The organism is Kocuria sp. GQ42, assembly GCF_059758435.1.
In genome coordinates, this window is record NZ_JCAXEN010000007.1 from 222,931 (window position 1) to 275,685 (window position 52,755).

Below are 52,755 nucleotides of genomic sequence, written 5' to 3' on the forward strand. Positions count from 1 at the left end.
CGTCGGCACGGCCGGCTTCGTGGGCCCCCCGATCGACGACGAGCTCGAGATCGTGGGCTCCCTCGCCGCGGACCGCCGGAACCTGGGCTACGCGCAGGAGGGCATCACCGCGCTGCTCGGCGTCGCGTTCGCGGACCCCGCGGTCACCGGGGTGCGCGCCAGCGTGCCCGGGGACAACGCGCCGGCCACGCAGGTGCTCCTCGCCGCGGGCTTCGTCCACCGCGAGACCCCCGGCCCGGAGACCGACTACGTCCTGCCGCGCCCCGCGTAGACCGCGCGGCGCCGGAACCTAGACTGGCGAGGTGATCCCGGCCCTGTTCCCCTTCAGCGGCATCCCCGCGCACCTCCTCCCGGAGACCGCGACGATCGTCGTGCTGGTGCTGGGGCTGCTCATCAACCTGGTGGCCCTGGGCTGGATCCCGCACAACCGGCGGCCCTCCGTGGCCCTGGCCTGGCTGCTCGCGATCTTCCTGCTGCCCTACGTGGGGATCCTGCTGTTCCTGGCCATCGGCTCCGCCAAGCTGCCGAAGAAGCGGATGGCGATGCAGGCGAAGATGAACGACGTCATCCGCGAGAACACCCCGGACCTCCACATCCTGGGCAACACGGACGAGGAGCTGCCCGAGTGGGTGGCCTCCACCGCGGCCCTGAACTACAAGCTCGGCGCCCTGCCCATGGTCGGCGGCAACTCCTTCGAGATCCTCACCGACAACCACGAGGCGATGCGGATCATGGCGGAGGCCGTGGACCGGGCCCGGGACTACGTCCACTTCGAGTTCTACATCGTGGCCATCGACGACGCCTCGCGCCCCCTCCTTGAGTCCCTGGTGCGCGCCCACCGGCGGGGGGTGCGGGTGCGGGTGCTCATCGACCACCTCGGCTCCGTGGGCTACCCGGGGTACCGGGGGATGATCAAGCGCTTCGACGAGGCCGGGCTGCCATGGCAGCGCATGCTGCCCGTCCGGCCGTGGAAGGGCGAGTGGCAGCGGCCTGACCTGCGCAACCACCGCAAGATCCTCGTGGTCGACGGCTCCCTGGCCTACACGGGTTCGCAGAACATCATCCACCGCTCCTACAACAAGCGCCGGAACCGCCGGAAGGGGCTCGAGTGGAAGGACCTGATGCTCGAGTGCACCGGTCCCGTGGTCGCCGAGCTCAACGCCCTGTTCACGAGCGACTGGTACTCCGAGACCGGCGACCTCCTGCTCGACGAGGCCGCCCGCGACCTCCCGGACACCCAGGGGCCGGTCTTCGCCCAGGTCGTGCCCTCCGGCCCCGGGTTCGAGACGGAGAACAACCTGCGCCTGTTCAATCACCTGATCTACAACGCCAACGAGCAGATCGTCATCGCCAGCCCGTACTTCGTCCCGGACGAGTCGCTGATGCACGCGCTGACCACCGAGGCGCAGTCCGGGGTGGACGTGCGGCTGTTCGTGGGCGAGACCTCCGACCACTTCCTCGCCTACCACGCCCAGAACTCCTACTACCAGGAGCTCGTCGAGGCCGGTGTGAAGATCTACCGGTACCGCTCCCCCACCGTGCTGCACGCCAAGTTCGTGCTCGTGGACGACTACGTCTCCGTGATCGGCTCCTCCAACATGGACGAGCGCTCGTTCGCCCTGGACCTCGAGGTCTCCGTGTTCATCGCGGACCGGGACTTCCGGCGGCGGATGGACGCGGTGGTCGCCGAGTTCCACGAGGCCAGCACCCTGCTCGACTTCGACGCGTGGAACCGGCGGCCGCTGTGGCACAAGTACGCCGACAACGTGGCCCGGCTGACCTCGGCCCTGCTCTGAGGGGCCGAGCCCGCGCTCAGACCTCCAGGACGCCGCGCACGATCGAGTCCCCCGAGTGCGTCGGGTCGCCGTCGATCGGCTCGTTCGAGACGTCCACGACCGGGAACTCGCCGACGTCCAGGTTCTCGGGCAGCACGAACACCGCCTCGTCCCCGGCCATCACGCCGAGGCTGACCATCCGCTGCGCGTCGGGGGCGAGCAGCCAGACCTCCTTGAACCCGTCCACGTCGGCGGGGTCGGTCCGCACCACCAGCTGACGGGTCCCGTCCGGGCGCTCGTCCACCTCCGCCGAGCCGCGGGCGGTGTAGCCGGCGAGGGGCTCGAGCTCCGCTGTGGCCAGCACCGTGGGGTCCGGCTCCAGGCCCAGGCGCTGCGCACCCCAGACCGAGACGCCGCCCACGAGCAGCGCCGCGGCGGCCGCGGCGGCGGCCAGGGGGTACGGCACCCCGCGCCGGGGCCTGCGCCGGCGGGCGTCGAGGTCGACGACGGTCGCCCCGCCGCGCCCTGCGCCGTCGTCGCCCCGCGGGCCGGCCGCGGAGCCCGTGGGGTCGCCGGCGGTGCCGGTGCTGTCCTCGGCGGCGGTGTCGCCGCGGGCGCCGTCCCGGGTGCCGGCGAGCGGATCCGCCGCGACCTCGTCGGAGAGGCCCAGCTCGGCGTGGATCGCGGCCCAGACCCCGGGGCCGGGGGCCGTCAGGGCGGGCGCCTCGGCCCGGCCGGCGTGCACGACGCGCTGCAGGGACGCGAGCTCGGCCGCGCAGTCCGGGCAGGAGGCGACGTGCTCCCGGCTCTGGGGGTCGACGGCCTCACCCAGAGCCAGGAGCGTCAGCGACTCCTCACTCAGGTGTGCCATGACCGTCTCCCAATCGTGTTCGTAGGTTCGTGAGGCCGCGCCTCAGATGACTCTTGACCGTGCCGAGGGGCAGGTCCAGGTGCTGTGCGATCTGCTGGTGCGTGAGCTCCTCGTAGAACGCCAGCGCCATGATCGTCGACTTCGGGGGCCCGAGCCGCTCGACCTCCGCCCGCACCACGAGCCGGTCCACCAGCAGGTCCGACTCCTCGTGCCGCGGCTCCCGGTCGGTGCGCACCGCGTCCGCCTGGCGCCGCTCCGCCTCGCGACCGGCGGTCCTCGCGGCGTCGGCGATGCAGTTGCGCGCGATCCCGATGAGCCAGGCGGGGGCCGAGGAGTGCTCGGGGCGGTAGCCGGACCGGTACTTCCACGCCCGGATGAAGACCTCCTGCACCACGTCGTCGGCACCCGCGTCGTCGCGCAGCGCCCGGAGGGCGAGACCCCGGATGACCCCGGCGCAGTGCCGGTACGCGGCACTCAGCGCCTGCTCGTCCCCCGCGGCGAACGCGGCGTCGAGCTCGGGTCCCCATTCCGGGGGCGGCGTCGGCATCGTGGAAGGGCTCCTCGTGGGGCGGAGGTCGTGGTCGCGGGCGGCCGGGCGGTGCCCGGGCGCACGAGTCGTGCCCAGCCTAGTGGACACCGGCCATCCGGTCATGCGCCTCCCGCCTCCCTCCGCCGCTCAGGGCACCGGGACCGCCCGCAGCACCACGTTGTCCTCGTAGTCCCCGATCTCCTCGAGCCACTCCCCGCCGCACGTCACGAGGTGGAGCACCGGCTCGCCGGTCCGGCGGAACAGGTCCGCCTCCGCGAGGGACTTCTTGTGCACGTGCTGGACGGACTCGGTGCGGTAGCGCTGGACGCTCCCGTCCGCGCGCTCCACGCGGACCTCCGCCCCGACCGGCACGTCCTTGAGCTGCGCCATCGGCGTGACCTCGGTGAGGGTGTCGACGTGGCCGGCGACGACCGCGGCGCCCTCGTCCGCCCCGGGGGACGGACCGTACCGGTACCAGCCCAGCTCCACGTGGTTGTCCGGGATGGTCATGGCCCCGTTGTCCTCGACCCCCACCGGGACCACCGGCATGTCGATCGGGGAGCCGTCCACGACCACCCGCACGGGGGCGGGGACCTTCTCGGCGGGCGCCTGGGTGGCGGGAGCGACCGGGATCTCCGCGGGTGCCGCGGCGGACTGCGCCGGGGCCTCCGCGGAGACCGGACGGTCGAGGCCGGCGAGTGCCGGCACCGCCTCCTCGCCCTGGTACGGTCCCGCCGCCAGGGAGTTCGCGGGCGGCGTGGCCCCGCTCTCCGGGAGAGCGGTGACGGCCGCTGCCGCGAGCAGGGACACCGAGGCGACCGCCCCGGCACCCACCGCCGCCAGACGACGACGACGGGTGCCGGGAGTTGTCGGTCCGGGCGCGCGGTGGGCCGCAGCCTGCCGCGCACCCGGACCGTGCCTGTCAGGACCGCTCACTACCGGCGGTTCCCCGCGAGCACCCGGCGGGCACCGTACGCCGCGCCGATCAGCCCGAGCGCACCGGCGGCCGCGAGGCCGGCGGTCAGCATCGTGCGCTGCTCCTGGGCCGCGAGGCCGGACTGGCCGCCCGGCACGGCCTCGGGCGCCTGCTCCATGCCCTCCAGGGTCTGGACGGCGAGGTCCAGGTTCCCGGCCTCGAGGGAGCCCCACGCGTACACGATGTTGTGGGTGCCCTCGGCGAGCTCGAGATCGGCGGGGCCGATGACCGGGTCGGTGGTGCCCGCGGCGGCCACGGACGCCGAGACCGTGCCGGCGTCGACCGGGAGGGTCTCCTCGTTCGGGTTCTCGAGCCCGGTGATGATCGCCTGGTCGCCCGCGAGGACGTCCACGGCCGGGGCCGCGGCCACGTGCCGGACGGTCAGGTGCGACTTCCCGGCCTCGATCTCGGACATGTCGTTGGTGAACAGGGCGGCCGTGGGGTTGCCCTCGGCGTCGAGGTGGGCCGCGGCCGTGTAGCTCATCCCGGTCTGCAGGTCGGCGGTGACGGGACCGATGATCGGCTCCGAGGCGTCGGCGGCGTCGGGGGCCGTGATGGCCAGGTCGTAGCTGCCGGCGGGCAGCTCCAGCGGGCCGGCCAGGGTGCCCGGCTCGAAGTCGTCGAGGGTGAGCTCACCGTTGACGTAGACGTCCACGACGGTGTCGGGGACGCCGTGGAGCACGGAGAGCTCGGCGTGCTCGGCGGCGAACGCCGGGCTCATGCTGAGGGCACCGGCACCGAGGCCGAGGACTGCTGCGGCGGAAAGGGTCTTGCGCATGGTAACTGCTCCTTGAACGGGCTCCCTGGCGGAAGCGGAATCGACCTTGCACCCGTACTACCGCCGTGGACCCCTCCGTGGATGCAGCAGGTCACATTTTTTCCGGAAAGTTTTTCCGGGCCCGTTCCGCACCACAATGAAGAGGGCGGCGCCGTGGCCCGCGCGGCCCGCGGGAGCCGCCGTCCGGGCACCCGCCCGGGCACCCCTCGCATCCCCAGGAGGAACCGTGGACACCCATCGCTTCACCGGCAGGACCGCCGTGGTCACCGGGGCGGGCTCGGGCATCGGGCGCGCCACCGCGCTGCGCCTGGCCGGCGAGGGGGCCATGGTGGTGGTGGTCGACCTGTCGGCCCGCCGGCTGGAGGCCCTGGTGGCGGGCGCGCCGCGCCTGCCGCTGTTCCCCGTGCTCGCGGACCTCACGGACGAGGGGGCGGTGGGCCGCGTGCTGGCGGCGACCGAGGGGCGGCTCGACGTGCTGGTCAACAACGCCGGGATCATGGACCGCTTCGAGTCCGTCGCCGAGGTGGACGACGCGACGTGGGACCGGGTCTTCGCCGTGAACGTCGGCTCCGTCATGCGGCTGACCCGCGCGGCGATCCCGCTGCTCCGGGCCTCCGGACGGGGAGCGATCGTCAACGTGGCCTCCGAGGCGGCCCTGCGCGGCTCCGCCGCGGGCGCGGCCTACACCGCCTCCAAGCACGCCGTGGCCGGGCTGACGAAGAGCACCGCCCTCATGCACGCCGCGGACGGCATCCGCACCAACGCGGTCGCCCCCGGCGCCACGGCCACGGGCATCGAGGCGCCCATGGTCTCGGACCTCTTCCCCGGTAGGATGGCGGGGTTCATGCAGAACATCCCCTACACGGCCACGGCCGAGCAGGTCGCCGCCGTCATCGCCTTCCTCGCGAGCGACGACGCCTCCAACGTCAACGGCGTGATCATGCCCTCGGACGGCGGCTGGTCCGCGGTGTGACGCACCGCGCGGGGTCCGTGCCCCCGCGCGGTGCGCGGCTCACTCCTCCTCGAGCGTGGAGACCTCCTGCGGCTCGTCGAGGACGACCTCCTGGTCCTGCTCCACGAGGTCGTCGGGGTTCGCCTCGAGGGAGGACGCCTCCGAGCGGTCGGGCGCGTGCACCGGAGCCTCCTCGTCCTGGTCGTCGAGATCCTGCTGATCGGCGTCGATCGACTGCTCGAGCCGGTCGGCCTCGTCGTACTCGGGTACGTCGCTCATGGCTGCCTCCTGCGTCGTGGGACCTGCGGGACCACCGGCCGTGGGGCCGGTCGTGTGCTCCCGACCCTACTCGTCGGGTCGTCTGTTCCCAGCCCCCTGGTGGTCGGATAACGTGGTCTGCACCACAGGAAGCACCGCTCAACAGCAGGAGTTGTCGATCATGACGAGCCGATTCCACCGCTACGCCGAACTGTTCAAGAGCAAGGGCCCCTGGTGCACCGTGTACACGGACATCAGCACCGGCACCGTCGACTCGCTGCACGCCATCGACGTGCTTCCGGAGAACATCTGCCGAGAGCTGGAGCGCCAGGGCGCGAGCAAGGCCGATCTCGCCGCGGTGGAAGCCGCCGTGCGCCCGGCCGAGGGCGTGCCGGACCCGGTGTGCCGGTACCTGCTGGTGCGCGGAGGCACCGTGGAGATCGACGAGGTCCTCCCCGGTCCCCGGGCCGGCCGCGGCGTCGTCCAGGTGGAGGACGTCCCCGATCTCACTCCCCTGTTCCGGCACCGCCCGGACGACTTCCCGTACGTGGTCGCCGAGGTGGGCCGGGACGGCGGCGAGATCTGCCTCCAGCACGCCAGCCGCGTCCGGGCCGCGGACGAGCAGCAGATCGAGGGCGAGACCGAGCACCTGAAGAAGTTCCCCGGGGGCGGCTGGTCACAGGGACGCTGGCAGCGGCACACGGAGGACGTGTGGCGGCGCAACACCGAGCAGGTGGCCGAGCAGATCGACAAGGTCGTGGCCGAGAGCGGGGCGCAGCTCGTCGTCCTGGCCGGGGACCTGCGGGCCCGGGGCCTGGTCGAGGAGCAGCTGTCCAAGGCGGCCCGGGGGATGCTGAGCGTCGTGGACGCCAACACCCGGGCGGAGGGCAGCAAGTCCGCCGACTTCGACCACCAGGTCGAGGAGCGCGTGGCGGAGGTCGTGGCGCACCGGCAGCAGGCGCTGCTCGAGCGGCTCGCCGAGCAGCAGGGACGCGCGGACCCCACCGCCGTCTCGGGGATGGCACCCGTGGTCTCGGCCCTGCAGCAGGCCCAGGCGGAGACGCTGCTGCTCGACGACACCCACCTGGACACGGAGCAGCAGCTCATCGCCCTGGACGCCGAGCCGTGGATCGCCCTGGAGGAGTCGGAGGCCGTGGGCGCGGGCGTGCTGGGCCGGGTCTCCGCCGACGCCGCGCTGGTGCGCGCCGCGGTGCTGACCGACGGCCGCCCCGTCTTCGTGCCGCCGGGGGCGCTGCCCCACGGCACGGACGTCGCGGCCCTGCTGCGCTGGAGCGCCGCACCGGCGTCCTGACCCGGCACGGACGAGGGGCCCCCGCACGCGGGGGCCCCTCGTCCGTGCCCTGCCCCGTGCTCCCGGCGGAGCCGCGGGGCCAGGGGACGGGGTTCAGAGGGCCAGCTGGCGGGCGGGGGTGTCCGCGGCGGAGGGCCTGCCCGCGTAGGCGCCCCGGAACGCGGCGGCGGGGTGGGTGCCGAGCACCTTGGTCTGCCCCTTGCCGTAGAGGTTCTCGCGCAGCGTGGTGCCCTCGTACCCGGTGCGGTAGCGGCCGCGCTTCTGCAGCTCCGGCACGACCCACTCCACGAAGTCCTCGAACGAGCCCGGGGACACGTGGTAGGCGAGGTTGATGCCGTCCAGCCCGCCCTCGTCGATCCACCGCTCGAGCTCGTCGGCCACGGTCTGCGGGGACCCGACGATCGGCACGCCCATGCCGCCCATCGAGATGTGCTTGGCGACCTCCTTGATCGTCCACTTCTTGTGCGGGTCGGCCGTGGTGAAGGGGGTCAGGAAGGACTGGATCGAGTCGGTCTTGATGTACTCCAGGACGTCGTTCTCGTCGTAGCGGCCCAGGTCCAGCCCGGACCAGCCGCCCACGAGGCCCAGCGCGCCGTCGGTGTCCGCGTACCGCTCGTAGTCGCGGCGCTTCTGCTCGGCCTTCGCGTCGGTCTCGTCGACGATCACGTGCAGCATGGCGAAGATCTTGAGGTCGTCCCGGTTCCGGCCGCTGGCCTCCGCCTCGTCGCGCAGCTTGTCGGTGACCACCCGGGTCAGGTCCGGGCGGATGCCGCCCACGAACACCGCCTCCGCGTGGCGGCCGGCGAACGCCCGCCCGCGGGAGGAGGCCCCGGCCTGGAAGATCAGCGGCGTGCGCTGCGGGGACGGCTCGGTCAGCCCGATGCCGGGGACGTCGAAGTACTTGCCGTGGTGCTGGATGGGGTGCACGAGCGCCGGGTCGGCGAAGACGCCGTTGACCCGGTCGCGCCGGACCGCGCCGTCCTCCCAGGAGCCCTCCCAGAGCTTGTAGCAGACCTCCATGAACTCCTCGGCGATCTCGTAGCGCTCGTCGTGGGAGATCTGCTCCGTCAGCCCGTGGTTCTCGGCGGCCGACTTCAAGTAGGACGTCACCACGTTGAAGCCCATCCGGCCCTTCGTGAGGTGGTCGAGGGTCGCGAACTTCCGGGCGAGCGGGTACGGCTGCTCGTAGGTGATCGCGCTCGTCACGCCGAAGCCGAGGTGCTTCGTCACGGCCGCCATCGCGGAGATCTGCATGAAGGGGTCGTTGACCGGGATCTGGGTGGCGTCCCGGATCACCGGGGCCGCGGAGTTCTGGTAGACGTCGTAGTACCCGACGACGTCCGCGAGGAACAGCGCGTCGAAGAGCCCCTTCTCCAGGACCTGGGCGACGTCCGTCCAGTACTCGATGGTGTTGTACTCGTCCGCCCGGGAGCGGGGGTGCTTCCACAGACCGGGGGCCTGGTGGCCCACGCAGGTCATGTCGAAGGCGTTCAGGGCGATGCGCTTGCTCATGGGGTGTTCCTCCCGGGTCGATGCCGACCCGCGCCCGTGCGTCGTGGAGACCTGCCCGCGGGTCCGACGCACTGGTGGGCGCCGTACTTGCCGCGGAGCACGTGCACCGCGGCCCGATGTTCATCTGGGGCACCCCGCTACGGGAGAGGGTTGCCGCCCGACCAGCCAGAGCTTCGTGTCGGGACTCGTCATCGTCGTCGGGGGACAGCTTAGCGGGTGGCCCCTGACCGGGTGCAACCCCCGTGCGGTCCCGCCGCACGGGGACGGTCCCGGCCGGCAGCGGGACGGTGCCGATCCGGTACGGGCAGCTCCGCAGGGGCGCTCAGCCGGGTCGCTCCGCCGGGTCGTTCAGCCGGGCGGGGCGAGCGGCGGGGTCCGGCCCGGGTCCAGGGTCCAGCCCCGCCGGAGCAGGGACCGGAGCTCGATCAGGGGGCAGGTGTCCATGACCACATCGAGGCCGACCCGCTCCGCCCGGGCAGCGGCGTCCTCGTCGACGACGCCCAGCTGCAGCCACACCGCGGCGGCGCCCACGGCGATGGCCTGGTCCACCACCGCGCCGACGCGGCGGGAGTTCACGAAGCAGTCCACCACGTCGATCGGCCCCGGGACCTCGGCGAGCGTGCGGTGGCCGGGCTCGCCGTGCACCGGCTCGCCCTTCGGGTTGACCGGGACGATCGTCATGCCGAGGTCGTCCCGGATCCGCTTCGCCACCGAGTGCGCCGGACGGGCCGTGTTGCCGGTCAGCCCCACCACGGCCCACCGGCCGGGCCGGGTCATGAGGCGGTCGATGACGGCGGGGTCGTTGCGGCTCATGCCCCCAGCCTGGCACGGAACCCGTCCCCCCTCCTTCTTCCTCCGCGAAGTTGCACGTGTCGGCGACCTCGCGGGGGGGAAAGGAGGGTCAGGAGAAGAGCGGCAGGAGGTCCGCGTGCGCGCCCAGCTCCGCACGCTCCTGGGCGGTCAGCTCCGCCCGGCCGGTGCCCACGCGGGCGAAGTGCTCGTCGCTCCAGTGCTCGAGCGGTTCCCGCTCCCACAGGTCGGTGAGGACCCGGCGGACCTCGGCGAGCCCGTCCACGGCGGGACCCGGGGAGCCGTCCAGGTGCTGGATCAGGTCCAGGTGGTGCACCGTGGCCTCCACCGCGAGGGTGCTCAGCAGGTCCTCGACGCGCAGCACGTGCCCCTGGGTGCGGACCGCGCCGTCGCCGCAGTGCTGCGCCGCGTGCACGAGCGCCCGGGTGGTCTCGCGGTGGAGGGCGCGCAACGGCTCCCAGTCGAGGACCATGGACGCGGCCACGCGGGTGTGGCGCCTGGCCTCGGCGGCCCCTGCGGGATCGCCGCCCCAGTCGGTCCAGTAGGTCGCGGCGTCCCGGTCGGGGCGGGCGGTGGTGGGCGTGTGCAGGGCGACCAGCCCGCGCAGGGCGTCCATCGCGCAGTGGTGGGTGAGGTCCCGGACCGACCACCCCGGGCAGCCCGTGGCGGCCCAGGAGTCGCCGTCGCCGAGCCCGTCGAGGACCGCGCCGAACGCCGTGCAGGCGTCGCGCACCAAGTCCGCCCGGGCCGGGGGTCTGCGGCTCGTCATGGGTCCATGGTGGGGCACGGAGGGCTCCCGTGCCAGCGATGTGTCGCGATCACCACGGATGCGACGGATTTGCCAGGAAACACGCCGAGGACGTTCAATTGGTGGTGTAACCATCCGGAGCGGCTGAGAGACCTGGCTCGTCGACGTCGCAGCAACCGGCACGGATCCGTCTGATCCTCCGTGCGAGGTGCTAATGCCAGGACCGATGGAGTTGATCATGAGCACTTCCCTGCTGGGCTCTGCGCCGGCCACCGCACCGGGCACCGCGAAGCGCGCCTTCTCCGTGGCCTTCGAGCACGTCGGCAAGGCCTTCCCGTCCGGCCGCGAGACCCACCACGTCCTGCAGGACGTCGACGTCACGGCCCGGCCCGGCGAGGTCCTGGCGATCCTGGGGCCCTCGGGGTGCGGCAAGTCCACGCTCCTGCGGGCCGCGGCGGGGCTCGACACCGCCTCGGCCGGACGGGTGCTCATCGACGGCACCCCCGTGTCCGGCATCGACCCGCGCTGCGCGGTCGCCTTCCAGGAGCCCCGCCTGCTGCCGTGGCGCTCGGTGCGCGAGAACGTCCGTCTGGGCCTGCCCCGCGGAATCCCCCGGGACGAGGGGGACGCCGTGATCGACGACCTGCTGCGCCTGGTGGGGCTCACCGCGCACGCCGGCCACCGTCCCCGCGCGATCTCCGGCGGCATGGCACAGCGCGCGTCCCTGGCCCGGGCCCTGGCCCGCAATCCCGGGGTCCTGCTGCTCGACGAGCCCTTCGGCGCGCTCGACGCCCTGACCCGCCTGAAGATGCAGGACCTGCTGCTCACGATCCACTCGGCCCAGCCCACCACCGTCCTGCTCGTCACCCACGACGTCGACGAGGCGCTGCAGCTCGCGGACCGGATCGTGGTCCTGGGCCGGACCGGGCCCACCGCCCCCGCCTCGATCAGCACGATCCTCGCCGTGCCCGGCGAGCGCCCCCGGGACCGGGCCTCCGAGGTCCTCGCCGAGCTGCGCATGCAGCTCCTCGGCCACCTCGGCGTCGACACCCACCACCCCGCGACCCGCTGACGCGGTTCGCCCCCACCCCGACTCCCCTCCCCGGACCAGCGGCGGCACCCGCCCGCGCCGCCCGGCACCGTCCGTCCACCACGAAAGGCTCCGCCATGCCCCTGCCCCAGCGCTCCGTCCGCACCGTCCCCGCACTCGCCGCCGTCCTGACCCTCGGCCTGACCGGGTGCATGGCCGGCGAGGGCTCCGGCGAGCCGCCCACGGAGGCCGCCGGGGACGGCACCGTCCGCGTGGACTGGGCCACCTACAACCCGCTCTCCGTGGTGATCAAGGAGAAGGGTTGGCTCGAGACCGCGTTCGCCGAGGAGGGCATCGAGGTGGAGTGGGTGCAGTCCGCCGGGTCGAACAAGGCCAACGAGGCGCTGCGCGCGGAGGCGGTGGACGTCGGCTCCACCGCGGGCTCCGCGGCGCTGCTGGCCCGCAGCAACGGCACCCCGATCCAGGTGATCGACCTCTACTCGCAGCCGGAGTGGTCCGCCCTGGTCACCACCGCCGGCAGCGACGTGCAGGAGGTCGCGGACCTCGAGGGCCGCACCGTGGCCGCGACCAAGGGCACCGACCCGTACTTCTTCCTGCTCCAGGCCCTCGACGAGGCCGGGGTGGACGCCGGGGACGTCACGATCCAGAACCTGCAGCACGCCGACGGCCGCGCCGCCCTGGAGAACGGCCAGGTGGACGCCTGGTCCGGGCTCGACCCGATCATGGCCGCCGCGGAGGAGAACGGCGCGGAGCTGTTCTACCGCAACGTCGACTTCAACACCTACGGCTTCCTCAACGCCCACGAGAGCTTCCTCGAGGAGCAGCCCGAGGCCGCCCAGACCGTGGTGGACGTCTACGCCTACGCCCGGCAGTGGGCGCAGGAGAACACGGAGGAGACCGCGCAGCTGCTCGCCGAGGCGGCCGGGATCGAGCTGTCCGTGGCCGAGAAGGTGCTCGAGCGCACCAACCTGGACATCGACCACGTGCCGGGCGACGAGCAGCTGGCGGTCCTCGAGAAGGTCGGGCCGATCTTCGTGGAGTCCGACGACGTGGCCGACCAGGAGCAGATCGACGAGGCGCTCGGGAGCATCGTGGAGAGCTCCTACGCCGAGAACGCCGACGCCTCCCGCGCGGCCGAGCTGGTCGGGGACGGGCAGTGACGCAGCCCCTGACCCCCGCCGAGGAGGCGCAGCGTCTCGAGGATGCCCCCGCCGCGGCCCCCCGGCGGCGGCCGCTGCTGCGCACCGGGCTGGGCCTGCTGCTGCCCGCCGCGCTGCTGGTGCTGTGGCACGTGCTCTCCACCGCCGGGGTCTTCAGCGCCGTTCAGCTGCCGGCCCCGCTCGCGGTGCTCGAGGCCGGGATCGGCCTGCTGGCCGGCGGGGACCTCTGGACCCACGTGGGCATCTCGACCCAGCGCGTGCTGATCGGCTTCCTGATCGGCGCCGGGCTCGGCCTCGTGGCCGGGTCCTTCATCGGCCTCTCCCGCTGGGGTTCCACGCTGGTGGGCCCCACGATCGGGGCGTTCCGCGCGGTGCCGTCCCTGGCGTGGGTGCCGCTGCTGCTGCTGTGGATCGGCCTCGGCGAGGACTCCAAGGTCACGCTGGTGGCCATCGGCGCGTTCTTCCCGGTCTACACCACCGTCTCCGCGGCCCTGCAGCACGTGGACCGCAACCTCATCGAGGCGGCGCGGGCGTTCGGGCTGCACGGGCTGCGCCTGCTCACCACGGTGCAGCTGCCGGCCGTCATGCCGTCGGTCATCTCGGGGCTGCGACTGGCCCTGGCCCAGGCGTGGCTGTTCCTCGTGGCCGCCGAGCTGCTGGGCGCCTCCATGGGCCTGGGCTGGCTGCTCACCGACTCGCAGAACAACGGCCGCACCGACCGCCTGCTCCTCGCCATCGTGCTGCTCGCGGTGCTCGGCAAGGCGACGGACGCGCTGCTGGGGGTCTTCGAGAAGTGGGCCGCCAAGAAATGGGCCTGACACGTGCGCCTGGCACAGTGGAACCGTCGTCCGTGCCGGCCGGAAAGGACAGCAGCACCGTGAGCTTCAGCTGGAGCGACCCCTCCTCCCCCACCCCCAATCCCGCCCTGGTCTCGGACGAGGCCCGGATCGCCTTCTGGGAGGCGCAGGCGTCGCGCCTCGACTGGGCGCGGCCGTGGACCACCGCGCACCGCTTCGAGGCCCCGCGGCGGCTCGGGACGGACGAGCAGGGCGGCCCCACCTGGTCGGTCCCGGAGATCGCGTGGTTCGAGGGCGGCAGGCTCAACGTGGCCCACAACTGCGTGGACCGCCACGTCGAGGCCGGCCGCGGCGCCCACGTGGCCCTGTACTTCGAGGGGGAGCCCGGGGACCGGCTGGTCTACACCTACGCCGACCTGCAGCGGGAGGTCTCCCGCGCCGCCAACGCCCTGCTCGCCCTGGGCGTGGAGCAGGGCGACCGGGTGGTGATCTACCTCCCCGTCATCCCGGAGACCGTCATCATCACGCTGGCCTGCGCCCGCATCGGCGCGGTGCACTCCCTGGTCTTCGGCGGGTTCTCCGCCGAGGCGCTGCGCTTCCGCGTCGAGGACACCGGCGCCAAGGTCCTCGTGACCACGGACGGGCAGCACCGGCGCGGTGCCGTGGTGCCCGTGAAGGCCGTGGCCGACGAGGCCTGCAGCGGTGACAACGCGGTCGAGCACGTCGTCGTTGTGCGCCGCACCTCCCGGCCCGGGCGCACGGACCTGCCGCGGGGCACCCGGGGGACGCACTCCAAGGAGGAGGACGCGGTCCCGTGGACGCGCGGGCGGGACGTGTGGTGGCACGAGCTGGTCGCCGAGCAGTCCGACGTGCACGTGCCCGAGGCGTTCGATGCCGAGACGCCGCTGTTCATCATCTACACCTCCGGGACCACCGGACGGCCCAAGGGCCTGGTGCACACGATGGGCGGCTACCTCGTGCAGACCGCCTACACCCACGCGCTGCTGTTCGACCTGCTGCCCGACGTCGAGGACGAGGACGGCGGACTGCGCCCGGACGAGCTGGCCACCGTCAACGACCCCGCGAAGGTGGACTCGACCGTCCACTGGTGCACCGCGGACCTCGCGTGGGTCACCGCGCACACCTACGAGATCTACGGGCCGCTGGTCAACGGCGTGTCCGAGGTGATCTACGAGGGCACCCCGAACACCCCGCACTGGGGCCGGCACTTCGAGGTGATCGAGCGCTACGGGGTCACCGCCTACTACACGGCGCCCACGCTGATCCGCTCCCTGATGGGCGCGTTCCCGAAGGGCGTCCCGCCGCTCTACAACCTCAACTCGATCCGGCTGCTCGGCTCCGTGGGCGAGTCGATCAATCCCGAGGCCTGGCGCTGGCTGCGCGCTCAGCTGGGCAGGGACGAGGTGCCGTTCGTGGACACGTGGTGGCAGTCCGAGACCGGCGCCACCGTGATGTCCCCGCGGCCGCACGACCCGCAGTTCGCGCCCCCGGGGACGTTCGACGACGGAGCCCCGCGCACCGCGCTCAAGCCCGGCTGCGCGACCCGGGCGGTCCCGGGGATCTCCACCCGCGTGGTCGACGAGGCCGGGGAGACGGTCCCGCCCGGGGTGCAGGGCTTCGTGGTGGTGGACCGGACCGGTCCCTCGATGGCCCGCACCGTGTGGGGCGACCCGCAGCGCTACCTGTCCTCCTACTGGGAGGCCTACGCGGAGCAGGGCTGGTTCCTGGCCGGGGACGGCGCCCGCTACGACGAGGAGGGGGACATCTACATCCTGGGGCGGGTCGACGACGTCATCAACGTCTCCGGGCACCGGCTGTCCACCATCGAGATCGAGTCGGCGCTCGTCACCCACCCGTGGGTGGTGGAGGCCGGCGCGGCGCCGGTGCGCGACGAGCTGACCGGGCACGCGGTGCTCGCCTACGTGGTCCTGACCCCCGAGGCCGCCCGGGTCCCGGCGGAGGAGCTGACCGCGGCCCTGCGCGAGCACGTGGCGCACGAGATCGGGCCGATCGCCAAGCCGCGGGCGGTCGTGGCGGTCCCGGACCTGCCGAAGACCCGGTCCGGGAAGATCACCCGGCGGCTGCTCGCGCAGCTGTGGGAAGGCGCCCCGCTCGGCGACCGGTCCTCGCTGCAGAACGAGGAGTCCCTCGAGCGCATCGCCGGCGTCCTGGCCGCACGGCGCTAGCCCCGGCCGCGAGGGGCCGCTTCCGGTGCTCCTCCGGCCGCGAGGGGTCGCTTCCGGTGCTCCTCCGGCCGCGAGGAGTCGCTTCCGGCGCTCCTCCGGCCGCGAGGGGCCGCTTTCGGTCGGAATGAGCTCCTCACACCGGCGGAAAACGACCCCTCGCGCCGACGCGGAGGCCGACGCGGAGGCCGGCGGAGGCGGGAAACGACCCCTCGGCGCGGCTCCGCGACGGTCCGCTGCCCCCTCCGCAAGGACGTTGAGACTTGTGACGCCCCAGCCCGCACCGCCCCTAGGATGAATGCCGTGAACGACTCCCCCCGCCCCGCAAGCACGGCCCGCTCCGCGCCGGACGGGCTGCTGGCCGCCCTGCCGAACACCGACCTCAAGCTCGCGATGGCCGCCTCCGGCGCCCTGTTCTCGGGCTACGTGCTGGTGCACATGCTGGGGAACCTGAAGGTCTACCAGGGCGCGGAGAAGTTCGACGCCTACGCCGAGCTCCTCCGCACGGCGGGCGCCCCCGTGCTGCCGCGCGGCACGGTGCTCTGGACGGCCCGCGGCGTGCTCGCCACCGGCCTCGTGGTCCACACGGGCGCCGCCGCGGTGCTCACCGCACGGTCCTGGGCGGCGAACGGGACGCTGCTGCCGCGCACCGGCCGGCGTCCGCGGGGTCGTCGTCGCTCCCCGTGGACGGTGGCGAAGCGCTCGATGCGCAGCACGGGCGGCGTGCTCGGGCTGTTCACCCTCTTCCACGTGCTCGACCTGACCCTGGGCGCCCGGCCCGCCGCGGCCCGGGGGTTCGAGCACGGCAGCGCCCACGCCAACCTCGTGGCCAGCCTCTCCCGCCCGCCGGTGGCCGCCGCCTACGCCCTGTCCATGGCGGCGCTGGCCGCCCACCTGGTGCACGGCATCCCGGAGATCGCCAACGACGTGGGCGTGGGCGGTGACCGGCGCTTCCAGCGGCGGCTGCGGATCGCCGCGAACGCGTTCGGCGCCGCGGTGGCCGCCGGCAACACCACGATCCCGGTGGCCGTGCTGACCCGCGCGGTGCGCTGAGCCCCGTGACCGCCCTCCCCCGCCTGCGGGACGACCTCCCGCGGGACGACCTCCTGCAGGACGACCTCCTGCAGGACGACCTTCTTCGAGACGACTTTCTTCGAGACGACAAGGACCCGAGCGAGTGAGCACCTTCTCCCTGACCGTGGACGTGTGGCGCCAGCCCTCCCCGGAGGAGCCCGGGGACTTCACGGCCTACGACGTCCCGGACGCGAGCCCGGACATGACCGTGCTCGAGCTGCTCGACCGGATCAACGCTCAGCTGGAGGCCGCCGGCGAGGACCCGGTGGTCTTCGACGACGGCTGCCGCGAAGGGGTCTGCGGCAAGTGCGGGGTGACGGTCGACGGCGTGGCGCACGGCCCCGAGCGCAACGCCGCGAGCTGCATGCAGCACCTGGGGGCCTACCGGGACGGGGACCGCGTGCGCATCGAGCCGCTGCGGGCGGCGTCCTTCCCGGTCAAGCGGGACCTCTCCGTGGACAAGAGGGCGCTGCGCCTCGTGGCGAAGGCGGGCAAGTTCCCGGTGGCGATGAAGGCCCTGGCCAACGGCGGCTGCATCAGCTGCGGGGCCTGCGTGGCGTCCTGCCCCAACGGGTCCGGCCAGCTGTTCGTGGGCACGATGCTGCGGGAGCTGCCGCCGCTGGCCAAGGACGACACCGAGCGCCGGGAGCGTTCCGCCCGGGTGATCGACGCCTCCGAGGAGCAGTTCGGGCCCTGCTCCCTGCTCGGCGACTGCGTGGAGGTCTGCCCGGCCGGGCTGCCGATCGAGAACCTCTCCGCGGTGGCGCAGGAGAACCTGCGCAACCGTTTCCCGCGCCGGAGCAGGGACACCCCGGACCCCGGATGACCCGGCGCGGCGCGCCTTGCCGCCCGGTGACGTGACTGCTACCTTTCGGGCACGCCCCCGAGACCATGAGGTGGATCACATGAGCGAGCGCCCCGGAAAGATCGTCCCCGAGCAGGGCGAGTTCGACTACGAGCCCGACGACCGCGAACCTGCCCGTCCGGCGGCGAAGACCTGGCTCTTCCGCGGCCTCGGCCTGCTGCTGGCCTTCCTGGTCTGGTTCCTGCTCGGCGGCGCGGACGTCTCGGCCGACGCCCGGGTGGTGGGTGCGGTCGCCACGCTGATGGCGGTCTGGTGGATGACCGAGGCGGTGCCGCTGTCCATCACCTCGCTGCTGCCCATCGTGCTCTTCCCGGTGCTCACGGTGCTCACCGTGGCCGAGACGACCGCACCCTACGCCAACCCGATCGTGTTCCTGTTCCTCGGCGGCTTCCTCATCGCGATCGCCATGCAGAAGTGGAACCTGCACCGCCGGATCGCGCTGCTGACCCTGCGCCGGGTGGGCACCCACCCGCGGCAGATCATCCTCGGCCTGATGATCTCCACGGCCTTCCTCTCCATGTGGGTCTCCAACACCGCGACCACGCTGATGATGCTGCCGATCGGGCTCTCCGTGCTGACCCTGGTGGTCGAGAACAGCCGCAACGCCGGCACCCAGGCGGAGTCCGACGCCATGACCGAGGACATCCGCGGCGGCAAGGCCATCAGCGACGTCATCGACGACCGCGACGTGCGCCTGTTCGGCGTGGCCCTGGTCCTGGCGATCGCCTGGGCCGCCACCATCGGCGGCCTCGGGACCCTGCTGGGCTCCCCGCCCAACGCCATCGTGGCCGGCTACATCAGCGACGAGCTGGACCGGACCGTGGGCTTCGCGCAGTGGATGATGCTCGGCGTGCCGATCGTGGTGGTCTTCATCGGTCTCGCCTGGCTGCTCATCACCCGCGTCATCTTCCGCTTCAACCTGGCGGAGGTGCCCGGCGGCAAGGAGCTGATCAACCAGGAGATCGCCGCCCTGGGGCCCATGAGCAAGGGTGAGAAGACCGTCCTCGTCGTGTTCGTCATCGCGGCGTTCTTCTGGATCGTCCCGGGGCTGCTGTCCGGCATCGGCACCATCGGCGAGCAGCTGCCCTGGCTGGACCTCTTCGACGACACGGTGGTCGCCATCGGCGCCGGCGTGCTGCTCTTCCTGCTCCCCGGGGACAAGCAGGGCAACATGACCCTGGAGTGGAAGGACGCCGAGGAGGGCCTCCCGTGGGGCGTGCTCCTGCTCTTCGGCGGCGGTCTGTCGCTCGCCGCGGCCGTGGCCGGCACGGGCCTGGACGCCTGGTTCGGCGCGCAGGTCTCCGGGCTCGGCGCGCTGCCGATCGTCCTGCTGCTCGCGGCGGTGGTCACGATCGTCCTGCTCCTGACCGAGATCACGTCCAACACCGCCACGGCGGCCACCTTCATCCCGATCCTGGGCGGCGTCGCCGTCGGCATCGGGGTGGACCCCATGACGCTGCTCATCCCGGCGGCGCTGGCGGCCACGTGCGCGTTCATGCTCCCGGTGGGCACTCCGCCCAACGCCATCGTCTTCGCCACCGGCCAGGTCAAGATCGCCGAGATGGTGCGCGGCGGCATCGTCCTCAACATCGTGGGCGTCATCCTGATCACGATCTTCACCGTGCTCATCGGGCCCTTCGCCCTGGGCCTGGTGATCTAGCCCGTCCTCGTCCCGGCACAGGGGGCCCGTGGTGTCCACGGGCCCCCTGGTCGTGCCACCGGCGCCGTCAGGGCGCGATGGTGCACCGGGCCAGCACGGCCTGCGTGAACTGCTCCGTGCTCGCCGTCCCGCCGAGGTCGCCGGTGCGGGTGCCGTCGGCCAGGGTCTGCTCGAAGGCGGACTCCAGGTGCCGGGCCGCCCCGGTCTCCCCGAGGTGGTCCAGCATCATGGCGGCCGCCCACATCGTGCCCACGGGGTTGGCGATGCCCTGTCCGGCGATGTCGGGGGCGGAGCCGTGCACCGGCTCGAACATGGACGGGTGGGTCTTCTCCGGGTTCAGGTTCGCGCTGGGGGCGACACCGATCGAGCCGGCGGCCCCGGCGGCGAGGTCGGAGAGGATGTCGCCGAAGAGGTTGGAGGCGACGATCACGTCGAGGCTCCGCGGCTTGAGGACCATCCGGGCGGCCAGCGCGTCGATGAGGACCTTCTCGACCGTCACGCCCGGGTACTCGGCGACCGTGGCCTCCACGACCTCGTCCCAGAACGGCATGGTGTGGATGATGCCGTTGGACTTCGTGGCCGAGACCAGCCGGCCCGTGCGGCGCTGGGCCAGCTCGGCGGCGTAGCGGGCGATCCGGGTGACGCCGGCGCGGGTGAACACGGACTCCTGGACGGCCATCTCCTCGGGCCGGCCGCGGTAGAGCCGGCCGCCGACCTCGGAGTACTCGCCCTCGATGTTCTCGCGGACGACGACGAGGTCCAGCTCGTCGAGCCCGCGCAGGGGCGAGGTCACGCCCGGGAGGATCCGGATCGGCCGGAGGTTGACGTACTGGTGGAACTCGCGGCGGATGGGGATCAGCAGACCCCACAGGGTGACGTCGTCGGGGATGTCCGGGGCGCCCACCGCCCCGAGCAGGACGCCGTCGCCGGAGGCGAGCTGCTCGATGCCGTCGACGGGCATCATCCGGGAGTGGGCCCGGTAGTGGTCGGAGCCCCACCCCCGTTCGCGCCAGTCGACGGTGAAGCCGTGCGCCTGCGCCAGCGCGTCGACGCAGCGCAGCGCGGACGGCATGACCTCCTGGCCGATGCCGTCGCCGGCGATCACGTCGATGGTGTAGTGCCGTGTCCTCGTCACCAGGTCCTCCGCAACGTCGTGGGCGCGGGAAAGGCGGGCGCCTTCCGCGCATGGCGCAGATCATAGCGCCCCGGCCGGCCCGCCCCGTGTGTGGGCGGTCCGGCCCGGGCCCGCGGTTGGCGCGGGGCGGCCCCGGGCAGCACAATGGGAGGCAGCCATCCCGAGCGGCCGAGGGACCTGGACCGACGACGCCGCAGCAACCGTGGTCGACGTCGCAGACCGCACGGTGCTACCGCCAGGACCGATGGGGCACCGCACCCCCGGCACCCCCGCCGGGACCCTCCTGACGCCCGGGACCGTCCAGCGGCACCACTCGCACGAGGAGCTTCCCCATGGCCGACCACCAGTTCGGGTTCCGCACCCGCGCCCTGCACGCCGGGGGCACCCCCGACGCCGAGCACGGCGCCCGCGCGGTCCCGATCTACCAGACCACCTCGTTCGTCTTCAAGGACGCCGACGACGCCGCCAACCTGTTCGCCCTGCAGAAGTACGGCAACATCTACTCCCGCATCGGCAACCCGACCGTCGCGGCGTTCGAGGAGCGCATCGCGTCCCTCGAGGGCGGCATCGGCGCCGTGGCCACCGCCTCCGGCATGTCCGCCGAGTTCCTCGTGTTCGCCGCGCTCGCCCAGGCCGGGGACCACATCGTGGCCTCCGCCCAGCTCTACGGGGGCACGGTCACCCAGCTGGACGTCACCCTGCGCCGCTTCGGGATCGAGACCACGTTCGTCCCCGGCACCGACCCCGCCGACTACCGGGCGGCGGTGCGCCCGGGCACCAAGGCCGTCTACACGGAGGTCGTGGCCAACCCCTCCGGCGACGTCGCGGACCTGGAGGGCCTGGCGGCGGTCGCGCACGAGGCCGGCGTGCCGCTGGTCGTCGACTCGACCATGACCCCGCCGTACCTGGTCCGCCCGATCGAGCACGGGGCGGACATCGTCATCCACTCGGCGACCAAGTTCCTGGGCGGGCACGGCACCACGCTGGGCGGCGTCGTCGTCGAGTCCGGCCGCTTCGACTGGGCGAACGGCAACTTCCCGTCCATGACGGAGCCGGTGCCCACGTACAACGACGTCACCTGGTGGGGGAACTTCGGGGAGTACGGATTCCTGACCCGGCTGCGCACCGAGCAGCTGCGGGACATCGGCCCCGCCCTGGCGCCCCAGTCCGCCTGGAACCTGCTCCAGGGCGTGGAGACGCTGCCGCAGCGCATGGACGCGCACCTGGCCAACGCGCGGGCCGTCGCGCGGTGGCTGGAGGAGGACCCCCGGGTCTCCTACGTCAACTGGGCCGGGCTGCCGAGCCACCCCCACCACGAGCGGGCCCGGCGGTACCTGCCCCTCGGCCCGGGCTCCGTGTTCGCGTTCGGGGTCTCCCCCACGGACCGGCTCGGAGGGCGGGAGGTCGGCGCGCGCTTCATCGAGAACCTGCAGCTGGCCAGCCACCTCGCCAACATCGGCGACGCCCGCACCCTCGTCCTGCACCCCGCCTCCACCACGCACCAGCAGCTTAGCGCCGAGCAGCTGGTCGGCGCGGGGGTGCGGGAGGACCTCATCCGCCTGTCGGTGGGCCTCGAGGACGTCGAGGACATCCTCTGGGACCTCGACCAGGCCCTCACGGCGGCCACCGGCCTGCCCCGGGAGACCCCCGGCCGCGCGGCCGGCGCCCCGGCCGGCGCCACCGCCGCCGACGCCGCCGACGACACCGCCGCTGCCGACGTCACGACCGAAGGAGCGCTCCGATGACCGCCGAGACCCGCACGTGGACGGGGCCGAGCGCGCCCGAGCGGCTGAGCATCCTGCACGGCACCGAGTCGATCGCCGTCGTGGGGGCGTCCGACAAGCCGTCCCGCGCCTCCTACTTCGTCTCGACCTACCTGCTGTCCTCCTCGCCGTACCGGGTGTACTTTGTCAACCCGGCGCTGCGGGAGATCATGGGCCGGCCCGTCTACCCGTCCCTCGCGGACCTGCCGGAGACGCCCGACGTCGTCGACGCGTTCCGGCGCCACGACGACCTCCCCGGCGTGGCCCGCGAGGCCGTGGCCGTCGGGGCGAGGACCCTGTGGCTGCAGCTGGGGTCCTGGCACGAGGAGGCCGCCCGGATCGCCGAGGAGGGCGGGCTCTCCGTGGTCATGGACCGCTGCCTGAAGATCGAGCACGCCCGCTTCCACGGCGGGCTCCACCTGGCCGGCTTCAACACCGGGGTCATCTCGTCGAAGCGCCAGGTCCTGTCCTGAACGCGGAACGGCTCCGTGCGCCCTGAGGCGCACGGAGCCGTTCCGCGTCCGGCGAGGGTGCGGCCGCTACACGCGCTCGACGACGAACGCCACGTCCGCGTTCAGGCTCTGGCTGACCACGCAGTACCGCTCGGTCGACTTGGCCAGCCGCTGGAGGGTGGCGTCGTCGGCGTCGGTGTCGAGGCGGACGGTGAGGACGACGTCCTGGACCCCCACGGCCACGGACCGGTCCAGGCCCAGCGTCCCGCGGGCGTCGAACATGCCCTCCGCGCGGAGCTCGGCCGACCGGATCGGCACGCCCATGGCCGTCGCCACGCTGCGCAGGGTCACGCCCGCGCAGGCCGCGAGCGCGTCGAGGAGCATGTCACCGGAGCAGGCGTCGCTGCCGTCACCGCCGGTGGCGGCGTGCAGGCCGGCCCGCACCGGCCCGGCCCACGTGTCGACGGTGCTCGTGAGCCCGGGGTCGCGGAAGTCGCCGCGGGCGCGCAGGGGCGTGCGGGCCTCCTCGGGGTGCTCCCGGTAGCGTTCCTTGAGGGGGGCCTGCAGCTGCCGCAGGGCCGAGGCGTCGATGTCCGTACGAGATTCCATGGCCTCACTGTAGATGGGCCGGGGCCGGGGCCGCCACGCGGTCCCGGCCCCGGCCTGCTGCTCCGTGCCCGTCAGCGGGTCCTCGTGGGCTTCTGCGCCAGCTCGTCCCAGTAGCCGCGGGTGGTCACCACGTCGGTGCCGTCCCACGCGCCGAGCCCGGACAGGCCCGGGACGTCGCCGCTGTGGAAGATCGGCTCGAGCCCCTGCTTGCGCTGGGCCTCGTAGTTCCGGAGCACCCGGACGGCCACGCCGGCGAGCAGGACCAGGGCCACCAGGTTGATGGTGGCCATGACCGCCATGAAGAGGTCGGCCAGGGACCAGACGAGGTCCAGGGCCAGCACGGCGCCGCCGAAGACGAACACCAGCACGAGCACGCGGTAGGCGGTCATCGCCGCGGGCGAGCCCGTGAGGAAGCGGACGTTGGACTCGCCGTAGTAGTAGTTGCCGATCACGGACGTGAACGCGAACAGGAAGATCGCCACGGTCAGGAAGTGCACCGCCCAGCTGCCCAGCTGCAGGGCCAGCGCGGACTGGGTCAGGGACGCGCCCTCCCGGCCGCCGAACTCGGGGTTGGAGAGGAGCACGATGAACGCGGTGATCGAGCAGATCAGCCAGGTGTCGAAGTACACGCCGAGCGCCTGCAGGAAGCCCTGCTTCGCCGGGTGGGACACGGACGCGGTGGCGCCGGCGTTGGGGGCCGACCCCATGCCGGCCTCGTTGGAGAACAGGCCGCGCTTCATGCCCTGGATGATGACGCCGATCAGCCCGCCGGTGACGAACTCGCGGATGCCGAAGGCCCCCTCGAGGATCTGGCCGAGCACGGCGGGGACCTCGCCGAGGTTCAGGAAGACCACGAGCAGGCCCAGCAGGAGGTAGAGCACCGCCATGATCGGGACGACGATCTCGGAGACCGCGGAGATCCGGCGGATGCCGCCGAAGATGATCGCAGCGGTCAGCCCCACGAGCACGGCGCCGACCAGGATCCGGAACCACAGGGCCTCCGCCGCGGCGATGTCCACGCCGAGGGAGCCGCCGAGCGCGTCCACGATCGAGTTGGACTGCACGGAGTTGAACACGAACCCGTAGGTGAGGGTGATGACGACCGCGAAGAGCAGCCCCATCCAGCGCGCGCCGAGGCCGCGCTCCATGTAGTAGGCGGGCCCGCCCACGTAGCCGGTGGGCGCCTTGATCTTGTAGAGCTGGCCCAGCAGGGACTCCGTGAACGCGCTGGCCGCGCCGATGCCGGCGATCACCCACATCCAGAACACGGCGCCCGGCCCGCCCAGGCTGATGGCGATCGCGACGCCGGCGATGTTTCCGGTGCCCACCCGGGACGCGGCGGAGACGGTGAAGGCCCGGAACGCGGAGATGCCCTTCTGGCCGTCCTCGGCCAGACCGGGCTTGTCGTTGAGCACCCGGAACATCTCCGGGACCAGCCGCAGCTGCACCACGCCGGTGCGGACGGTCAGGTAGAGGCCCACCCCGATGAGGATGGCGAAGACCACGTTCCACACCCAGCCGCCGAGGGTGCCCACGAGATCGGTGACGAGTTCCATTGCAGCTCCGAACTGTGACGGACGCGGGTCCCCGGCGTGGGGTCTGCGGGGCCCGCGTGAACGACCGGGCGCAGCGGTTGCGCGCCCCGACGGAACTCTAGTGGAAGTGACCCGCGTCTCGATGCCCCGCGGGCCCTGCGATCACGGCCGGCGGCGACCGGCACGGGCCGGGTCGCCGCCGGTCGCGATCCCGCGGAGCGGCCGGAGCGGGTCAGATCACGCGCACGGCGCCCTTGTCCGCGGAGGTGACCATCGAGGCGTAGGCGCGCAGGGCCTTGGAGACCTGGCGCTCGCGCGGCTTCGTGGGGTACCACGGGGCCGGCCCCCTGGCCTGCCGCCGGGCGGCCAGCGTCGCGTCGTCCACGTTCACGCGCAGCACGCGCCGGGCGACGTCGATCTCGATCTCGTCGCCGGTCTCGATGAGGCCCACGGCGCCGCCGGCGGCGGCCTCCGGGGAGATGTGCCCGATCGAGAGGCCGGAGGTGCCGCCGGAGAAGCGGCCGTCGGTGATGAGCGCGCACTCCCGGCCGAGGCCGAGACCCTTGAGGTAGGAGGTCGGGTAGAGCATCTCCTGCATGCCCGGACCGCCCTTGGGGCCCTCGTGGGTGATGACCACGATGTCGCCGGGCTCCACGTTCTTGGACAGGATCTCGAAGACGGCCTCGTCCTGGGACTCGACCACGAAGGCCCTGCCCACGAAGTGGAACAGCTCCTCGTCGATGCCGGCGGTCTTGATGACCGCCCCGTCCTCGGCGATGTTGCCGTAGAGGATCGCCAGGCCGCCGTCCCGCGTGTAGGCGTGCTCCACCGAGCGGATGCAGCCGTCCTCGCCGTCGAGGTCGAGGGACTCGAACTTGTTGGCCGTGGAGAACGCCTGCGTGGTGCGCACGCCGCCGGGCGCGGCGTGGAAGAGCGCCCGGGCGCGCTCCGAGGACCGGCCGCTGCGGACGTCCCACTCGTCCAGCCAGGTGCCGAGGTCCGGGGCGTGCACCGCGTGCACGTCCTCGTTGAGCAGGCCCGCGCGGCGCAGCTCGCCGAGGAGCGCGGGGATCCCGCCGGCGCGGTGCACGTGCTCGATGTGGAACCGGGTGGAGTTCGGCGCGACCTTGCACAGGCAGGGCACCCGGCGGGACAGCGCGTCGATGTCCGGGAGGGTGAAGTCGACCTCGCCCTCCTGGGCCGCGGCGAGGATGTGCAGGATCGTGTTGGTGGACCCGCCCATGGCGATGTCCAGGGCCATGGCGTTCTCGAACGCGGCCTTGGTGGCGATGTTGCGCGGGAGCACGGACTCGTCGTCCTGCTCGTAGTACCGGCAGCACAGGTCCACCACCCGGCGGCCGGCCTCGAGGAAGAGCTCCTTGCGGGCCACCTGGGTGGCCAGCGTGGTGCCGTTGCCGGGCAGGGACAGGCCGAGGGCCTCGGTGAGGCAGTTCATGGAGTTGGCGGTGAACATGCCCGAGCAGGACCCGCAGGTGGGGCAGGCGTTGCGCTCGATCTGGCCCAGCTGCTCGTCGGTGACGGACTCGTCGACGGCCATGGACATCGCGTCCACGAGGTCCAGGCGGTGCTCCACGACGCCCTCGACGGCCTCGCCGGACTCCATGGGCCCGCCGGAGACGAAGACCACCGGGATGTTCAGCCGCAGCGCGGCCAGCAGCATGCCCGGCGTGATCTTGTCGCAGTTGGAGATGCAGACCAGGGCGTCGGCCCGGTGGGCGTTGACCATGTACTCCACGGAGTCCGCGATGATGTCGCGGGAGGGCAGGGAGTAGAGCATGCCGTCGTGGCCCATCGCGATGCCGTCGTCGACCGCGATGGTGTTGAACTCCTTGGCCACGCCCCCCGCCTCCCGGATCGCGGAGGCCACGAGGTCGCCCATGTCCTTGAGGTGCACGTGGCCCGGCACGAACTGCGTGTAGGAGTTCGCGATCGCGACGATCGGCTTCCCGAAGTCGTCGTCGCCCATGCCGGTGGCGCGCCACAGGGCGCGGGCGCCGGCCATGTTGCGGCCGTGGGTCGAGGTGCGGGAGCGGAGGTGGGGCATGGCGGAGCTGGGTCTCCTCGGTCGGGGATGTCCGGTGGCGGGGCGGGCGGCGCACGGGCCGTGTGGCACCCGGGCCGGCCGCCGGCGGTCCGCCGTCCAGAATACGCTTTTCGACCGCAACGTCCTGGTGGGCGGACTCGCGTCTCACGATGTGACCGTCGCTCCGCGCCGCCTCCTACACTGGGGCCAGCCGCGCAGTCCCCAGGAGGAGCCGACCATGAGCCACCACCCGACGCCCCCACGGCCGGACGACGGCGCCGCGTTCAGCGTGGACCTGCGCGAGGCCCTCGACCCGCTGGTGATGGCCCTGGACGTCGGCTCCACGGGCAGCCGGGGCGGTCTGCACGACGCCACGGGGACCCCTGTGCGGGGCTACCGGCACAAGATCGAGCACGAGTTCACCACCGCGGCGGACGGGACCTCCGTGATCGACCCCGACCAGGTGACGGAGGAGCTCGCGGCGGTCCTCGACCTCGTCCTGGCCGACCCCGCGCTGGCCGGCCGGGTCGCGGGCGTCGCCCTGGACACCTTCGCGTCCTCGCTGGTCGGCGTCGGGGCCGACGGCGGCGCGGTCACCACGTGCTTCACCTACGCCGACTCCCGGTGCGCCGAGCAGCTGGCCGGGCTGCGCGGCGAGCTCGACGAGCCCGCCGCCCTGCAGCGCACCGGCGCCCGCCTGCACACCTCGTACCTGGCCCCGCGGCTGCGGTGGCTCCGGGAGACGGACCCGGAGGCGTGGGGGCGGGTCCGGCGGTGGATGTCCCTGGGCGAGTACGTGCACCTGCGCCTGCTGGGCACCGCGCGCGCCGGGACCGCCACGGCCGCGTGGACCGGGATGCTGGACCGCCGCACGGGCCGGTGGGACGAGCCCCTGCTCCTGGCCTGCGGGCTGGACGCGGAGCAGTTCAACCCGCTCGCCGACCCGCACGAGCCGATCCCGGACGTCGCCGCGTCCGTGGCCGAGCGCTGGCCGGTCCTCGAGGGCGCGGCCTGGTTCGCGCCGGTGGCCGACGGGCTGAGCGCGAACCTCGGCACGGGCGGCACCGACGCCTCGACGATGGTCGTCTCCACCGCCACCTCGGGGGCCGCACGCGTCCTGCTGCACCGGATCCCCGAGCGGGTGCCGACGGGACTGTGGTGCTACCGCGTCGACGGGGCACGGTGCCTGCTGGGCGGCGCCCTCAACGACGTCGGCCGGGCGCTCGCCTGGCTCGAGCGCACGGTGGCCCTGCCGGAGGGCACCACGCTCGCGGACGTCGCCGCCGCGGACGTGTCCGGATCCACCCCCGTGGTCCTGCCGTTCTTCACGGGCGAGCGCTCGACGGGCTGGGCCGGCGGCGCCCGGGCGGTGTTCGCCGGCGTCTCGGCCTCGAGCACCGGGGCCGACCTGGCCCGCGGGGTGCTCGAGGGCGTCGCGGTCTCGTACGCCCGGGTGGCCGAGCAGCTCGAGGACGCCGCCGGCGGCGTGGACCGCGTGGTGGCCTCCGGCAGCGCGTCGCAGGACGTGCCGGAGCTGCTGCAGCTGCTCGCCGACGCCCTCGGCAAGCCGGTGGCGCGGGCCGAGTTCAAGCGGGCGACCCTGCGCGGCACCGCCCTGCTCGCCCTCGAGAGCCTCGCCCCGGACGTGGCGCGGGCCTCCCCGCCCTGCGGGCCGGAGCACCGGCCGGTGCCCGGACGCGCGGAGCACTACCGTGCCGCGCGCGCGCGCTTCGAGGAGCTCTACGGGGCGGTCGTCGGCTCCTGACCCGGCCGGACTGCTTGGCGTCGCCTGGGTGCCGGCCGGGCGTTCCCTCACACTCGGACACAATGGTGTACCTCCGCTAATACCGTGGCCCCGGCACGGCCGCTTTCCTACCGTGGAGCCTGTGGGTGCGGGTGCGTGCTCCCTCCGGAGCTCGAGCACCCTGCTTCCGCACCCCCTACCCCCGTACCCCCGCACCGCACGGAAGGAACCACGATGGAGGACTCCCTGGGCCGGGAACAGGCCGTCGGACTGCACCGGGCGCTCGAGCGGGCGTCGATCGGGCACCGCCGGCTCTGGGTCCGCTACCTGTACCTGGGCGGGACGGCCGACGAGCTCGAGGTCAGCGCGTACCTGCACCAGTGCCTGGACCTGCCGGTCCGCGAGCGGGACCTGCTGAGCTGGGCGGCCAACACCCTCCTCGACCGCCGGTACCACCCGCGCGTGCCCTCGAGCGCCGACCTCCTGCGCCACGGCACCGGCCACGGCACCCCGGAGCGCACCGCTTGAACGCCTCGCCCCCCGGCCGCTGCGGCACGGAGCCGGCGGCACGGAGCCGTCGGCGCGGGCCGAGGCCGGCTCAGCCCGCGCCGACGAGCAGCAGGGTCGCCCCGAACACCAGGCCCGAGACCACGAGCACCACGGTGGTGTAGCCCAGGATGTCGCGGATCTTGAGCCCGGCGATGGCCAGCAGCGGCAGCGCCCAGAACGGCTGGATCATGTTGGTCCACTGGTCGCCGTAGGAGATCGCCATGATCACCACGGCCGGGTCCACGTCGAGGCGGGCGCCGGCGTCCAGCAGGATCGGGGCCTGCACGGCCACCTGCCCGCCGCCGGAGGGGACGAAGAAGTTCACGAGCCCCGCCGAGAGGAACGCGAGCAGCCCCAGCGTCTGGGGCGTGGCGACGGCCACGACCGAGTCGGAGAGCACCTGGATCAGGCCGGTCGCCGCCATCATCCCCATGATCCCGGCGTAGAGCGGGAACTGCAGGAGGATGTCGCCCACGTTCGCGGCGGCGTTCTTGATCAGCGCCATGACCTCGAAGGCGTTGCGCGCGAGCAGGAAGATCAGGCCCAGGAACATCCAGTTCACGACGTCGAGCGTCACCGTCCCGCCCTCGGCGAAGTGCAGCACCAGGTAGCCGGCGAGCGCCAGCCCCACGACCAGGGTGGGGGCCCGGCTGGCGTCGAGCCGGTCGGCGGGGGTGACGACCTCCTCCTCGGTGACCGTCTGCTCCGAGGCGGCGAGGGCGGCGGCGGTCATCCGGTGGGCGGGGTCCACGGCCCGGGGCGCGATGAGCCACAGGGCCAGCGCGACGAGGACCACGGTGGCGACGACGGCGGTGAGGTTCCAGGCGGAGAACGTGGTCTCGGTGATGGGCACGGTGCGTCCGAGCTGCTCCTCGATGAAGGAGCCCGGGGTGGCCGCGGTGAGCGGCCCGGACCCGGAGTAGCCCATGTGCCAGACCACGAACCCGGAGAACCCGGAGGCCACGAGCATCGGGAAGCTCAGCTCCAGGCCGCGGCGGTCCCCCGCGGCGGCGACGTCGCGGGCGAGCAGGGCGCCGACGACGAGGCCGAGCCCCCACGTGATGAGGGAGGCGACCGCCGCGACCAGGAACACGAACACGTACGCCTGGAGGGGCGTCCGGGGCACCTGCGCCAGGGCGCCGAGCAGCCGGCGCACGGGACGGGTGTTGGCGAGGGCGTGGCCCAGCAGCAGGATCAGCGCCATCTGCGTCATGAACGCGAGCAGCCCGGCGAGCCCCTCGCCCCAGCCGCGCAGCACGTCGGCGGGTCCGGCGTCGGTGAGCAGCAGGGCCATGAGCCCGACGGCGACGCTCAGCAGGATGGCGAAGTTCAGCGCGGACGGGATGTACTTCTCGACGACCGAGTTGACGGGTCGCATCGCCCGGGCGATCGCGGGTTCACGGGTGCCGGTGCTCATGGCGGGGACTCCTGCTGTCGGCGGGCGCGCGGGCGACCACGCCCTCCCCCGCCGGCCGCGGCGCGGCGGGCTCGGCGGGGGTGATCGTGGTCACCGGCGGGGGACGGGACCAGTATTCAGGTGGCGGGCAGGATCGTGGCGGTGCACTCGCCGAAGTCGATGACGGAGCCGCCGGGGCCGGGCGCGGTGCCGGTGAGGGTCACGCTCTGGCCGTCGGCCAGGAACGTCATCTCGGTGCCGCCGGGCAGGGCGAACGGCTCCTTGCCGCCCCAGGAGAGCTCCAGGAAGGACCCGCGCTGGTCCTTCTCCGGGCCGGAGACGGTGCCGGAGCCGAAGAAGTCCCCCGGGCGCAGGGACGCGCCGTTGACGCTCATGTGGGCGACCATCTGGGGTGCGGTCCAGTACAGGGTGGACGCCGGGGGGTGCGAGACGGTCCGGCCGTCCACGCTCACGCCCAGGGTGATGTCCAGCCCCCACGGCTCCTTGCCCTCGTCGTCGAGGTAGGGGGCGAGCTCGTGCTCGCGCGCCGGGGGCGCCACGCGGGCCGCGGACAGGGCCTGCCAGGGCACGACCCACAGCGAGATCGAGGACGCGAAGGACTTGCCCAGGTAGGGGCCCAGGGGGACGTACTCGTAGGCCTGGATGTCGCGGGCGGACCAGTCGTTGAACAGCACCACCCCGAAGAGGTGCTCGGTGGCCGCCTGCTCCAGGGAGACCTCTCCGGCCGGGGCCGCCCCGCCGAGGACGAAGCCGAGCTCCGCCTCGATGTCCAGGCGGCGGGAGGGGCCGAAGCTGGGCGGCCCGTCCTGCTCGGGGCGCAGGCCCTTGGGCCGGGGGAAGTCCTTGCCGGAGGGGATCACGGTGCCGGCCCGGCCGTGGTAGCCCACGGGCAGGTGCTTCCAGTTGGGCAGCAGCGGGGCCTGGTCCGGACGGAACATCTTCCCCACGTTGGAGGCGTGGTGCTCGGAGGCGTAGTAGTCGACGTAGTCGGCCACCGTGAACGGCATGTGCAGGGTGATCCCGTCCACCGGGTGGGAGGCGGCCTCCACCGTGTCCGCGAGCCCGTCGGCGGTCACGACCTCGACGAGCCACGCCCGCAGCGCGGTCCAGGTCCCGTGGCCGGCCGCGAGCAGCGCGTCCAGGTTCGGGGCCGACACCGCCGTGCGCGCGGCGTCGTCGAGCCCCTCCACCGTGGCGGCCAGGGCGGCGACGTCGATCGCCCGGTCCCCCAGGCGCACCCCCAGGCGCGGGTCCCCGCCGGTGGGCGAGAAGGAGGAGTAGGACAGGTTCTCGGGGCCGAAGCCCTCGGCGGCGAAGCGGTCGGCGGCGGTGCTCACGGGGTGGATCTCCTTGGACGTGGGGGAACGGTGGCGACGGCGGCGCCCTCCCGCCCCGGTGGTCGCGGGGCGGGAGGGCGCGGTGTCAGGTGAGGCCGTGCGGGAAGAGGCCGAGGCGCTCGAGGCTCGCGGCGGGCTCGCCCACGCTGCACGTCCCGAAGGACGTGAAGGAGCCGCGCCAGGACCCGTCGGAGGCCCGGGCGAGCTCGACGAGCGGTGCCGGGTCGGTCTCGGTGAGCAGCCGTGCCACCCGCTCGGCGGGCTCGTGGGCGCGGGCGGCCTCGGTGGCCATCGCGATGTTGAGGAAGCCGTGGTGGGTGAACCCCGTGGCGGGGTTCGTGTACCGCACGGCCTCGTGCAGCCCGGCGGTGAGCTTGAACGGGATCCGGGCGGCCACGGCCTCGGTGAGCACCGCGGCCAGCTGCTCGGGGCTGGGGAACAGGTGCGCCTCGATCCCGCCGGTGCGGTGCTTCAGGCGCAGCCCGGTGCCCTCCAGCAGCTCCAGCGCCCCGCCGCGGACCTGGTCCGCGGTCAGCTCGACGTACACCGGGATCTCCGGTGCGGCGGCGGCCTCGCGGATCTGAGCGGACCACACGTCCTGGTCCCCGGCGTCGGTCTTGAGCTCGATCGAGACCATGCGCAGCTCGGGGCCGATCTGCTGGGCGGCGTCCAGCGCCGCCCGCAGCTGCCCGACCGGGACCACGGCGGAGACCTCCACCGGGCGCTCCCCACGGTCCAGGCCCGCCGCGATCCGGCGCGCCTCGGGCAGGTCGTCGAGCTTCAGCACGGCCGGCCCCACGGCGGCGACGAGCGGGTCCGCCCACCGCGCCACGTGGTTCGCGACCGCCTTCTCCAGCGGGGCGAGTCCCGGCGGGAAGGTCGCGGCGTCGTCGAAGAACCCGACGAACTGGGCCGGGACGCGCCGCTCCGCGGTCTCCGTGGTCGGGGCGGCGCTCACGAGTTCGACCAGAGCCCGCCGGTCCACTCCCGGCCGGGGGTCCAGGACGTGACGTACTTGCCGTCGTCGCCGGCCAGGCCGGCCTCGCCCAGCTCCAGCGGGGCGAAGGTGTCGACCATGACGGCGGTCTCGTCGAAGTACTCCACGCCCAGGGACTTCTCGATCGCCCCGGGCTGCGGGCCGTGCGGGTGCCCGCCCGGGTGCAGGGAGATCGACCCCCTGCCGATGCCCGAGCCCTTGCGCGCCTCGTAGTCCCCGTCCACGTAGAACATGACCTCGTCCGAGTCCACGTTCGAGTGGTAGTAGGGCACCGGGACGGCCAGCTCGTGGTAGTCGACCTTCCGGGGCACGAAGTTGCAGATCACGAAGTTGCGCCCCTCGAAGACCTGGTGCACGGGCGGCGGCTGGTGCACCTTGCCGGTGATCGGCATGTAGTCCTTGATGTTGAAGGTGTACGGGTAGAGGCACCCGTCCCAGCCCACCACGTCGAAAGGATGCTGCGGCAGGACGTGGACCGTCCCGTCCAGGCCCGAGGGGCCGCGGCCGCGGTGCTTGACGTAGACGTCCACGTCGGTCTCGTCCCGCAGGAGCACGCCGGAGGGACCGTGCAGGTCGCGCTCGCAGTAGGGGGCGTGCTCGAGCAGCTGCCCGTACTTGGAGAGGTAGCGGTGCGGCGGGGTGATGTGGGAGTTCGCCTCCACGAAGTAGAGCCGGGCCGTCTCGCCCTCCCGCAACACCCAGCGGTGGATCGTGGCGCGCGGGATCATGACGTAGTCGCCCTCGACGGCCTCGAGCGGGCCGAACTGGGTCTCCACCAGGGCGGAGCCGCGCTCCACGTAGACGCACTCGTCGCCCACGGCGTTCTTGTACAGCGGGGAGGTCTTCCCCACCCAGGCGTAGGAGAGCCGCACGTCCGCGTTGCCCATCACCAGCCGGCGGCCGGTCACCGCGTCGGTCCCGGCGGCCTGCTCCTCGGTGAACAGCTCGTGCAGCTTCAGGTGCCGCGGCAGCAGCGGGTCGTTGGGGGTCAGGGTCTGGTCGGGCAGCTCCCAGCGGCGGGTCCCGACGATCGCCGAGGGTATGTGCCGGTGGTAGAGCAGCGACGAGTCGGAGGAGAAGCCCTCCTCGCCCATGAGCTCCTCGTAGAGGATCCTGCCCTCGTCGTCCTTGAACAGGGTGTGACGCTGGCGGGGCACCGGGCCCAGCTGCCGGTAGTAGGCCATGGCCGTCTCCTTGCGTGTGGCGGTCTGTGATCCAGCTCTCCCCCAGATAGTAAAGCGTTGTATTATATGGGGCAACCCCTCCCCTAGAATCGACGCCATGCCCCTCGCCGACCGCACCGAGCCCCCAGCGACGCCCACCGAGGCGTCCACCGCGACGCCCTCCGCCGCCGCGCTGCCCGACTACTGGTCCTTCGTCCAGGCCGCCCAGCGCCGGATCTCCGAGGAGTTCCCCGACGCCGACCTCGCGGCCAACCGGGTGTTCCTCTCGCTCAACCGGTCCTCGTCCACCGCGGTCTACGACTTCGAGTCGTCGATCCACCGCCCCGCCGGCGGGACCTGGTCGAGCTTCCGGCTGCTCCTGGCCCTCTGGGTGGCCGGTCCCCTCAACCCCCACGAGGCCGCCCGCCTCACGGGGATGAGCCGCGCGGCGGTCTCCAACCTGACGGGCACGCTGGTCGGCAAGGACCTGCTCCGGCGCGAGGCCTCCGCCGCCGACGGCCGGTCCGTGACCCTGCACCTCACCGAGGCCGGGCAGGAGAAGATCCGCACGGCGTTCCGGGCCCAGAACGACCGGGAGAGCCAGTGGGCCGAGGCCCTCACCGAGGAGGAGCAGCACACGCTCGTGACGCTGCTGGAGAAGCTCATGGAGCAGCGCGAGCGGATCGGCGCCCGCGCCCGCAAGTAGCCCCGCGGGCGGACCACCCCCGGGACCGCAGATCTGCCCCGGCGCACCGCCGAGGCCCAGGAAGCGCTCCTCCTGGCGGCCCAGCAGCGCTGACCACCCTCTCGCCGGATGACCCGCCGGGGCCCGGGTGACCACGATTTTTCCTGGTCACCCGGGCCCCGGCGGGTCATCGGGTCATTCCGGGGTCAGGCGCGTCGAGCTCCGTCCGCACTGCACGCCGGGCGCCCACGCATCCCCTTCCCGGGCACCGTCCCCGTGCCGGGCCGAACCTCGGACGGGCGGGCCCGCCGCGGTGAGCCTGACCCCATGACCACGCTGCCCGGCCGGCTCCTGACCCTTGAAGCGCTGCAGGACCTCGGCCTCTCGCCGTCCACCGTCACCCGGGCCGTCCGCCGGGGCGACCTCCTCCGGATCCGGCAGGTGGTGTACGCGACACCGTCCTGGTGGCGGGACCTGGGAGCGGAGGGACGGCTGCGGCAGATGCACGCCGCCCTGGTCCTGCGCGCCGCCACCGCCCCGGTATTCGGGCACTCCTCGGCGGCCCTGCTCCACGGCCTGGACCTGCTGCACCGACCGGCGGCACCGCACGTCGTCTCTCCTCCCGGCCGCGGTTCCCGGAACAACCGGACCTACGTCCACCACTGGGCCGAGCTGCCGCCGGAGCACGTCGTCCGGGTGGGCGGGCTGCTGGCCACGTCCGTGCCCCGCACCGTGCTGGACTGCGCGTCCACCCTGCCCCTCCGCGAGGCGGTGGTGACCGCCGACCACGCCCTCCGCCGGGGCACCGAGCGCGCGGAGCTGCTCGCCCTGCTCGAACGCCGCGCCGGCGCGCCGGGGTGCCGCCGGGCCCGGCGGGTGCTCGACCTCGCCGACGGTCGCTCCGAGTCGCCCGGCGAGACACTGACCCGGCTGGTGCTGCTTCGCGCGCGACTGCCCCGGCCGGAGCTGCAGGTGCGCATCCGGACGCCGCACGGCCTGTACCGCGGGGACTTCGGGTGGCGGGTGCAGCGACTGCTCCTGGAGTTCGACGGCGACACCAAGTACTACGACCACGGCCCCACCGACCGGGTCCTCGTGCAGGAGCGGCGGCGGGAGAAGGACCTCGCCAATGCCGGGTGGCGGATCCTGCGGACGGACTGGGCCACCGTGGTGCACCGGCCGGACGACCTGGTGGCTCTCGTGCGCAGGGAGCTCGACGCGCGTGACCTCAGGATCATCGGATGACCCGCCGGGGCCCGGGTGACCACGAAAAATCGTGGTCACCCGGGCCCCGGCGGGTCAGCGGACGGGACGCGGGTCAGTCGCGGTAGAGCAGCAGCGCCTCGCCCTGGCCGCCGCCGCCGCACAGCGAGACCGCGGCCCGGCCGGAGCCCCGGCGGGAGAGCTCGAACGCCGCGTGCAGCGCCAGCCGGGCCCCGGAGGCGCCGATCGGGTGCCCGACGGCCACGGCGCCGCCGTGGATGTTGGCCTTCTCCTCCGAGTAGTCGAGGTCGCGCAACGACTGGATCAGCACGGACGCGAACGCCTCGTTGATCTCGATGAAGTCCAGGTCCTGCACGGACCAGCCGGCCCGCTCGAGCGCGGCCTCGATCGCCCGGGACGGCTGGGAGTGCAGCGAGGTGTCGGGCCCGGCCACCTGGCCCGGGGCACCGACCACGGCCAGGTACGCGAGGCCGTGGCGCTCGGCGTACTCCCGGCTGGTCAGGACCACGGCGGCCGCGCCGTCCGAGAGCGGCGAGGAGTTGCCGGCGGTGATCGTGCCGTCCTTCGCGAACGCGGGGCGCAGCCTCGCCATGGACTCCGCGCTGGAGTCGGGGCGCACGCCCTGGTCGGTGTCGACGACCAGCGGGTCGCCCTTGCGCTGCGGGACGGACACGGGGGCGATCTCGTCGCGGAAGACGCCCTCCTCCGCGGCGCGGGCCGCGCGCTGGTGGCTCCGGGCGGCGACCTGGTCCTGCTCCTCGCGGGAGATCGAGCGCTCGCTGTTGCCGGACTCGGTGAGCGAGCCCATGGACACGCACGCGGCGACGTCGACGAGCCCGTCCTTGGCCACGGCGTCCTCGAGCTTGAGGTCGCCGTAGCTCTTGCCCTGCCGCACGCCCATCGCGAGGTGCGGGGCGTTGGTCATGGACTCCTGGCCGCCGGCCACGACGATCTCGGCCTCGCCCGCGCGGATCATCCGGGCGGCGTTGGTGATGGCCACGAGCCCGGAGAGGCAGACCTTGTTGACGGTCTCGGCGGGCACGCTCAGCGGGATGCCCGCGGTGACGGCCGCCTGGCGGGCCGGGTTCTGCCCGGCGCCGGCCTGCAGGACGTGGCCCATGAGCACGTAGTCCACCTGCTCGGGGGCGATCCCGCCGCGCTCGAGCGCGGCCCGGATGGCGTGGGCGCCCAGCTCGGCCGCGGTGAAGGACGCCAGGTGGCCCAGGATCTTGCCCTGGGGCGTGCGGGCGCCGGACAGGACGACGACGTCGGTGGCGGTGCTCATCGGTTCTCCTCAGCGCCGCCGGCGGCGGCGGTCTCGGTGGGGACGGTGTCGGGGGTGACGTCCTGCAGGTCCGTGCGGAAGGACGCCTCGGTCTTCTCGCGGATCTCGTCCTCGGTGACCCCGGGGGCGAGGCTGCGCAGCACGAGCCCGCCGTCCTCGACGTCTAACACGCACAGGTCCGTGACGATGCGGTCGACCACGCGCACCCCGGTGAGCGGGAGGTCGCACTCGGTCTTGATCTTGGCGGAGCCGTCCTTGGTGACGTGCTCGGTCAGCACGACGACGCGCGGGGTGCCGGCCACCAGGTCCATGGCGCCGCCCATCCCCTTGACCATCTTGCCGGGGATCATCCAGTTGGCGAGGTCGCCGGTGCCGGAGACCTGCATGGCGCCGAGGATCGCGATCTTGACGTGGCCGCCGCGGATCATCCCGAAGGACGTGGCGGAGTCGAAGATGGAGGCCCCGGGCAGCAGCGTGATGGTCTGCTTGCCGGCGTTGATGAGGTCCGGGTCCTCGTCGCCCTCGTAGGGGAACGGACCCATGCCGAGCACGCCGTTCTCGGACTGCAGCACCACGTCGACGCCCTCGGGCAGGTTGTTGGCCACGAGGGTGGGGATGCCGATGCCGAGGTTGACGTAGTCGCCGTCGGAGAGCTCGACGGCGGCGATCGCCGCCATCTCGTCGCGGGTCCAGCTCATGCCTGGTCTCCGTTCTGCTGGGTGGCCCGCCCGGCGAGGCGGGGGCGGACGGTGCGCTGCTCGATGTCCTTGGGCGCGCCGCTGTACTGCGCGACGTGCTGGACGTAGACGCCCGGGGTCACGATGTGGTCGGGGTGGATCTCGCCGACCGCCACGACGTGCTCGACCTCGGCGAAGGTGACCTTCCCGGCGGTGGCGACGATCGGGTTGAAGTTGCGCGCGGTGTAGCGGTAGACGAGGTTGCCGTCGGCGTCCCCGGTGTGGGCGTGGACCAGGGCGATGTCGGCGACGATGCCGCGCTCCTGCACGTAGGTCTCGCCGTCGAACTCGGCGTGCGGCTTGCCCTCGGCCACGAGGGTGCCGACCCCGGTCTTCGTGTAGAAGGCGGGGATGCCCGCGCCGCCGGCCCGGAGCCGCTCGGCGAGGGTGCCCTGGGGGTTGAACTCGACCTCGAGCTCGCCGTCCAGGTACTGCTGGGCGAACAGCTTGTTCTCGCCCACGTAGGAGGCGAGGACCTTCTTCACCTGACGGTTCTCGAGCAGGACGCCGAGGCCCTTGCCGTCCACTCCCATGTTGTTGGAGACCACCGTGAGGTCGGTGACCCCGGAGTCCCGCACCGCGTCGATGAGATCCCGGGGGATCCCGCTCAGCCCGAACCCGCCCACGGCGAGCGTCATGCCGTCCCGCAGGCTCTCCGCCAGCAGCTCGGCGGCGTTGTCTCTGACCTTGGACACCCTTGTCCCTCCCTCTCGTCCGACTGTGACCCAGCACTCAATCTAGGGAGCCTCCACATGCCGGTCAACAGATCCGGCGGGATGACGGTGCTTCTCCTCAGCATCCGGCCATTCGTCCCCCGACTGTCCATATAGTGGAGTCATGGGACAGGAGCGGACGACGGGCCGGGGGACCCAGGTGGTCCACCGGGTGGGGCAGCTGCTGCGGGCCGTCGCGGGGCGGGAACGGGGCAGCACGGTGGCGGAGCTCGCCGCCGAGACCGGGCTGACCCGCCCCACCGTGCACCGGCTGCTCACGGGACTGGCCGAGGAGGGCCTCGTGGACCGCGACGCCGGGACCGGGGCCTGGCAGCTGGGCCCCGAGCTGTACGTGCTGGGCGCGGTGGCGGCCCACCGCTATCCGATCCGGGAGCTGGCCGGGCCCTCGCTGCGCCGGCTCGCGGAGGCCACCGGCGAGAGCGCGTTCCTCTCGGCCCGCCGGGGGCTCGAGACCGTCTGCCTGGCGCGCGTGGAGGGAGCCTTCCCCATCCGCTCCCACGTCCTCTACGAGGGGCTGCGACTGCCGCTCGGCGTGGCCTCGGCGGGGCTGGCGGTCCTGGCCCACCTCCCGGACGCGGAGGTGGACCGGGTCCTCGCGGCCACGGCCGGGGCCCGCGCCGAGTGGGGCCCGCTGCACACGCCCGAGCGGATCCGGGAGCTGCTCGCGGACGTCCGGCGGGAGGGCTTCGCCGTGAACCCGGGGCTGATCGTCGAGGGCAGCTGGGGCATGGCCGCCGCGGTCTTCGACGCGACGGGCGCGCCGGTCTACGCGCTGAGCCTCACGGGCATCGAGCCCCGGTTCAGCGGCGAGCGCCGGCAGCTCCTGGGCCGGGCCCTGCTCACGGAGGCCCACCGGCTCTCCCGGGAGCTGGGTCACCGCTGAGCGGCCCGGACCGCCCGGCGGGCCGTCCGGCCGCCGGACGCGGCGCCGCAGTGCGCCGCCGCGGCTCGGGGCGGGCTCAGCGCGCCGTCCAGCCGCCGTCCATCGTGTAGGAGGCCCCGGTGACCATGGACGCGTGCGGTCCGGCCAGCCACGCGACCAGGCTGCCGACGTCCTCCGGGTCCACGAGCTTCTTGATCGGCGTCTCGCCGAGCATGATCCGCTCCACCACCTCGGACTCGGGGATCCCGTGCACCCTCGCCTGGTCGGCGATCTGCTTCTCGACGAGCGGGGTGCGCACGTAGCCGGGGTTGATGCAGTTGCTCGTCACCCCGTGCGCCGCGCCCTCCACCGCGACGGTCTTGGACAGCCCCTCCAGGCCGTGCTTCGCCGAGACGTAGGCGCTCTTGTAGGGGGACGCCCGCAGCCCGTGCACGGAGGAGACGTTGATGACGCGCCCCCAGCCCCGCTCGTACATGTGCGGCAGCGCGGCGCGCACCAGCAGGAACGGGGACTCCAGCATCAGCACCAGGATCCGGTGGAAGTCCGCGGGGTCGAACTCCTGGAGGGGGGCGACCTTCTGGATGCCGGCGTTGTTGACCAGCACGTCGACCTCGAGGCTCAGCTCGGCGAGCGCCGCGGTGTCGAGCAGGTCGACGGCCCACGCGCGGCCGCCGAGTTCGTCCGCGACGCACTGCGCCCCGGCCTCGTCGACGTCGGCCACGACCACGTGCGCGCCGGAGCCGGCGAGGGCCCGCGCGGCGGCCAGGCCGATGCCGCTCGCGCCACCGGTGACGAGCGCCGTGCGGCCCTCGAGGTCCTGCTGCTGGGGCGTCTGGGACATGGGGGTCCTTCCTCTGGTCCGTCGTGCCCGCGGGGTGAGGGGGCACGGATCACCGCCACGGTATGTGATCCAGGCCATGTTCGCGAAGGACAGCTCCTCCCGGGAGTGCGCGCCGGGTCGCGTCACACGGCGTCATGTCCGTCATCCGGGCGCCGAATGGCGCAGCGCGCACGGGTGCGCTTGGATGACAGGGTCACCATCCAGAGCGGCCGAGAGATCTGGCTCGACGACGCCGCAGCAACCCGGGCGACGGCATCCCCGTCCCGCCTCCGGTGCTACCGCCAGGACCGATGGAAAGGACGCACGACCCATGCTGCGAAGCGCCGACCGCATCCGCACGACCCACGCCGGATCCCTCCCGCGCACCCCGGCACTGCTCGAGGCCAACCGGGCGAAGGGCGCCGTCCCGGGGGCGGAGTACGACCGGCTCCTGCAGGACTCGGTGGTCGACGTGGTCCGCCGGCAGGCCGAGCTCGGGATCGACGTGGTCAACGACGGCGAGTACGGCCACGTCATGGCCGCGGAGGTCGACTACGGCGCGTGGTGGCACTACATCTTCGCCCGGATCTCGGGCCTGACCCCCGGCGACGTGGACCTGTGGGAGCAGGAGCCGCAGCGCTCCTCGCCGGGCAGGGTGGTCCTGACGAGCTTCGGGGACCGCCGGGACCGCCGGCTGTTCCACGAGGCGTACACGGACCCCGCCTCGGGCATCACCACGGGCAAGCAGGCGCCGTTCCCCAGGATCACCGGGAAGCTGGAGTACACGGGCCACGCGGCGCTGGAGGCGGACATCCGCAACCTCAAGGCCGGGCTGCAGGCCACGGGCGCGAGCGAGGGCTACCTCGCCGCGCTGTCCCCGGGCTCGTGCGCCCGGCTGGAGAACACCCACTACGCGGACGAGGACGAGGTGCTGACCGCCTGCGCCGAGGTGATGCGCGAGGAGTACCGGGCGATCACCGACGCCGGGCTGATCGTGCAGATCGACGACCCCTCCATCGCGGAGAACTGGGACCAGGTCAACCCCGAGCCCGGCGTGGAGGACTACCTCGCGTTCACCCGCAAGCGGGTCGAGGCCCTCAACTACGCCCTCGAGGGCATCCCGGAGGAGCAGGTCCGCTTCCACCTGTGCTGGGGCTCCTGGCACGGCCCGCACACCACGGACCTCGGGTTCGAGCACCTGGTGGAGCTCATGCTCTCCATCAGGGCCGGCGGCTACAGCTTCGAGGCCGCCAACGCCCGGCACGAGCACGAGTGGAAGGTCTGGCAGGACCACGAGCTGCCCGAGGGCAAGGTCATCATCCCGGGGATCGTCTCCCACGCCACGAACGTGGTGGAGCACCCGGAGCTGGTGGCCGACCGGATCGAGCGCTTCGCCCGCCAGGTGGGCCGCGAGAACGTCACCGCCTCGACCGACTGCGGCCTGGGCGGGCGGATCCACCCGCAGATCGCCGCGGCGAAGCTCGAGGCCCTCGCCCGCGGGGCCGAGCTCGCCTCCCGCCGGCTCTGGTCCTGACCGGCCCCCGACCTTCCCGCAGATCCTCAGGAGGACACGCATGACCATGCAGAACACCGACCACGTGCAGACCACCCACGTGGGCTCCCTGCCGCGCACCGCGCGGCTGCTCGAGGCCAACCGGCGGCACGCCGAGGGCGCCATCACGTTCGAGCAGCTCACCGGCGAGCTCGCCGTGGGCGTCGAGGACGTGGTGCGCCGGCAGCGCGAGATCGGCGTGGACGTCGTCAACGACGGCGAGTACGGGCACACCATGTCCAGCGCGGTCGACTACGGCGCCTGGTGGAACTACTCCTTCTCCCGCCTCGGCGGGCTCACCCCGACCGACGAGGACCGCTGGGCGTCCACGGAGAAGAGGCGATCCTCGCCCGGCCACATCGTGCTCACGAGCTTCCCGGACCGCCGGGACCGCGAGCGCTTCCGGGAGGCGTACGAGGACCCGTCGTCGGGCATCCTCACCGGGCGCTCCTCGACCACGCAGCCCAAGATCACCGGGCCGCTGACCTACACCGGCCAGGAGGCGGTGGCCTCGGACGTCCGCAACCTCAGGGCGGCCATGGCGGCCACCGGGGCGCGGACCGGATTCGTGGCCGCCCTCTCCCCCGGCTCCGCGGCGCGCGTGACCAACGAGTACTACAAGACCGACGAGGAGCTCGTCTACGCGTGCGCCGACGCGATGCGCGAGGAGTACCTGGCGATCACGGACGCCGGGCTGATCGTGCAGATCGACGACCCGTCCATCGCGGAGTCCTGGGACCAGATCAACCCCGAGCCCACGGTCGAGGACTACCTGGCGTTCACGCGGCTGCGCGTCGAGGCGCTCAACCACGCGCTGCGGGGGATCCCCGAGGAGCAGGTCCGCTTCCACCTGTGCTGGGGCTCCTGGCACGGCCCGCACACCACGGACCTCGAGCTGAAGCACCTCGTGGACCTGATGCTGACCATCAACGCCGGCGGCTACACCTTCGAGGGCGCCTCCGCCCGGCACGCCCACGAGTGGAAGGTCTGGAAGGACCACGCGCTGCCCGAGGGCCGCGTGATCATCCCGGGTGTGGTCTCCCACTCGACGAACGTGGTGGAGCACCCGGAGCTGGTGGCCGACCGGATCGAGCAGTTCGCCTCGGTCGTGGGCCGCGAGAACGTCGTCGCGTCGACCGACTGCGGTCTGGGCGGGCGCCTGCACCCGCAGATCGCCTGGGCCAAGCTCGAGTCCCTCGTCGAGGGAGCGCGCCTGGCCACGGAGCGGCTCTACCGCTGAGCCGCCGACCCCGACGTCCTCGACGTCCGCTGCCGCGCCGCCGGGCCCGGTCCTCCTGCGAGGGCCGGGCCCGGCGGTTTCCATCCCCGGTGGTCTGTGTCACATTGGTGGTACATGGTTTGATTATTCCGTACGGAGGGTGACAGGCGTCACTTCCGCCCGTAGTATCACCATGCAATACCGAACGTTCGGTCATGATGCGTTCGGTTCCGCCGCGGACGTCGCCGTCCCCGATTCCCTGGAGATCCCATGGCGCACCCATCCTCCGCCCCGGCCGGGCGGCACGAGATGTCGCGCGAGGAGCGCAAGGTCCTCGCCGGCACCCTCGTGGGCACCACCATCGAGTGGTACGACTTCTTCATCTACGCCCAGGCCGCGGCCTTCGTCCTGGCGCCGCTCTTCTTCGAGCCGATCGGTCTGACCCAGGTCGCCGCGTGGGCCTCCCTGGGCATCAGCTTCCTGTTCCGCCCGCTGGGCGCGGTGGTCGCCGGCCACCTCGGCGACAAGTACGGCCGCAAGATCGTCCTGGTCCTCACCCTGGTGGGCATGGGTGCCGCGACGATGCTGATCGGCATGCTCCCCACCTACGCGACGATCGGCATCTGGGCCCCGATCTTCCTGGTGCTCCTGCGCATCATGCAGGGCTTCTCGGCCGGCGGCGAGTGGGGCGGCGCGGCCCTGATGTCCGTCGAGCACGCCCCGCGGAACAAGCGCGGGCTCTTCGGCGCCTACCCGCAGATCGGCGTGCCGCTGGGCATGCTGCTCGCCACGTCCTTCATGTTCGCCCTCACCTCGATGATGTCCCCCGAGGACTTCCAGGCCTGGGGCTGGCGCGTCCCGTTCCTGTCCTCCGTGGTGCTGATCGTGGTCGGCTACCTGATCCGCAAGACCGTCGACGAGTCCCCGGTCTTCAAGGAGATGCAGCTGCGCAAGAAGGAGTCCTCCGCTCCCCTGGGCCAGCTGTTCAAGCACCACAAGAAGCCGGTCACCCTCGCGGCCCTGATCTTCGCCGCCAACAACGCCGCCGGCTACCTCGTGATCGCGTTCTTCGCCTCCTACGGCTCCACCGTGCTGGGCATGCCGCGCTCGCAGACCCTCATCGCCTCCCTGATCGGCGGCGTGGGCTGGCTCGTCTTCACGATGTTCGGCGGCTGGATCTCGGACAAGATCGGGCGCGTGCGCACCTTCCAGATCGGCTACGCCATCATCATCCTGTGGGCCGTGCCGATGTGGTTCCTGCTGGACACCGCGTCCCTGCCGCTGTTCGCCCTGGCGATCGTGATCCTCACCGTGGGCCTCGGCCCGTCCTACGGCCCGCAGTCGGCGCTCTACGCCGAGATGTTCCCGGCCCGCGTGCGCTACTCGGGCGTCTCGATCGGCTACGCGTTCGGCTCCATCATCGGCGGCGCGTTCGCCCCGATGATCGCGCAGCTGCTGCTCAACGAGACCGGGATGTCCTGGACGATCGGCGTCTACATCGCCGGCATCGCGATCGTCTCCTTCATCGCCGTCTCGATGGTGCCGAAGGACATCCAGGAGATCGACCTGCACGTCGAGGAGGTGCACGAGGACTACGTCGCCGCCCACCCCGAGGCCGCCGAGATCCTCGCGGCCGCCCAGGCCGCCGAGAAGCAGCGCGACTGAGCGCCGCCCCGGCCGAGGACGGAGCCGCCCGCCGGCACCCACGGGTGCGGGCGGGCGGCTCCGCTCGTGCGGGCCCCTCCGAGCACACCCCGCTCCCACTCCCGGGCTCCCACCGGAGCCCCGCCGAAAGGACCCCTCCATGACCACCGACCTCCTGCTCCCCACGGTCTCGACGGCGGTGGCCGACGTGCTCGCCGAGCGCACCGACCACCTGTTCGGCCTGATGGGCAACGGCAACGCGCACCTGATCAGCTCGCTGACCTCCCGCGGCTTCGGCTTCACCTCCGCCCGGCACGAGTCCGCCACCGTGGCCATGGCCGACGCCTACCACCGGGCCACCGGGCGGACCGGGGCCGCCACGACCACCTACGGGGCCGGGTTCACCAACACCTACACCGCCCTGGCCGAGGCGCGGCTGGCCCGGATCCCCCTGGTCCTGGTCGTCGGCGACGCCCCGACCACCGGGCGGCGGGCCTTCGACGTCGACCAGACCACCGCGGCCGCCGCCGCCGGGGTCACCACCCTGGTCGCGGCCCCGGACAACGCGACCGCGATCACCCACCGGGCCTTCGACCTCGCCGCCCAGACCGTGCAGCCGGTGGTGCTGGCCCTCCCCTACGACCACGCCACCGCCCCCCTCGCCGAGCAGACGGTCCTGGACCCGCTGCCGGTCAAGCCCACCTTCACCGCCTCCACCGAGGACCTCGACCGCATCGCCGGGCTGCTGCGCGCGGGGACCAGGCCCCTGATCCTCGCCGGGCGCGGAGTGCTCCTGGCCGGGGCCACCACCCCGCTCACCGAGATCGGGGACCGGCTCGGGGCGCTGTTCATGACCTCCGCCATGGCCACCGGGGTCTTCGACTCCCCGTGGGACCTGGGCATCGCCGGGGGCTTCACCCGCGCCCACCGTCTGGAGCTGGCCCGGCAGGCCGACGTGGTGCTGGTCGCCGGGGCATCGCTGAACGCCTTCCAGCTGCGCTACGGCACGCTCTTCGCCGAGGGCACCCGGGTGATCCGCATCGACAACGAGCCCGTGGACCGCACGCCCCCGGTCACCGACTACGTGCGCGCGGACCTGGGACCGTTCCTCCAGGGACTCACCGGCCGGATCTCCGCCGCCGCCCCGGAGAGCACCTGGCGGGCGGCCGCCCCCGAGGTCGCCACCGCCGCCTTCCGCGGCTCCGCCCCGGTCGAGGACCCGGCCGAGTTCGGCCCGGACGGCCGGCTCAACCCCCGGGCCGTCGTCGCCGCCCTCGAGCACATCCTCCCCGCCGAGCGCTCCGTGGTGATGGACGGCGGCCACTTCATCGGCTGGGCCCCGATGTACCTGACCGTGCCCGACCCGCAGGCCATGGTCCTGGTCGGCACCGCCTTCCAGTCCATCGGCCTCGGCTTCGGCTCCGCCGCCGGGGTCTCGGTGGCCCGCCCCGACCGCACCACCGTGTTCGTCACCGGCGACGGCGGCGGGCTGATGGGCCTGGCCGACCTCGAGACGTTCCTGCGCGCCACGAAGCGCGGGGTGATCGTGGTGCTCAACGACTCCGCCTACGGCGCCGAGCTGCACCAGTACGCCTCCAAGGGCCTGGACCCCACCGCGATGCTCATCGACGAGGTCGACTTCGCCGCCGTGGGCCGGGCGATGGGCGCGGCCGGCACCAAGGCGCACACCCTGGCCGACCTCACCGCGCTCACCGAGTGGCTGGCCAGCCACGACGAGGGCGTCTTCGTCCTGGACGTGGCCATCTCCCAGCAGGTCGTCGCCGAGTTCATGTCCGCCTCCCTCACCGCCGGCCGCCGGCTCTGACCCACCGGCCCCGGCGGACCCTCGCGGATCAGCCGGGCGAACCGGCCCCCCGGTCCGCCTCCACCGCCCGGACGAAGTCCGCGCACCGGCGCGGCCACTCGGCCAGCTCGGCGGGCGTGCCGGCCACGTGCAGAGCGTCGCCGGGCAGGGCCGCGCGCAGCGCCTCGGCCGTGGAGAGCGGGTGGGTGGCGTCCTCGGACCAGGCCAGCACGAGGGTCGGCACGCCGATCCGCGACAGCTCCTCGACCGGCGGGAGGTCGGTGCCGGCCGCGCCGCGCAGCACGGCGGGCAGCAGGCCGGGGTCGATGCGCGGCGGGTGCACCGGCCGGTCCGCCACGGCGGGCGGCCGGGTCGCGGCCCGGCCGGCCCGGAGGTAGGCCTCGAGGCCGTGGCGCTCCACCAGGTCCGCGCCCTGCCGGTACGTCCCCGCCTGGCCGCGGCGCGAGGCCCAGGCCGTCGAGGGCACGCAGAGCGTCAGCGAGCGGAACCGCCCGGGCTCGGCGAGGGCGGCGTGCAGCAGCGTGGCCGCCCCCATGGACGGGCCGATCCCGTGCACCGGCTCACCGGGCGCCACGGCGTCCAGCAGGCGCAGCAGGTCCTCGGCCAGCCGGGGCCAGGTCCAGTCCGCGGCCACGGGCTCCGCGGCGGAGCCGCCGTGGCCCCGGGCGTCGTAGCGCACCGTCCGGTGCCCGCTCAGCCCGGCCGCCAGGTCCAGACCGCCCGCGGTGTTGGCGGCCCGGTCGGACAGCAGCCCGTGCAGCTGGACGACCGGCGGGCCGGAGCCGGTCACGTCGTAGGTCAGGCGGCAGCGGGGGAGCTCGAGCGTCGGCATGCCGCCACGGTACGCGTAGATTGTGACCACCCGTGGACCGGACGCGTCCTCGGCGGCCGGACCGTCCCGGCCCGACCAGGAGGTGCGCATGCGGCTGACCAGCATCACGCACGCCCGGCTGCCCGAGGGCCGCCTGTCCAGCTGCACCGTCCCCGCCGAGGGCGCCGGCCGGCCGCTGCCGGTGTCCTTCGACCAGGGCATGCACGTCGGAGCCGGTCCCCGCCCGGGGTCCTGGATGGCCGTGGCCGTGGAGCTCCCCGCGCCGGTGGACGCCGCGCACCTGGGCGAGGCCTGGGCGGGTGTCGTGCGGCGGCACCACACGCTGCGCACCGTCTTCTCCGCCGACGACGACGGCCGCGTCCGGCTGCACGAGATCGCCGACGCCGTGCGCCCCGTGTGGACCCGGCACGAGGTCGGCGCCGGCGGGACGCGGGCGGCCCTGCAGGCGGTGGCCGACGCCGCCTGCTCCCCGCTGGCCCGGCCCTCACACCGGCTGTGCCTGATCGAGCCCGCGGCCGGGCCCGCCGTCGTCGTGCTCGCCGCCGACCACGCGCACGTGGACGCCTGGTCCCTGCCCCTGCTCGCCCGGGACCTGCTCGACGGGCTGGACGATCTCCGCGCCGGCCGCCCGGCCGGCGCGGGCCGGGCGCCCGCGGCATCCTTCGCCGAGCACACGCGGGAGCTCGCCGCGCGCCCCCCGGCACCGCCGCACGTGGTGCGGCGCTGGGCGCGGATCCTCGCGGACGGCGACGGCGCCCTGCCCGTCTTCCCCCTGCCGCTGGGCGAGCCCGGCGCCCCGGCGCCCGAGACGGTGACCACGCACGACGTCCTCGACGCCGAGGGCCTGGCCCGCCTGGAGGCGCGCGCCGACGCGCTGCACGTCCGGCTGCTGGTCCTGGTGGTCTCGGTGCTGACCCGGGCGACCGCCGAGCTGGCCGGCCGGCCCCTGCGCGCGGTCCTGCCCGTGCACAGCCGCACCGAGCCGCACTGGCGCGACGCCGTGGGCTGGTTCATCACCAACTCGGTGCTCGAGTGCTCGGACCCCGATCCGCAGGCCTGCCGCGCCGCCGTGCGCGAGACGCTGGAGCTGGGCTCGCACGCCCTGGAGCCGATCCTGCGACCCCACGGCGGCATGCCCGTCCCGCCGGGGATGTTCATGCTGTCCTACCTCGACTACCGGCGGCTGCCCGCCACCCTGGCGCCGGAGCTGCGGGCGCAGCACATCTCCGCGTCGGCGCCGACCACCGGGGTGCAGGTGTGGTTCGTGGTGGGCGAGGGCGGCCTGCACCTGCGGGCGCGCTACCCGGGCACCGGGCAGGCCCGCTCGTCGGTGGAGGCGTGGCTGGGCGCCGTCGGCGCGGGGCTGCGCGCGCAGGCGCGCCCGGAACCGGACCGCGGATAGCCGCGGGCCCGGCACCCCCGAGGGCCCGGTCCGGGCGCCCGTGCGCCCTGCCCCCGCCCCGGTCCGCCGACTATCCTGGTGGCAGCGGGCAGAAGGGGTCAGATGGACGACCGGACGATCGCCAGGACGCAGGCCAGGTTGATCCGCACCGCGCTGACGAGCACCGGGCTGGGTGCGCGCGACCTGTGGCTGCGGTACGTCCACCTGGGCGGAGAGGTCGGGGAGCTGGAGCTCGACGCCTACCTGCACCACGCCCTGTACCTGCCGCCCCGGCACCGGGACGGCCTGGCGCGGGCCGCCAACCAGCTGGTGCCCGGCCACCGGGTCCCGTGCAGCCGGGACCTGCGCCCGGAGGAGTACCCGCCCGAGGCCTGAGCGCCCGGCCGGGGCCCGGCGGGCCTACACCGCGCGCTCGGGCAGGGGCGCCGCCTCGTCCTGGTTCTTCTGCCACGGCCACCGCCCGCTGATCTCGAGCTCGAGGGACCAGCTGAGGAAGGTCCGCACGACCACGATGAGCGCCAGCACCCCCACCGACTCGAACGTGGGGGTGATGGCGACGGTCTTGATGATGTCCGCGGCCACGAGCAGCTCCAGGCCCAGCAGGATCGAGCGGCCGAGCCGCTGCCGGTAGCTCTCGTAGGTGTCGCGCTCCCCGCTCCCGCGGCCCAGCAGGTCCCGCCCGGCCAGGAGGGTCGCCACCACCGTCCCGACGACGATGGCGACCACGCCGGCGACGTCGATGGCCTCCCCGACCAGCTCCATGGACTCCTGGAACGACATCCTGCACCTCCGGTGACCCCGGCGGGACGCGCCGGCTCGAGTCTGCGATGAGGACGCCAGGATCTCACGGGTCCGCCGTCAGCCGGCGGCGGCGACCTCCTGGGGCGCGGTCTCCGGCACGGAGCCCCGCCGCCTGGGGGGACCGGGCGGCCGCTCGCGCTCCGCGAGGACCCGGGCCGCCTCCGAACCGGGGGCGGCGACGGTGTTCTGCAGGGCCCGGCTCAGCGCCCGGGGGTCCGTGCCGTCCACCACGGCCGCGATGTGCGAGTCGGGGCGGATCACCCACACGTCGGTCGGCTCCGGCTTCAGCGCCTCGGCGAGCTTGCCGGTGGTGTCGATGTCCGCGATGGCGTGCAGGCGCAGCGGGGACCCGATGGCGGCGAGCGCGGCCCCGCGCACGAGCTCCTGGTCGACCGCCGGGCCGGTGAGGAGCAGGATCCCGAAGCGGGCGAGCTCGCGGACGCGGTCGGCGGCGATGCCCGGGACGGCGACCGGGACGTCCGGCAGCAGCACGCCGGGGACGGGGTCGGGGACCTCCCCCTTGGGCGGGCGCCCGGGGAAGGTCCGGGTCGGGTGCGGCGTGGTGAGCGGGGAGTCGACGTACCAGAAGGGCTCGGCCAGGCGCCCGGAGTCCACGTAGGTGGACGCGGCCGGGTCGCCGATCGCCCGCTCGAGCTTGGCGAGCCGCTCGGCCAGCTGCTCCTCGGTGCGGGGCACCAGGAAGTCCATGGTGGCCTCGGTGACCTCGAGGTTCTCGACGGCGGCGGCGCGGCGCTCGACGTCGTAGGACTCCAGCAGCGCCGGATCGGCGTTGCCGCGCAGCACCGAGGTCAGCTTCCAGGCGGCGTTCTCGGCGTCGCCCACACCCGAGTTGAGCCCGCGGGCGCCGAACGGGGAGACGATGTGGGCGCAGTCCCCGGCCAGCAGCACCCGGCCCACCCGCATCCGGGAGGCCAGCCGGGCGTGGAAGCGGTAGACGGACTTCCAGACGATCTCGTAGTCCGTGTCCCCGATGATCTGGCGGATCCTCGCGTCGAGGGCCCCGGAGGCCTCCTCGGCGGCGAGGTCGTAGTCGCCGGGCACCTGCCAGTCGATCCGGAAGGTCGAGTCCGGGCACGGGTGGATGAGCACCTGCCGGCCGGGGTTCCACTCGGGGTCGAAGTAGAAGCGGCGCTCGGTGGCCCAGCCGGGGATGTCGGCCCGGATGTCGCAGATCAGGAACTTGTCCTCGAACGAGCGGCCGTCGAAGCTCACCCCGAGCTGGTCGCGCAGCGACCGCGCCTTCGAGCCGAGCGCGGCGATCGCGTAGTCGGCCACGATCTCGGCCCGGCCCCCGTCGAGGCAGGAGCACACCACGGTCACGGAGCGCTCGTCCTGGGTGATCGAGACGATCTCGTGGCCCCAGACCTCCTCGATCAGCGGCTCGGCGGCGATCCTGGCCGCGAGCAGCTCCTCGGTGCGGGTCTGCGAGATGTTCACGAACGGCGGGAACGGGGACTGCCCCCTGTCCCGGAAGGGCTGGGCGAACAGCTCCTTCTCCCGGTAGAAGGTGCGCGCGGTGTCCCACGTGACGCCCTCGGCGGCCACCTGCCGGCCCACGCCCACGGCCTCCCAGACCTCCAGGACGTCGCGCTGCTGGCAGATCGCCTTGGACCCGATGGGGTCCCGCTCGGCGCGGGCGTCCAGGATCGTGACGGGGATGCCCCACCGCGCCAGCAGCAGCGCCGCGGTCTGGCCCACGGGCCCGTTGCCGAGCACCAGCACCTTGCCGGAGTCGAATCGTCTCACTGTCGCCCTCCTCGTTCTCGTGTCGCTGCTCGTGCGGCCCGGGTCAGCCGTTCTGGAGCTGGTCCCAGACTTCGCGGTCGCGCTCGGCGGTCCAGATGACGGGCCGCTCGATGCCCGAGAGCTCGTCCCACAGCCGGGAGACGTCGAAGGGCAGGCAGTGCTCGAAGATCGGCCAGTGGCCGAAGTCGTCGTAGAGGGCGGTGTGCACGGCCTCGAAGGCGTCCTTCAGGGTGCCGCCGCCGCGCTGGACGGCCCCGACCTCCTCGATCATGACGTCCAGGAAGCGGCGGGTCTGCTCGATCGCCGCGTCCACGGCCTCCCGGCCCTTCGAGACCGCCCCGCGCCCGCCCACGAGCTGCTCGGCGCCGAGCGCCTTGACGGCGTCGAGGGTGTGGCTCGCCCAGTCGCGGTGGAAGGCGTCCCCGGTGTAGAGGGCGGCCTCGGCCTCGACCAGGTCCCCGGCGAAGAGGATCTTCTGCTGGGGCAGCCAGGCGACGATGTCGCCCTCGGTGTGGCCGCGGCCGAAGTGCTGGAGCACGAGGTCCCCGCGGTCCCCGCCGAGGTCGATGGTCAGCTTGTCCCGGAAGGTCACCGTGGGCCAGGTCAGGCCCGGGACGGTGTCCGCGCCCTTGGCCAGGCGCGGCATGCGGCCGAACTCGGAGGCCCAGTCCTCCTTGCCGCGCTCCACGATGAGGTCGTAGGTGTTCTCGTGGGCGACGATCGTCTCGGCGTGGAAGGCCGAGGCGCCGAGCACGCGCACCGCGTGGTAGTGGGAGAGCACCAGGTAGCGGATCGGCTTGTCGGTGTGCTTCCGCAGCTCCGCCAGCCACTCGGCGGCCACCACGGGGGTGGCCAGGGCCTCGAAGCAGACCAGGAAGTCCTCCCCCTCGATCGCCCCGATGTTGGGGTCTCCCTCGGCCGTGAGGGCGTAGACGCCCTCGGCCAGGATCTCGAGGGTCTTCTGCTTCTCGCCGAGGTCGGCCGAGGACGCGAACGACTTGGTGGTGCCCATGTGCCGTCTCCTTCGTGGGGCCGCACAGGCCCCGGGATAGTCAAATGCTGTATCAGTTCCACGGTAGCCCCCGGACCCCGATTTGTGAAGCAGGCCACAGACGATTGCACTCGCGGCTCTGTTGACCCCGCGGGCGCACGCGTGGGAAGGTTTGATGAACGATCGGTCAGTAAAGTCGGGCGACGATGCCCGGATGCCGGCCGCACCCCGTCGCGACAGGAGCCCACTCATGCCCTCAACCCCTCAGGCCCTCCTC

At 73.2% G+C, this 52,755-nt stretch carries 49 protein-coding genes and 3 riboswitches (1 of these 52 only partly in view); of the genes, 25 read left to right on the plus strand and 24 right to left on the minus strand.

Going from position 1 to position 52,755, the window contains the following annotated elements:
- Positions 1-271, plus strand: partial view of a GNAT family N-acetyltransferase gene (locus AC6CH6_RS15175; protein ID WP_498255742.1) — the 3' portion only. 248 nt of this gene lie to the left of the window's left edge; the window shows 271 of its 519 coding nt (coding positions 249-519); the start codon falls outside the window, past its left edge; it ends in the stop codon at positions 269-271.
- Between the two features lie 31 nt (positions 272-302).
- Entirely contained in the window at positions 303-1,796 is a 1,494-nt protein-coding gene (gene cls / locus AC6CH6_RS15180) for a cardiolipin synthase (protein ID WP_498255743.1), read from the plus strand.
- 16 nt (positions 1,797-1,812) lie between these two features.
- Here cls and AC6CH6_RS15185 read toward each other — a convergent pair whose 3' ends face one another.
- The 4 genes from AC6CH6_RS15185 to AC6CH6_RS15200 all read right to left on the minus strand — a co-directional run bounded on the left by AC6CH6_RS15185 (position 1,813) and on the right by AC6CH6_RS15200 (position 4,929).
- Positions 1,813-2,646, minus strand: coding sequence for an anti-sigma factor (locus AC6CH6_RS15185; RefSeq protein ID WP_498255744.1), 834 nt, complete (start codon positions 2,644-2,646; stop codon positions 1,813-1,815).
- On the minus strand, positions 2,630-3,193 hold the full coding sequence (locus AC6CH6_RS15190) for an RNA polymerase sigma factor (RefSeq protein ID WP_368795064.1): 564 nt from the start codon (positions 3,191-3,193) through the stop codon (positions 2,630-2,632). Before AC6CH6_RS15190 ends, AC6CH6_RS15185 begins: the two co-directional genes overlap by 17 nt.
- Positions 3,194-3,322: 129 nt before the next feature.
- Positions 3,323-3,985: a class F sortase gene (locus tag AC6CH6_RS15195; protein ID WP_498255745.1), complete on the minus strand. Its 663-nt coding sequence runs from the start codon at positions 3,983-3,985 to the stop codon at positions 3,323-3,325.
- Between the two features lie 125 nt (positions 3,986-4,110).
- A complete protein-coding gene (locus AC6CH6_RS15200) occupies positions 4,111-4,929 on the minus strand; it encodes a DUF4397 domain-containing protein (RefSeq protein WP_133409026.1) in 819 nt (272 codons plus the stop codon).
- Positions 4,930-5,155: 226 nt separating this feature from the next.
- Here AC6CH6_RS15200 and AC6CH6_RS15205 point away from each other — a divergent pair, with 226 nt between their 5' ends.
- On the plus strand, positions 5,156-5,902 hold the full coding sequence (locus tag AC6CH6_RS15205; RefSeq protein ID WP_498255746.1) for an SDR family NAD(P)-dependent oxidoreductase: 747 nt from the start codon (positions 5,156-5,158) through the stop codon (positions 5,900-5,902).
- A gap of 39 nt (positions 5,903-5,941) precedes the next feature.
- Here AC6CH6_RS15205 and AC6CH6_RS15210 read toward each other — a convergent pair whose 3' ends face one another.
- The gene (locus AC6CH6_RS15210; RefSeq protein ID WP_017833866.1) at positions 5,942-6,160 is read right to left on the minus strand and encodes a hypothetical protein; all 219 of its coding nucleotides are present in this window, start codon (positions 6,158-6,160) and stop codon (positions 5,942-5,944) included.
- A 160-nt stretch (positions 6,161-6,320) separates the two neighbouring features.
- Between AC6CH6_RS15210 and AC6CH6_RS15215 the strand changes: the two genes are divergently transcribed.
- Entirely contained in the window at positions 6,321-7,451 is a 1,131-nt protein-coding gene (locus AC6CH6_RS15215; protein WP_498255747.1) for a baeRF2 domain-containing protein, read from the plus strand.
- Positions 7,452-7,544: 93 nt separating this feature from the next.
- On the opposite strand, the gene AC6CH6_RS15220 is transcribed toward AC6CH6_RS15215, so the two are convergent.
- The 3 genes from AC6CH6_RS15220 to AC6CH6_RS15230 all read right to left on the minus strand — a co-directional run bounded on the left by AC6CH6_RS15220 (position 7,545) and on the right by AC6CH6_RS15230 (position 10,542).
- Positions 7,545-8,963 (minus strand): LLM class flavin-dependent oxidoreductase, encoded by a 1,419-nt coding sequence (locus AC6CH6_RS15220; RefSeq protein WP_126346934.1) that lies wholly within the window; start codon positions 8,961-8,963, stop codon positions 7,545-7,547.
- 78 nt (positions 8,964-9,041) lie between these two features.
- Positions 9,042-9,156: riboswitch (SAM riboswitch) on the minus strand.
- 155 nt (positions 9,157-9,311) lie between these two features.
- Positions 9,312-9,776: a CoA-binding protein gene (locus AC6CH6_RS15225; protein ID WP_498255748.1), complete on the minus strand. Its 465-nt coding sequence runs from the start codon at positions 9,774-9,776 to the stop codon at positions 9,312-9,314.
- 88 nt (positions 9,777-9,864) lie between these two features.
- Complete coding sequence (locus AC6CH6_RS15230) at positions 9,865-10,542, minus strand: maleylpyruvate isomerase N-terminal domain-containing protein (RefSeq protein ID WP_498255749.1); 678 nt, start codon at positions 10,540-10,542, stop codon at positions 9,865-9,867.
- A gap of 107 nt (positions 10,543-10,649) precedes the next feature.
- Positions 10,650-10,754: riboswitch (SAM riboswitch) on the plus strand.
- Positions 10,755-10,759: 5 nt separating this feature from the next.
- On the opposite strand from AC6CH6_RS15230, the gene AC6CH6_RS15235 reads away from it, so the two are divergent.
- From AC6CH6_RS15235 to AC6CH6_RS15270, 8 genes are all read left to right on the plus strand, one after another.
- Positions 10,760-11,593: an ABC transporter ATP-binding protein gene (locus AC6CH6_RS15235; RefSeq protein ID WP_498255750.1), complete on the plus strand. Its 834-nt coding sequence runs from the start codon at positions 10,760-10,762 to the stop codon at positions 11,591-11,593.
- Positions 11,594-11,688: 95 nt separating this feature from the next.
- Positions 11,689-12,732, plus strand: coding sequence for an aliphatic sulfonate ABC transporter substrate-binding protein (locus AC6CH6_RS15240; protein ID WP_498255751.1), 1,044 nt, complete (start codon positions 11,689-11,691; stop codon positions 12,730-12,732).
- Positions 12,729-13,550 carry an ABC transporter permease gene (locus tag AC6CH6_RS15245; protein WP_133409018.1) on the plus strand — a complete coding sequence of 274 codons (822 nt, stop codon included), beginning with the start codon at positions 12,729-12,731 and terminating at the stop codon, positions 13,548-13,550. The genes AC6CH6_RS15240 and AC6CH6_RS15245 overlap by 4 nt, the downstream gene beginning before the upstream one ends.
- A 59-nt stretch (positions 13,551-13,609) precedes the next feature.
- Complete coding sequence (locus AC6CH6_RS15250) at positions 13,610-15,736, plus strand: AMP-binding protein (RefSeq protein ID WP_498255752.1); 2,127 nt, start codon at positions 13,610-13,612, stop codon at positions 15,734-15,736.
- Between the two features lie 291 nt (positions 15,737-16,027).
- A complete protein-coding gene (locus AC6CH6_RS15255) occupies positions 16,028-16,786 on the plus strand; it encodes a succinate dehydrogenase/fumarate reductase transmembrane subunit (protein WP_498255753.1) in 759 nt (252 codons plus the stop codon).
- Between the two features lie 5 nt (positions 16,787-16,791).
- Positions 16,792-16,914 (plus strand): hypothetical protein, encoded by a 123-nt coding sequence (locus AC6CH6_RS15260; RefSeq protein ID WP_498255754.1) that lies wholly within the window; start codon positions 16,792-16,794, stop codon positions 16,912-16,914.
- Complete coding sequence (locus tag AC6CH6_RS15265) at positions 16,911-17,633, plus strand: 2Fe-2S iron-sulfur cluster-binding protein (protein WP_498255755.1); 723 nt, start codon at positions 16,911-16,913, stop codon at positions 17,631-17,633. Before AC6CH6_RS15260 ends, AC6CH6_RS15265 begins: the two co-directional genes overlap by 4 nt.
- Positions 17,634-17,712: 79 nt before the next feature.
- Positions 17,713-19,332 (plus strand): SLC13 family permease, encoded by a 1,620-nt coding sequence (locus AC6CH6_RS15270; protein WP_498255756.1) that lies wholly within the window; start codon positions 17,713-17,715, stop codon positions 19,330-19,332.
- 67 nt (positions 19,333-19,399) lie between these two features.
- On the opposite strand, the gene AC6CH6_RS15275 is transcribed toward AC6CH6_RS15270, so the two are convergent.
- The gene (locus tag AC6CH6_RS15275; RefSeq protein WP_498255757.1) at positions 19,400-20,467 is read right to left on the minus strand and encodes a tartrate dehydrogenase; all 1,068 of its coding nucleotides are present in this window, start codon (positions 20,465-20,467) and stop codon (positions 19,400-19,402) included.
- 332 nt (positions 20,468-20,799) lie between these two features.
- Between AC6CH6_RS15275 and AC6CH6_RS15280 the strand changes: the two genes are divergently transcribed.
- Entirely contained in the window at positions 20,800-22,212 is a 1,413-nt protein-coding gene (locus AC6CH6_RS15280; protein WP_498255758.1) for an O-acetylhomoserine aminocarboxypropyltransferase/cysteine synthase family protein, read from the plus strand.
- Entirely contained in the window at positions 22,209-22,703 is a 495-nt protein-coding gene (locus tag AC6CH6_RS15285; RefSeq protein ID WP_095649797.1) for a CoA-binding protein, read from the plus strand. The genes AC6CH6_RS15280 and AC6CH6_RS15285 overlap by 4 nt, the downstream gene beginning before the upstream one ends.
- Positions 22,704-22,769: 66 nt before the next feature.
- Here AC6CH6_RS15285 and AC6CH6_RS15290 read toward each other — a convergent pair whose 3' ends face one another.
- From AC6CH6_RS15290 to ilvD, 3 genes are all read right to left on the minus strand, one after another.
- A complete protein-coding gene (locus AC6CH6_RS15290) occupies positions 22,770-23,291 on the minus strand; it encodes an OsmC family protein (RefSeq protein ID WP_206063969.1) in 522 nt (173 codons plus the stop codon).
- Positions 23,292-23,362: 71 nt separating this feature from the next.
- The gene (locus tag AC6CH6_RS15295; RefSeq protein WP_498255759.1) at positions 23,363-24,847 is read right to left on the minus strand and encodes an alanine/glycine:cation symporter family protein; all 1,485 of its coding nucleotides are present in this window, start codon (positions 24,845-24,847) and stop codon (positions 23,363-23,365) included.
- Positions 24,848-25,058: 211 nt separating this feature from the next.
- The gene (gene ilvD, locus AC6CH6_RS15300) at positions 25,059-26,891 is read right to left on the minus strand and encodes a dihydroxy-acid dehydratase (protein ID WP_498255760.1); all 1,833 of its coding nucleotides are present in this window, start codon (positions 26,889-26,891) and stop codon (positions 25,059-25,061) included.
- Between the two features lie 217 nt (positions 26,892-27,108).
- On the opposite strand from ilvD, the gene AC6CH6_RS15305 reads away from it, so the two are divergent.
- Positions 27,109-28,635: a gluconokinase gene (locus tag AC6CH6_RS15305; protein ID WP_498255761.1), complete on the plus strand. Its 1,527-nt coding sequence runs from the start codon at positions 27,109-27,111 to the stop codon at positions 28,633-28,635.
- 213 nt (positions 28,636-28,848) lie between these two features.
- Complete coding sequence (locus AC6CH6_RS15310; protein ID WP_498255762.1) at positions 28,849-29,142, plus strand: hypothetical protein; 294 nt, start codon at positions 28,849-28,851, stop codon at positions 29,140-29,142.
- A gap of 70 nt (positions 29,143-29,212) precedes the next feature.
- On the opposite strand, the gene AC6CH6_RS15315 is transcribed toward AC6CH6_RS15310, so the two are convergent.
- The 4 genes from AC6CH6_RS15315 to AC6CH6_RS15330 form a co-directional block, all read right to left on the minus strand.
- Positions 29,213-30,580: a short-chain fatty acid transporter gene (locus tag AC6CH6_RS15315; RefSeq protein ID WP_133409008.1), complete on the minus strand. Its 1,368-nt coding sequence runs from the start codon at positions 30,578-30,580 to the stop codon at positions 29,213-29,215.
- 116 nt (positions 30,581-30,696) lie between these two features.
- Positions 30,697-31,917 (minus strand): fumarylacetoacetase, encoded by a 1,221-nt coding sequence (gene fahA / locus AC6CH6_RS15320; RefSeq protein ID WP_498255763.1) that lies wholly within the window; start codon positions 31,915-31,917, stop codon positions 30,697-30,699.
- An 85-nt stretch (positions 31,918-32,002) separates the two neighbouring features.
- A complete protein-coding gene (locus AC6CH6_RS15325; protein ID WP_498255764.1) occupies positions 32,003-32,875 on the minus strand; it encodes a hypothetical protein in 873 nt (290 codons plus the stop codon).
- Positions 32,872-34,098, minus strand: coding sequence for a homogentisate 1,2-dioxygenase (locus AC6CH6_RS15330; protein WP_498255765.1), 1,227 nt, complete (start codon positions 34,096-34,098; stop codon positions 32,872-32,874). Before AC6CH6_RS15330 ends, AC6CH6_RS15325 begins: the two co-directional genes overlap by 4 nt.
- Positions 34,099-34,195: 97 nt before the next feature.
- Between AC6CH6_RS15330 and AC6CH6_RS15335 the strand changes: the two genes are divergently transcribed.
- Together AC6CH6_RS15335 and AC6CH6_RS15340 are read left to right on the plus strand one after the other, a co-directional pair.
- A complete protein-coding gene (locus tag AC6CH6_RS15335) occupies positions 34,196-34,783 on the plus strand; it encodes a MarR family transcriptional regulator (RefSeq protein WP_419966497.1) in 588 nt (195 codons plus the stop codon).
- A gap of 306 nt (positions 34,784-35,089) precedes the next feature.
- The gene (locus tag AC6CH6_RS15340) at positions 35,090-36,007 is read left to right on the plus strand and encodes a type IV toxin-antitoxin system AbiEi family antitoxin domain-containing protein (protein ID WP_498255766.1); all 918 of its coding nucleotides are present in this window, start codon (positions 35,090-35,092) and stop codon (positions 36,005-36,007) included.
- Positions 36,008-36,080: 73 nt separating this feature from the next.
- Here the strand turns inward: AC6CH6_RS15340 and AC6CH6_RS15345 are convergent, their stop codons facing one another.
- The 3 genes from AC6CH6_RS15345 to AC6CH6_RS15355 are packed head-to-tail and all read right to left on the minus strand — an operon-like array spanning position 36,081 to position 38,703.
- Positions 36,081-37,271: an acetyl-CoA C-acetyltransferase gene (locus AC6CH6_RS15345; RefSeq protein WP_498255767.1), complete on the minus strand. Its 1,191-nt coding sequence runs from the start codon at positions 37,269-37,271 to the stop codon at positions 36,081-36,083.
- Positions 37,268-37,969, minus strand: coding sequence for a CoA transferase subunit B (locus AC6CH6_RS15350; RefSeq protein ID WP_498255768.1), 702 nt, complete (start codon positions 37,967-37,969; stop codon positions 37,268-37,270). Before AC6CH6_RS15350 ends, AC6CH6_RS15345 begins: the two co-directional genes overlap by 4 nt.
- Entirely contained in the window at positions 37,966-38,703 is a 738-nt protein-coding gene (locus AC6CH6_RS15355) for a CoA transferase subunit A (protein ID WP_498255769.1), read from the minus strand. Before AC6CH6_RS15355 ends, AC6CH6_RS15350 begins: the two co-directional genes overlap by 4 nt.
- Before the next feature lie 142 nt (positions 38,704-38,845).
- Here AC6CH6_RS15355 and AC6CH6_RS15360 point away from each other — a divergent pair, with 142 nt between their 5' ends.
- On the plus strand, positions 38,846-39,625 hold the full coding sequence (locus AC6CH6_RS15360; RefSeq protein ID WP_498255770.1) for an IclR family transcriptional regulator: 780 nt from the start codon (positions 38,846-38,848) through the stop codon (positions 39,623-39,625).
- A gap of 76 nt (positions 39,626-39,701) precedes the next feature.
- On the opposite strand, the gene AC6CH6_RS15365 is transcribed toward AC6CH6_RS15360, so the two are convergent.
- Positions 39,702-40,466, minus strand: a complete 765-nt coding sequence (locus AC6CH6_RS15365) for a 3-hydroxybutyrate dehydrogenase (protein ID WP_498255771.1) — start codon at positions 40,464-40,466, stop codon at positions 39,702-39,704.
- 193 nt (positions 40,467-40,659) lie between these two features.
- A riboswitch (SAM riboswitch) is annotated at positions 40,660-40,763 on the plus strand.
- A 13-nt stretch (positions 40,764-40,776) separates the two neighbouring features.
- Between AC6CH6_RS15365 and AC6CH6_RS15370 the strand changes: the two genes are divergently transcribed.
- From AC6CH6_RS15370 to AC6CH6_RS15385, 4 genes are all read left to right on the plus strand, one after another.
- Positions 40,777-41,979, plus strand: a complete 1,203-nt coding sequence (locus AC6CH6_RS15370) for a cobalamin-independent methionine synthase II family protein (RefSeq protein ID WP_498255772.1) — start codon at positions 40,777-40,779, stop codon at positions 41,977-41,979.
- A 40-nt stretch (positions 41,980-42,019) separates the two neighbouring features.
- Positions 42,020-43,237 carry a cobalamin-independent methionine synthase II family protein gene (locus AC6CH6_RS15375; RefSeq protein ID WP_498255773.1) on the plus strand — a complete coding sequence of 406 codons (1,218 nt, stop codon included), beginning with the start codon at positions 42,020-42,022 and terminating at the stop codon, positions 43,235-43,237.
- Between the two features lie 249 nt (positions 43,238-43,486).
- Positions 43,487-44,881 (plus strand): MFS transporter, encoded by a 1,395-nt coding sequence (locus AC6CH6_RS15380; protein ID WP_498255774.1) that lies wholly within the window; start codon positions 43,487-43,489, stop codon positions 44,879-44,881.
- Between the two features lie 139 nt (positions 44,882-45,020).
- Positions 45,021-46,685, plus strand: a complete 1,665-nt coding sequence (locus tag AC6CH6_RS15385) for a thiamine pyrophosphate-binding protein (RefSeq protein WP_498255775.1) — start codon at positions 45,021-45,023, stop codon at positions 46,683-46,685.
- Positions 46,686-46,713: 28 nt separating this feature from the next.
- Here AC6CH6_RS15385 and AC6CH6_RS15390 read toward each other — a convergent pair whose 3' ends face one another.
- Positions 46,714-47,607: an alpha/beta fold hydrolase gene (locus AC6CH6_RS15390; RefSeq protein WP_498255776.1), complete on the minus strand. Its 894-nt coding sequence runs from the start codon at positions 47,605-47,607 to the stop codon at positions 46,714-46,716.
- On the opposite strand from AC6CH6_RS15390, the gene AC6CH6_RS15395 reads away from it, so the two are divergent.
- Complete coding sequence (locus AC6CH6_RS15395) at positions 47,606-48,919, plus strand: condensation domain-containing protein (protein ID WP_498255777.1); 1,314 nt, start codon at positions 47,606-47,608, stop codon at positions 48,917-48,919. The genes AC6CH6_RS15390 and AC6CH6_RS15395 overlap by 2 nt on opposite strands.
- Before the next feature lie 102 nt (positions 48,920-49,021).
- Positions 49,022-49,294, plus strand: coding sequence for a hypothetical protein (locus AC6CH6_RS15400; RefSeq protein WP_133408992.1), 273 nt, complete (start codon positions 49,022-49,024; stop codon positions 49,292-49,294).
- Between the two features lie 24 nt (positions 49,295-49,318).
- Here the strand turns inward: AC6CH6_RS15400 and AC6CH6_RS15405 are convergent, their stop codons facing one another.
- The 3 genes from AC6CH6_RS15405 to AC6CH6_RS15415 form a co-directional block, all read right to left on the minus strand.
- Positions 49,319-49,699, minus strand: coding sequence for a DUF1622 domain-containing protein (locus AC6CH6_RS15405; protein WP_133408991.1), 381 nt, complete (start codon positions 49,697-49,699; stop codon positions 49,319-49,321).
- Between the two features lie 78 nt (positions 49,700-49,777).
- Entirely contained in the window at positions 49,778-51,487 is a 1,710-nt protein-coding gene (locus AC6CH6_RS15410) for an FAD-dependent monooxygenase (protein ID WP_498255778.1), read from the minus strand.
- Positions 51,488-51,530: 43 nt separating this feature from the next.
- Positions 51,531-52,499 (minus strand): MBL fold metallo-hydrolase, encoded by a 969-nt coding sequence (locus AC6CH6_RS15415; protein ID WP_498255779.1) that lies wholly within the window; start codon positions 52,497-52,499, stop codon positions 51,531-51,533.
- Between the last annotated feature and the right edge of the window lie 256 nt (positions 52,500-52,755).

Excerpts from the sequence above, each read along its gene's own strand:
- AC6CH6_RS15185 (WP_498255744.1), bottom strand. The coding sequence starts at position 2,646 with ATGGCACACCTGAGTGAGGAGTCGCTGACGCTCCTGGCTCTGGGTGAG.
- AC6CH6_RS15190 (WP_368795064.1), bottom strand. The coding sequence starts at position 3,193 with ATGCCGACGCCGCCCCCGGAATGGGGACCCGAGCTCGACGCCGCGTTC.
- AC6CH6_RS15200 (WP_133409026.1), bottom strand. The coding sequence starts at position 4,929 with ATGCGCAAGACCCTTTCCGCCGCAGCAGTCCTCGGCCTCGGTGCCGGT.
- AC6CH6_RS15210 (WP_017833866.1), bottom strand. The coding sequence starts at position 6,160 with ATGAGCGACGTACCCGAGTACGACGAGGCCGACCGGCTCGAGCAGTCG.
- AC6CH6_RS15215 (WP_498255747.1), top strand. The coding sequence starts at position 6,321 with ATGACGAGCCGATTCCACCGCTACGCCGAACTGTTCAAGAGCAAGGGC.
- AC6CH6_RS15220 (WP_126346934.1), bottom strand. The coding sequence starts at position 8,963 with ATGAGCAAGCGCATCGCCCTGAACGCCTTCGACATGACCTGCGTGGGC.
- AC6CH6_RS15225 (WP_498255748.1), bottom strand. The coding sequence starts at position 9,776 with ATGAGCCGCAACGACCCCGCCGTCATCGACCGCCTCATGACCCGGCCC.
- AC6CH6_RS15230 (WP_498255749.1), bottom strand. The coding sequence starts at position 10,542 with ATGACGAGCCGCAGACCCCCGGCCCGGGCGGACTTGGTGCGCGACGCC.
- AC6CH6_RS15235 (WP_498255750.1), top strand. The coding sequence starts at position 10,760 with ATGAGCACTTCCCTGCTGGGCTCTGCGCCGGCCACCGCACCGGGCACC.
- AC6CH6_RS15240 (WP_498255751.1), top strand. The coding sequence starts at position 11,689 with ATGCCCCTGCCCCAGCGCTCCGTCCGCACCGTCCCCGCACTCGCCGCC.
- AC6CH6_RS15255 (WP_498255753.1), top strand. The coding sequence starts at position 16,028 with ATGAATGCCGTGAACGACTCCCCCCGCCCCGCAAGCACGGCCCGCTCC.
- AC6CH6_RS15270 (WP_498255756.1), top strand. The coding sequence starts at position 17,713 with ATGAGCGAGCGCCCCGGAAAGATCGTCCCCGAGCAGGGCGAGTTCGAC.
- AC6CH6_RS15280 (WP_498255758.1), top strand. The coding sequence starts at position 20,800 with ATGGCCGACCACCAGTTCGGGTTCCGCACCCGCGCCCTGCACGCCGGG.
- AC6CH6_RS15285 (WP_095649797.1), top strand. The coding sequence starts at position 22,209 with ATGACCGCCGAGACCCGCACGTGGACGGGGCCGAGCGCGCCCGAGCGG.
- AC6CH6_RS15290 (WP_206063969.1), bottom strand. The coding sequence starts at position 23,291 with ATGGAATCTCGTACGGACATCGACGCCTCGGCCCTGCGGCAGCTGCAG.
- AC6CH6_RS15295 (WP_498255759.1), bottom strand. The coding sequence starts at position 24,847 with ATGGAACTCGTCACCGATCTCGTGGGCACCCTCGGCGGCTGGGTGTGG.
- ilvD (WP_498255760.1), bottom strand. The coding sequence starts at position 26,891 with ATGCCCCACCTCCGCTCCCGCACCTCGACCCACGGCCGCAACATGGCC.
- AC6CH6_RS15305 (WP_498255761.1), top strand. The coding sequence starts at position 27,109 with ATGAGCCACCACCCGACGCCCCCACGGCCGGACGACGGCGCCGCGTTC.
- AC6CH6_RS15310 (WP_498255762.1), top strand. The coding sequence starts at position 28,849 with ATGGAGGACTCCCTGGGCCGGGAACAGGCCGTCGGACTGCACCGGGCG.
- AC6CH6_RS15315 (WP_133409008.1), bottom strand. The coding sequence starts at position 30,580 with ATGAGCACCGGCACCCGTGAACCCGCGATCGCCCGGGCGATGCGACCC.
- AC6CH6_RS15330 (WP_498255765.1), bottom strand. The coding sequence starts at position 34,098 with ATGGCCTACTACCGGCAGCTGGGCCCGGTGCCCCGCCAGCGTCACACC.
- AC6CH6_RS15335 (WP_419966497.1), top strand. The coding sequence starts at position 34,196 with ATGCCCCTCGCCGACCGCACCGAGCCCCCAGCGACGCCCACCGAGGCG.
- AC6CH6_RS15340 (WP_498255766.1), top strand. The coding sequence starts at position 35,090 with ATGACCACGCTGCCCGGCCGGCTCCTGACCCTTGAAGCGCTGCAGGAC.
- AC6CH6_RS15345 (WP_498255767.1), bottom strand. The coding sequence starts at position 37,271 with ATGAGCACCGCCACCGACGTCGTCGTCCTGTCCGGCGCCCGCACGCCC.
- AC6CH6_RS15350 (WP_498255768.1), bottom strand. The coding sequence starts at position 37,969 with ATGAGCTGGACCCGCGACGAGATGGCGGCGATCGCCGCCGTCGAGCTC.
- AC6CH6_RS15360 (WP_498255770.1), top strand. The coding sequence starts at position 38,846 with ATGGGACAGGAGCGGACGACGGGCCGGGGGACCCAGGTGGTCCACCGG.
- AC6CH6_RS15365 (WP_498255771.1), bottom strand. The coding sequence starts at position 40,466 with ATGTCCCAGACGCCCCAGCAGCAGGACCTCGAGGGCCGCACGGCGCTC.
- AC6CH6_RS15370 (WP_498255772.1), top strand. The coding sequence starts at position 40,777 with ATGCTGCGAAGCGCCGACCGCATCCGCACGACCCACGCCGGATCCCTC.
- AC6CH6_RS15375 (WP_498255773.1), top strand. The coding sequence starts at position 42,020 with ATGACCATGCAGAACACCGACCACGTGCAGACCACCCACGTGGGCTCC.
- AC6CH6_RS15380 (WP_498255774.1), top strand. The coding sequence starts at position 43,487 with ATGGCGCACCCATCCTCCGCCCCGGCCGGGCGGCACGAGATGTCGCGC.
- AC6CH6_RS15385 (WP_498255775.1), top strand. The coding sequence starts at position 45,021 with ATGACCACCGACCTCCTGCTCCCCACGGTCTCGACGGCGGTGGCCGAC.
- AC6CH6_RS15395 (WP_498255777.1), top strand. The coding sequence starts at position 47,606 with ATGCGGCTGACCAGCATCACGCACGCCCGGCTGCCCGAGGGCCGCCTG.
- AC6CH6_RS15390 (WP_498255776.1), bottom strand. The coding sequence starts at position 47,607 with ATGCGCACCTCCTGGTCGGGCCGGGACGGTCCGGCCGCCGAGGACGCG.
- AC6CH6_RS15400 (WP_133408992.1), top strand. The coding sequence starts at position 49,022 with ATGGACGACCGGACGATCGCCAGGACGCAGGCCAGGTTGATCCGCACC.
- AC6CH6_RS15405 (WP_133408991.1), bottom strand. The coding sequence starts at position 49,699 with ATGTCGTTCCAGGAGTCCATGGAGCTGGTCGGGGAGGCCATCGACGTC.
- AC6CH6_RS15415 (WP_498255779.1), bottom strand. The coding sequence starts at position 52,499 with ATGGGCACCACCAAGTCGTTCGCGTCCTCGGCCGACCTCGGCGAGAAG.